Raw genomic sequence first — 57,671 nt, forward strand, 5'->3', positions numbered from 1 at the left:
CTAAAGAAACTCTAAAATATTGATATAATTTTTTATGTATTTCTTTAATCTCTGTAATGCTTAACAGTGTTTTTTCTAATCGATCTTTAAATAATAAAATATCACTTTTATTAAATAACAAAACCGCAAACGATTTTTTACCACTTCTACCAGCTCTACCAGTTTCTTGTACGTAATTTTCTATACTTGTAGGTAAGTCTAAATGAATAACCAAACCAACATTTGCTTTGTCAATTCCCATTCCGAAGGCATTTGTTGCCACCATAATAGGTGTTTTTTCTGTCATCCAGTTTTCAAAGGAAATATTTTTTTCTACGGATGATAATCCACCGTGATAAAAAGAACTTTTAAAGTTATTTGCGTTTAAAAATGAGGCTATCTGAGTCGTTTTTTTTCTAGAATTGACATAAACAATTGCCGGAGTTTTTGTTTTTGTAAATATTTGAAGTAAACGTTGTAATTTATCTTCAATAGTAAATATTTGATAGGCTAAATTTTCTCTATAAAAAGATTTTTTAAAAAGTAGCGGTTCTTTTAATTCAAGGTTTTTTTCAATATCACTAAGAACTTTTTGGTTTGCAGTTGCTGTTAAAGCTATAAAAGGAATATCGGGTTTTAATTCTCTTAAAATATTGATATTTCTGTAAGAAGGTCTAAAATCATGTCCCCATTCAGAAATACAATGTGCCTCATCAATGGCAATTAAATTAATGTTTAATTCTTTTATTTTCTGTTGAATAAAGTAAGATTGCAACCTTTCTGGGGAAAGATATAAGAATTTTATGCCTCCAAATTTAACATTGTCAAACAACGTTATCATTTCATCTTGTGTAGCACCAGATTTAATGGTTGTGGCTTTTATTCCTTTTTGAGTTAAGTTTTCGACTTGATCTTGCATTAAAGCAATTAAAGGTGAAATAACCAAACAGACACCTTCTTTTGCCAAAGCCGGAATTTGAAAGCAGATAGATTTTCCACCACCTGTTGGCAGTAATGCAATGACATCTTTTTGAGCTAAAGATGCCGTAATTATTTCTTCTTGTTGTGGTCTAAATTCAGAAAAGCCCCAATATTTTTTTAATATTTCTTTTGGCGAAATCATAATTCGCAAGCAAGCGAATTCATAACAAAATCGGTTCTTTCTTTTAAATTTCCAAATGGAACATTAATTATTGCGTATCCTAAATCTGTATAAGATTTTATTAAAAACTTGTCAATTTCTAATGTTTCTTCAAAAGATTCATAGCGTTCATTATCAGTGGTGTGTATCTCTTTCCAGGGAGCAAAATGAAAAATTTTAGTGTATTTGTAAAGATTGCTTTTTTCGAAAAAAGTTGATGGGTAGTCGGTTTTAAAAAAGTCCATATATGCATGGACATCCGGAATTCCTCTATCAAAAAAAACAAGTTCTTTATTGTTATTATTTGCTTCTATAAATTGTTTTTCTCTGCCTTCTAAAAGCATTTGACTAAACAATAAAGGTTCTGTTAAGAACAGTTGATCTATTCCTTTTTTTTGTGCTTCTAAGGTTACTTCTCTAGAAATTTCGGGCATACAAAAACACCCTCTATTTGTTAATTCATTTATAACGGAAGTTTTTCCTGTTCCAGGTCCACCTATTAAGACTATTTTTTGTTGCATTTCACAAAAATAAATGAATCTCTTTATAAAACTAATTTTTAATGTAATTTTGTGGCTTGTTATCTATAATTAATTTAGATTTAAGAAAGTATTTTTATGAGTGATAAAAAAGAATTTTACGCAAAGTTAAAAGATCAATTAGATGATACTACTAGCTTTCCTGCAGATTATATGTATAAATTTATTGTGCCTACAGATGGTAATCAAGTTCAAGAAGTAGAAGATTTATTTAATGACTCAGGAGCAGTAATAAATACAAAAAAGTCTAAGACAGGGAAATATGTGAGTGTTTCTATCGTATTAAAGATAGAAAGTTCAGATAAAGTAATTTCATATTATTTAAAAGCTGAAAAAATTAAAGGAATCATATCATTATAATTAAGTGTTTATGAAAAAAATAGTTTTATTATTTGTTTTAGTTGCATCCATATCTGTCTTCTCACAAAAGAAAGAGAAAACGTTAATTACAATAGATGGAGAAAAAACAACTGTTTCTGAATTTAAAAGAATCTATGAAAAAAATTTAGACGCTATAGATAATGAAGAAGCCAAAAGCATTACAAATAATTTAGACTTATACATTAATTATAAGCTAAAAGTAAAAGAAGCTTATGCCATTAATTTAGATACGTTGCCCTCTTATAAAAGAGAAATGGAGTCTTATAAAAACCAGCTTTCTGCACCTTATTTACAAGACACTACTTTTATAGATCAATTGGTAAAAGAGGCTTATTTTAGAACAAAAAATCAGGTAAAAGCAAAACACATTTTAATGAGACTGCCAAGAGAAGCATCTCCCAGAGATACTTTAATGGTTTATAATAAAATCTTAGAGCTAAGAGAAAGAATTATAAAAGGTGAAAAATTTGAAGCAATAGCTGCACAATATTCAGAAGATAGGTCTGCGCAAGACGATCCTAAAACAGGCAGAAAAGGAAATGGTGGTAATTTAGGCTATTTCTCTGCTTTTAATATGGTATATCCTTTTGAAGTTGCCGCGTATGCTACTAAGGTTGGTGAAATTTCTATGCCATTTAAAACACAATTTGGCTATCATATTATGCAAGTTGATGATATAAAAGAATCTAAAGGAGAAATTGAAGCAGCACATATTTTAATAAGAGACACCACTGCTGTTGGTAAAATGAAGATAGATAGTATTTATGTAAAATTAAATAATAAAGAGCTTTTTGAAGATTTAGCCAAAAAATATTCAGAAGATCCTGGTTCTAAAAATAATGGAGGTAAGTTAGGTAAATTTGGAGCAGGGAAAATGGTAAAATCATTTGATGATGCAGCTTTTGCCTTAGAAAACGTATCAGATTTTTCTAAACCATTTAGAAGTCAGTTTGGTTGGCATATTGTTAAATTGTTAAAAAGACATCCTATTCAATCTTTTGATGAAATGAAAGTTGAATTAAAAGAAAAAATAAAAAAGAGCTCTAGAATGCAGTTGTCTGAAGATGCAGTTGTAAATAAATTAAAAAAAGAGTACACAATTACAGAATACGAGGAAGCTAAAAAGATTTTAGATCGTAAAAATCTAAGAGCAATTCCAAAAGATTCATTACAGAATACTTTAATTAGTATAAATGATAAAAATATTACACAAGAAACTTTTATAAGCTATATTAGAAATAGAAGACATTTAGCTGTTTTTAAACTTTTTGAAATGTTTAAAGAAGATCAAATTCTTACGTACTATAAAGAGAATTTAATTTATACGGAACCAGAATATGCCTATACTTTAAAAGAGTATGAAGATGGTTTATTGCTTTTTGAATTGATGCAAGAAAAAATTTGGGCAAAGTCTTCTAATGATTCAATTGGCTTGCAAAAGTTCTTTGAGAGCCAAACGGATACTTATGCAACAACCGATTTAAATAGTGTTAAAGGACAGGTAATTAATGATTACCAAAACTTTTTAGACAAAAATTGGATTGCAGATTTAAGAAAGAAAAGTAAAGTGAAGGTGAATAAAAAGGAATTGAAAAAGTTAATTAAATTTTACGAAAATAAATGATGAAATATTTTGCTTTTCTATTTTGTGTAGTGCTATTTTCTTCTTGTGATTTTTTTACAATGAAAGAAAAGGAAATAAACACCTCAGAAGTTGTGGCTTCTGTTAATACGGGAAAGCTTTTTAAAAAAGATTTAGTAAACGTATTACCTAAAAATATAAGCAGTGTAGACAGCCTTGTATTGGTAAAAAGCTATATTCAAAACTGGGCAATTAAAAGACTCTTGCTAGAAAAAGCTAAGAATAATATTTCTTTAGAATCGGTAAACCAAATAGACAATCTAGTTAAAGATTATAAAGAAAGTTTATTAATTAATAATTTTAAAGAACAACTTGTAAAACAACAATTAGATACTGTTATTTCTGAAGAGGAATTAGCGGAATATTATATGTTGAATAAGGAGAATTTTAAACTAAATGAAGAGCTTGTTAAAATAAGATATCTTCATGTAGATAAAAATATTAAAGATAAAAAGGATATTTTAAAACTCTTTAAATCTGATGATATTAGTGATCTAGAAAAATTAGAAAAACAAGAGTTGAGTTTTAAATCTCATCAATTTAACGACTCTGTTTGGACACAATTAGATAACATTTTGTTAAAACTTCCTTTTTCAAAGGAAATACTGTTAAAAAAAACAAAATTCATCGAAAAACAAGACTCAATAGGTTTATATTTGGTGGCTATTAATGACGTGTTAGAACGTAATTCTATTGCACCATTAAGTTATATTACCCCAACTATAGAACAAATGATTTTACATAAACGTAAAATTGAATTATTAAGAGAGATAGAAAAAATAATAGTAAAAGATGCAACACAGAACAACAATTTTAAAATATATTAAATCATCAATTTTAGCACTATTCTTATGCTTTTTAGGACTGCAAACTTCTGCACAAAAAGTAAAAATAGATGGTGTAGCCGTTGTTATTGGTAAAAACATTGTTTTAGATTCTGATATTGCTAAATTTAAGCAAGAAGTAGAGGTAAGGAGCGAAGGAAAAGTGCAAATTACAGACTGCGAAATGCTAGAAGAATTAATGCAACAGAAATTAATGGCACACCATGCTGTTGTAGATAGTGTTACTGTTTCAGATGCCGAAATTTCAGATAAAGTAGAGAGAAGTATCCAGTATTTTACACAACAATATGGTAATGTAGATAAAGTTATTAAAGCCTATGGTTTTAATGATTTAGAAGATTTAAAAAAGGAATTAACAACCGTGCAAACAGAAAATATTTTAATTGAAAAAGAGCAATTAAAGATTACTGAAAAAATAGATGTTACTCCAGAAGAAGTTCGTTTGTATTTTAATGGATTAAAAGAAAAAGATGAATTACCTCAGTTTCCTGCAGAAATAGAATTAGTTCAAGTAGTTTTAAAAGCAGTACCTACCAAAGAAGAAACAGAAAGAGTTATTAATAAACTTAATGAATTAAAAAAAGAAATAGAAGAAGGTTCTAATTTTAGAATGAAAGCTATTATTAATTCTGATGATCCTGGAGTTACTACCAATGGAGGTGAATATTCGGTAACAAAAGAATCTGCTTTTATTAAAGAATTTAAAGAAATGGCTTTTACTTTAGATGTTGGTCAGGTTTCTAAACCATTTAAATCTGAATTTGGTTATCATATAATGCAATTACATGCAGTTAAAGGAAATACAAGAGTTGCTTCTCATATTTTAATGCAACCAGAAGTTCCAGATTCTAAAATGAATGAACTTAAAGTAAAAGCAGATAGTATTGTTCAAAAAATTAGAGAAGGAGCTTTAACTTTTGAGGAAGCTGTTAAAAAATATTCTGATGACGAGGACACTAGAAATAGTGGAGGGCTTATTATTAACCCATCTACAGGAGAGTCTAAATTTGATTTAACAAGAATGGACCCAGCTTTTTATGCAAGAGTAAGTGATCTTAAAAAAGGAGAAATTACAGATCCTTTTTATGATGAAGAAAGATCTGGAGATAAAATGTTTAAATTCATTTTAATGAAAGATAGAACAGATACGCATGTTGCAAATATTATTGACGATTATGTTAAAGTACAGCAATTAGCACTTCAAAAAAAGAAAGAAGAAACCATTACAAAATGGTCTAAAGAAAAAATAAAAGATACTTATATTAACATCGGACCTACACATAGTAAATGTACGTTTGATAAGAATTGGAAAAAAGCAGTAAATAAATAATGTCTGACGTTAAAGCTGTAAAAGATTTAGTAGATAAATACAACGCAATAAAAACAGAAATTGGTAAAGTAATTATTGGGCAGCACGAAGCGGTTAATTTTACCTTACTCTCTATTTTTTGCGGAGGGCACTCATTATTAGTTGGTGTACCTGGTTTGGCTAAAACTTTGTTAGTAAATACGGTGTCTGATGCTTTAGGATTGCATTTTAAAAGAATTCAATTTACGCCAGATTTAATGCCTTCAGATATTTTAGGAAGTGAAATTTTAGACGAAAACAGACATTTTAAATTTATTAAAGGGCCTATTTTTTCTAATATTATTCTTGCTGATGAAATTAACAGAACTCCACCAAAAACGCAGGCAGCTTTATTGGAAGCAATGCAAGAACGTTCTGTAACGGTTTCTGGAAATCATTATAAATTAGATTTACCGTTCTTTGTATTAGCAACGCAAAATCCAATTGAGCAAGAAGGAACTTATCCTTTACCAGAAGCTCAATTAGATCGATTTATGTTTTCTATTTATTTAGAATATCCTTCTTTTGAAGAAGAGGTAGCAGTTGTAAAAAGTACAACAGGTAATAAAATTACTATTATAAACCCATTATTTTCTGCGGAAGAAATTGTTGAAATTCAAAAATTAATTCGTAAAATCCCTGTTGCAGATAATGTAATAGAATATGCAGTTGGTTTAGTTGGTAAAACAAGACCAAAATCTAAAGAAGCAACAGATTTAGTAAAATCTTACTTAGATTGGGGAGCAGGGCCAAGAGCATCTCAAAACTTAATCTTAGCAGCTAAAGCACATGCAGCTGTAAACGGAAAGTTTTCTCCAGATATAGAAAATGTAAAGGCAGTAGCTATTCCTATTTTATCGCACAGAATTGTAAAAAATTACAAAGCAGAGGCAGAGGGAATTACGGTTGCAGATATTATAAAGTCTCTTTTGTAGATATATTATATTTTTAAAACATAAAAAAAACACGGTATTTGCCGTGTTTTTTTATGAGTAATTTTTAATTACTAAAAAATTTATTCGTTTTCAAAGAAGCTAAAGACATTGCCTCCATAACGCTTATCATAACTATGGTTTTCATGTTTAGAAAGGTCCGTATGTTTAGAGTGTTCAACAATTAAAACTCCTTCTTCTTTCAATAGATTTCTTGTAAAAACTAAATCTACTATTTTTAAAAATTGCTCTTCTTCAAAATCGTAAGGAGGATCAGCAAAAATAACATCTGCTTGTAAAGAAGTCTTTTCTAAAAATTTATAAACATCACTTTTAAAAGTGTTTATTGGTAGGTCTAAAACTTTAGCAGTTTCGTTAATGTATTTTATACAACCAAAGTGTGCATCTATGGCATAAATATCTTTTGTTCCTCTAGAACCAAATTCATAACTAATGTTTCCTGTACCAGAAAAAAGATCTATAACAGCAATACTATCAAAGAAATATGTATTGTTTAAGATGTTAAATAACGATTCTTTTGCCATATCTGTTGTAGGGCGAACAGGTAAGTTCTTAGGCGCTGATAAACGTCTGCTTTTGTGTTTTCCAGAAATTATTCTCATGAATTTAAAAGGATATAATTTGAATGTTTAGAAGTATCTAATTCATTAAAAATTGGGTTCTTACTTTCTAAAAAAGAAACATTTCTAATGTATTGATACGTGATTTTGTATATTTCAGATTCTGGCTCAATATTTCCCGTAAAAAATACAGCTATTTTTTCTACATCTAACTTTAATTGTTCAAATGTAAATAAGATATAGTAGATAAAATCTTCTTTTGTTTGAAAATTAAATGAATTTGAAAATTGTAATTGTTTATTTTCTAATACAACAATATCGTAATTTTCTTTAGAAACATTTACAAACACTTTTTTATCAGCAGTATTATTAGCTGAAATTAATTTTTCAATTAAAACAGTTAAATGATGTTTGTATTCAAACGCTCCAAAATTTTGAAATAAGTAATTATTAATATTTACATAGGGTACATATACATTTTTTGCATTTATACTTTCTATATCATCATAAGCTATAAAATCTGTGGCTAATGTTTTAATATTAAAATTAAGATATTCAGAAAGTATGTCTTCAGAAAAATATGGATCAGGTACCAGTGAAAATAAATTGTTTTGATGAATTACTAATACAGATAAAAAATCTTTTTGTAAATGAATATCTGTTTTAAAAATTTCTTCTATTTTCTTTAAGAGATTTTCTGGAGTTAGTTGTTTTTCCTTAAAAACATATTCAGAAAAGTAACTTGTTTCTTTTGTAGTATTGTTTATGATACAAAAAGAAAATCCATCCAAATTAAATTGGATGGATAACTTTGTATCTTTTGAGTGTGTTACAGTATTTCTACTATTCTTCTTTATCACTGTCTTTTTTATCATAAGCAGGAGGCCAATTACCACCAGTTGAAACTTCATCTAAAGAACCAACAGAAACATATTCTCCTCTAATTTGGTCTGTTGCAACTTGCTCTAATTCTTGTTTTAGAAGCGATTCATTCATCCCTTTTAAAATGTCTTCTTTACCTGTTTTAACATAAAAAGTTGGTACTACCATTCCTGGTACTTTTTCTACTGTTCCTACTTCAATATCAAACTCTTTTCCATCTACACCAGGTACTTTAAACATCTCTTTGTAGTTTTTACCTTTAAAGTACTTAGAAACTGGCTCGTAACCAATAGTGTCTGTTTGTTTCTTCTCTACATCAATAATAATTCCACCACCTCTATCTTCTTTCTCTACAACAGTTTTTGTTTCTGTTAAGGCTAATCTTGCCGTATCAATAAACTGTATTAAAGCGTTTTTGTCTTTAGTATATTGTCCTGTTACTTCAAAATGTTTAACTTCTGCATCTCTAATTATTTTTAAGTTGTTAACAACTTTGCTGTATTTAACCACTTTGGTTTTGTTAAAAATAATAGGTTCCATTATACCGTAGTATATTTTAGAAACTAAAAAAGCGGTTAAAGCCAAAAGTAATATAGAGGCAATCCACCTTAATTTTAATGGTAAAAATTTAACTATAATAAAAGCTAGTAATATTGCAACTATAACCGCTGCCAAAATCATTCCAAGTAATCCCATTGTTAAGTATTTTTTTTAATAGTCCTAAGGCAAATCTACAATTTTTTTTTAATGATAAAAACTTTTATTTACAAATCGATGTATCTTTGTTGTATTAATTTTTATATGATAAATAAAACGACTGATTTTTACGCAGAATTATTGAAAAAATTTCAATTTTCACCAACAATTAAACAGAATAAATTACTAAATCTTCTAAGCAATTTTAGCTTTACAGAAGATACAGATGCTTTGTTTTTATTAAAGGGATACGCTGGTACTGGGAAAACAACAAGTATTAGTGCTTATGTTAATAGTTTGGGTACTATTGGTAAGAAGGCAGTTTTACTAGCACCAACTGGTAGAGCGGCTAAAGTAATTTCTGTATATTCTAAAAGACCAGCATTTACAATTCATAAAAAAATATATTTTCCAAAAAAACAGTCAAATGGTGCTGTAGGTTTTGTTTTGCAACCTAATAAGCATAGAAATACTATTTTTATTGTGGATGAAGCTTCTATGATTCCAGATAGTAGACAAAATCAGCAATTATTTGATTCTGGTTCTTTATTAGATGATTTAATTAGATATGTATACTCTGGTCATCAATGTAAGTTGATATTTATAGGAGATACTGCTCAATTACCTCCTGTAAAGTTAAATATTAGTCCTGCTTTAGAAGAAGATACTTTGGTGTATGATTATCATAAAAATGTAACAGAAATTGAATTAGATGAAGTTATGCGTCAGCATGAAGATTCTGGTATTCTAGCAAATGCTACTTTGTTGAGGTTAATGATTCAAAATGATACTACTAATTTTAAGTTTGATATCGATTTTCCCGATATTGTAAGGTTAGATGATGGTTATGATATAGAAGATGCTTTGGTTACTGCTTATGAGAGTGATGGAGTAGAGGATACTGCATTTATTGTGCGTTCTAACAAAAGAGCTAATGATTATAATCAGCAAATTAGAATGAAAATTCGTGGGCAAGAAAATGAAATTTCTGCTGGGGATTATATAATGGTCGTAAAAAACAATTATTTCTGGTTAAAAGAAAATTCAACCGCAGGTTTTATTGCCAATGGAGATATTTGCGAGGTCTTAAAAATATTTTCTATTAAAGAGTTGTATGGTTTTAAATTTGCAGAAGTAGAGGTAAGGATGATTGATTACCCAGATATGCAGCCTTTTGAAACTGTTTTATTGCTAGATACCCTAACAAGTGAAACCCCTTCTTTAACTTATGAGGAATCTAATAGGTTATATCAAGCAGTAAAGGAAGACTATGCTCACTTAAAATCGAAGTCTAAACAGTTTATGGAAATTAAAAAGAATTTGTTTTTCAATGCATTGCAAGTTAAGTTTTCTTATGCTATGACGTGTCATAAATCTCAAGGAGGACAATGGAAAACAGTGTTTATAGAGCAACCTTATTTACCAGAAGGTGTTTCTAAAGAATATTATAGGTGGTTGTATACCGCATTAACTAGAGCGCAAGAAAAATTATATTTAATTGGTTTTAAAGGGGAGTTTTTTGAGGAATAATTTTAGGTTGAAGTAAAAGTAGCCTTATAAGGTTGTTTTTATTATGAATTGTAGTTCGTTGCTAAACCTATAAATAAATAAATAAACCTATAAATAAATACAACTAACTATTGCTATTTTAATGCAGTAGATAGTTAATTGCAATTCTGCCATATCTATGTCCGTTTGTAAATCTTAAATCTTTAGATTTATTTGTGTTGTAATGAAACGAGTATCCAAAGTTAAAACGGTTTACGGTAAATTTTAATCCTAATTCTAGGTCAAAAACAACAGGTATTAAATAGTTGGTAATTGGACTAGTCTTGTTTAAGAAGCTTCCTTGTAGAGTAGCGTCATAGGCGGCGTAACGTAGCGTTGGTTTTATGTAAAAAAAAGATTCTACTTCTCTAAAATAATTTGTTTGTTCATTATTTAGATTTGTATCAAATGCAATAGAGTTTGCTAAGTCTTGCAGAGGCTTTAACCCAATTCTACTATAAACTCCGGTAGAAATATTGGTGTAAACTGTGCCTAGGTTTACTTGATTGGTCCAGGTAATGTCAAAATTATTACTTTTATTTTTTAAAATTGTTTTTAAATATTCTGCATTATAGTTTAACGCAAAAGCATTTTTTATTTGATATTCCCAGCCTATTGCTTGTTTAAAACCATAAACATTATGTATAAATTCTTGTAATTCTTCGGCATAAGAATTAGCTCCAATTACTCCAATTTGGGCAGTGGTGCTAAAAATTTGGTTATTTTTATAGATTCTTTTTATTCCGAAACTTCCATATAAATAACCTGCAAAAGGTCTATCATGGTTATTAATGTCTTGCACAGTGGCCTTAAATGGACTGTACATTTCTTGACTTATTTTCCATTCTAAAATACGTTTTTCTAAAGACTCTTTTTTATTTTTAGAAAGATAGCTATAACTTAAAAAGACTCCACTTGTATAATATCGATCTCTAACGGTAGAAACATATAAATCGTTGTCTGTAATTAGACTAATTTCTTTTGAAAATTTTTCTTGAGCAATTGAATAGGATGATATAAAGACAACTAGGCTTAGTATTAAGTATTTCATAAGTAACAAATATAAAATAACTTATTTAAAATGATTTTTTTTTCATGTATTTCTAAAAAAAAGTAGTTATTTTAGTCCGAGTAAATAGAATTTATGGATATTAAAGAAGGATTAAGTTCAGAAGACTTTCAGGGTGTTACCAACAGTAAAGAATTGTTAGCGCTTATAGGTGAAAAGAATGAGGCTTGTAAGAAAGTAAAGAAAACAATTATATATAATGAAGAGCTAAGGTTACTTCAAATAGAGTTGGTTAAATTACAAAGGTGGATTTCGAATAATAACAAGCGAGTTGCAATTATTTTTGAAGGACGAGATGCTGCCGGTAAAGGTGGTAATATTCGTAGATTTATGGAGCACTTAAACCCACGTTCTAGTAGATTGGTGGCCTTAAATAAGCCTACAGAAATAGAAAAAGGACAATGGTATTTTCAGCGGTATATTAAAGAATTACCAAACCCTGGTGAAATTGTTTTTTTTGATAGAAGTTGGTATAATAGAGCAGTTGTAGAGCCTGTTATGGGGTTTTGTACAGACCAACAATACAAACAGTTTTTGGTACAAGTGCCAGAGTTTGAGCACATGATGTATGAAGATGGTGTTGTTATTATTAAATTTTGGCTATCAATTAGTAAAGATGAGCAGCTAAAACGTTTTGAGGGCAGAAAAGAAAATCCATTAAAAAGATGGAAATTTAGTCCTGTAGATAAACAAGGACAAATTCTTTGGGACAGATATACGCATTATAAGGGAGAAATGTTTTCAAAGACACACACCTCTTACAGTCCTTGGATGATGATAAAAACGAATGACAAAAAAGTAGCAAGGCTAGAAGCTATTAGACATGTTTTATCTCAATTTGATTATGACGATAAAGAAGCAAAAACAGTTTTAAACCCAGATCCTAATGTTGTAATGCGTTATTATAGATCTAACACTAATATAGATTAAATTTAATATGGAAATATCACCTAAAAATTTAAAAAAATTAAATTCTAAGAAAGGCTTGTTGGCTCTTTTATCTAAAGAACCTCTAAATATAGATAGAGCCATTAGATATGTAGATTACCAAAGAAAGCTTGACAGTTTACAGGTAGAATTGATCCGTTTACAAAAATGGGCTATCAATAATAATGAAAGAATAATTATTGTTTTTCAGGGAAGAGATGCTGCAGGTAAGGGAGGAGCAATTAGAAGATTAACAGAGCGTATCAATCCGCGTCATATGCGTATTGTAGCATTGCCGAAACCGTCGGAAGATGAGCAGTCTCAATGGTATTTTCAAAGATACGTAGAGCAGTTTCCTAAAGCAGGAGAAATAGTGTTTTTTGATAGAAGTTGGTATAATAGAGCGGTTGTAGAGCCTGTTAATAATTTTTGTACTAAAGAAGAATATAATGTCTTTATGAATCAGGTAAATGATTTTGAAAGAATGATTTTAGAATCGGGTATTCATTTAGTTAAAATATATATGTCTATTTCTAAGAAAGAGCAAGCAAAACGTTTTGCAGACATAAAAAGCGATCCATTAAAGCAATGGAAAATGACTAAGTTAGATGAGAAGGCACAATTGCTTTGGGAAGATTATACAGAGTATAAGAAAGCAATGTTTCAAAAAACAAATACAGGACTTTCTCCTTGGAAGATAATTAGAGCAAATAGAAAAACGGAAGCGCGTATAAATGTGATTAATCATATTTTAGATCGTATTCCTTATGATAAGAATTTAGAGGTTTAAAAAACCGCTAAATCTTTTTAATATAATAAACAAAAAAAAAGACTTCATATAAAATATGAAGTCTTTTGAGCGAAAGACCGGGTTCGAACCGGCGACATTCAGCTTGGAAGGCTGACGCTCTACCAACTGAGCTACTTTCGCATTATTGGTAAGCGGTTGCAAATATAATATGTTTTTTGAGTTCCGCAAGCTTTTTTTTAAAAAAATTAATAAAATTTTTTATCAGCTCTTAATACCTTTAAAAAATGAAAACCATAAATGTCGTATCCTTCATTATAATAGAATTTATGAGACTTCGTATTGCCTGAGTAGGCATTTAATTCTATTGCTTCACATCCTTTGTTTTTAACATGGTTGTTTATCCAATTAAAGAATTGTTTTCCAAGTCCTTGTCCTCGGGTAGATTCATCTATAATTACATGATCTGGTTCTGCAGATTTTCCTATATAATGTCTTGTAGTGTACCAAAGTCCAGAAATTCCTACTAATTTTTGATTAACATATAAGCCAATACATTCGTAATTGGTGTTTTTTGACATTTCTATAACTCGTTCTTTTAAAATTTCTAAAGGAGTTTTTGAGTTTAATTTTGTTAAAAGCGGAATTATTGTCAAAATTTCTTCTACTTCAATTACCTTTATTAGCGTATTCATGCTTTATAATTTAATGATGGATGCATTATTAGTCTTTATTTGTATTTAAAATTTATCAAAAGATAAATCTTAGACTAGTGATCCGTTTAATTTGTTTGTAAATAAAAAACCTCAAACGAATGTTTGAGGTTTTTTAAAATCTTATTCTTTCGTTTTATTGGGTTGGGTGGTTTGTTTATCGAAAATAAACAAAACTATAAACGTTCTTCAATCCAGGTTTTAAAACTATAAAAATTCTGTGGTGCAACACCATGACCTACCGGATATTCTGAATAGGTGTTATTAAAGCCTAAATTGTCTAAAAAAGGTTTGCTTTCTCTTGCCCAATCTATTGGTAAAACTTGATCAACTGTTCCGTGAGAGCAATAATAGTTAGTGGTAATTTCTTTAGAAATGTTGGTAGGGAGTAATTCTTTATTAATATAACCACTTAGTGCAATTACATGTTGTACTTTATTTGGATAGAAAAAACTTAAAGAATAACTTAGAATAGCACCTTGACTAAAACCTAATAAAAAAGTGTTGTTAGGGTCTGTTTTGTATTTTGCTTTTATTTCATCAACAAAAACAGCAATTTTATCTACAGATTCTTTAGCTTGTTTTAAGTCGGAAAACTTACCATTTATTTCATCGAAGTTAATAGCGTACCATGCATAAGCTCCAGATCCCATTGTATAAGGTGCCTGAGCGCTTACTATTAATAAATTATCTGGTAATTCTTCAGCAAAAGAAAATAAATCCTGTTCGTTACTTCCGTAACCATGTAGAAGAATTAATAAAGGTGGATTTTCTGTTGGTGTTTTTGGTTGTCTTACCAGGTAATTTAAATTGCTCATTTTGTATGCTGTGTTTTTTGTTTTGATTATATGTTTTTAAACCACTCTTGAAATTGATCTCCAACTACAGGAATAATTTTTTCTTCACCTTTAACGGCTCCCATTAATGAAATAACCCATAAAACCAATAAAATAGCACTTACAATTACTCCTGCTGTTCCTCCTAGGTACTTATAGACAATCCATCCGTTTAAAAATTGAATTAAATTTAAGCCTATCATTTGTCTGATGTAAAAATTAGCAAAAGAATTCTTTGTGCTGTTGTTCATGAAAAAAGCTATGATTAAACCTATAATCCAAAAATGACTTATAATTGCCATTGTTTTTCCTTCGTTTGCTGTTTGATTTTGCATACTGTTTATTTTAATATTAATTGATTGTTAGCGTAAACTCCGTAAGCTTTTCCTTTTAATTTTTTATCTAAAAAAGCGCTGTTTTTAGAGGTTGATAAAATATCCTCTTTTGTAAAAGTGTAATTCTGTTCAGGATTGAATAAAGTAATTTCAGCTTTATTGTTTTCTTGAATAGAAAGATTTTCTATACCAAAAATAGCTTTTGGTTTGCTTGTAATATTTTCTATAAAATCTTCTAATTCTAAAACAGAATTAATTGCTCCAAAAGCACTTTCTAATCCAATGGTTCCATCTTTTGCTTCACTAAATTCTAATTTTTTATGCTCAATGTCAATTGGGTTGTGGTCTGAGGTAATAATATCTATAACGCCAGATTTAATACCTTTTATCAGGCTTTTTAAATCGGTTTTAGTTCTTAAAGGAGGGTTTACTTTAAAGTTGCTATCAAAACCATGTAATTCATCGTCAGATAAAGTTAAATGATGCACAGAAACACTACAGGTAACTTGCAATCCTTTCTTTTTAGCTTCTTTTATTAGCTCAACAGATTTAGTGGTAGAAATAGTTGGAATATGTAATTTTCCGCCTGTGTATTCTAATAAATATAAATCTCTTGCAATTTGTATGTGTTCTGCTAAAGCCGGACTTCCTTTTAGTCCTAATCTAGTGCTATTAACACCTTCATTTGCAATTCCTTCTCCAGCAATAGAGTTGTTTTTAGGGAAGCTAAATACTAAACCATCAAAATTCTGAGCGTACAAAAGCGCAATTTTCATCAAATTGTCATTTGCTATTGGTTTGTTGTAATCTGCAAAAGCTATAGCGCCAGATTGTTGCATGTCATACAATTCTGCCATGTCAACACCTTTGCTGTTTTGCGTTAGCGCAGCAATAGGGTAGAGGTTGGTAGCAAATCCGTTTGCTTTGTGTATTAAATACTCAACCGCAGCCTTGTTATCTATAACAGGGTTTGAGTTTGCGTTTACTGCTACAGCTGTAAAGCCACTTTTTGCAGCAACGTTTAAGCCGTTTTTAATATTTTCTCGTTCTTCAAAGCCAGGTTCTCCAAAAGAAACACTCGTATCAAACCAACCACAAGAAACATGTAAATTATCTAGTGCTACCACTTGGTAATTATTGTTTTCTATAGAATCCTCAATTTTAGTGATGATTCCGTTGGTAATTAAAATGTCTTTTTGTTGATGATGATATGGGCTTGAAGTGTCTATAATCGTAGCCGATTTTAAAAGCGTGGTCATGGTTTATAGAATTTTAAAATCAAAATTTCTAAAAGCAAAGATACAATTGCCAACGATAAAAACCATTTCCAAAGCCAATGAACTTTATTTTTTTTATTGATTTCTTTAAAAACGTCTGCAACCGAATTAGAAACTGTAATATTTTTATTGTTTTTTTTGAGTTCATTCAAATCTAGAAAGTTTAGCGAACTTTCTTCTTTTGCATAATTGTATGCAATATGTTGAATTGTATCTGTGTTTTTTAAGATGCTATACAAGCCAGATTTTAAGGGGTGTTCTTTTGTGGTGATGCTTACTTTATTTTGATATTTCTGTTGCAACGGAATAAAAGAATTTTCAGAATTTGCAATTTTCAATACCTTGTCTTTTTCAATATTTGTTTCAATATCAATGGTGTTTTCTGATGCAATTCTGTAGAATAATTTAGGGTGTTTAAAACTCATTTTTCCGAAGTTGAAAAACACAGGAACTATTAAAGGAGAATTAATAAAATTACTGTTTTTTAGATCTAGAGAACTCGATATCCAGAAGGTCTTATTTTCGCCATTTTTAATTTGTGAAATGAAGGGGGTACCATTTTCAAAAGCAACAATTGTACTTGTGTTATTTGAAATGAAAGGATAATAATGTTGTACTATTGGATATTGAAAATTAGTTACTTTTTTAGAAAATACATTTTGAAAAAGTGGGTGCTTGTAATTGATATTTGTAATTTTTAAACTGTCTGTTTTTTTAGGTTGAATTTGGCCTATATTTAAGTTTTTAAATAAAGAATTGTATGAGTTTATGTTCAGGTTTTTATGCGGAATAATTACAAGACTTCCTCCGTTTTTAGAAAATTCAATTATTTTATTTGATAAAATTTCAGTTATATTTTCTACCTCGTTTAGTACAATTAATTGCTGTTTTAAAATGGAATTATAGTTGGTGTTTTGAGCCGTAGATTGTGTGAGGTTAAATTCGTTTTTAGTGTAAATTTTCGGAAGAAATTGAGTCTTTTTTCCTATCGATAAAACATTGATTTTTTGATCGTTTTTTAAGGTGAAATAAAACACGTTATCAAAGGCGAAAGTATCGCTAAAATTAATGACTATTTTACCATTGAATTCTGCCTGATTTTGAACTTTAAATTGAATGGTTTCTATGGTGTCTTTTTTAAAAGAGGAGGAGAGCTTGCTAATTAGTTTATTGTTATTGTAAACAGCAATAGGAATATTGTTTTTTGCTGCTCCTTGGTTTTTTATAAGAACATTAAGTGTAGCATTATTAGCATCAGAATTATTGATAAAAATACTGTCTATAGAAATGTTGGTTTTTATTGAAGATTCTAGTTTTATTGTAGAAAAAGAGGGTGTTACATTTGTAAACTCGTTTTTGTAAGTATTCTGAAAATCAGATATTAATATTGTCTTATTTAGAGTGTTTGTTTTATCCTGTGTGTTGGAGTCGAATTTTAATAAAACGGTGGTTAAATCTAATTTTTTTGAAGTTTCTTTAACCTGTAACAATACATTTTTTAGAGTTTCTTTTGTAATTCTGTCGTAGAAATTAGAATTTGTTTGCAGCGAATATACATCTTTTTCTGATGTGTTTTTAATAATTTCTTGGGCTACTATTTGTAATAAATTACCTCTTTCTCCTTTTGTATTTGTACTTAAAGAGTTGTCTAAATAGATAAAGTTATGTTGCTTTTGGTTCGCAGATTTATTGCTGAAATAGGGTTGTGAAAAAGCAAAAATAATAGCAGTGAATAAAAGCATTCTAATACCCAATATTAACCACTTTTTTATGCGTGAACTTTTACGTGTTTGCTGTGCTAGTTTTTGTAAAAATACTACGTTTGTAAAAGGAACTTTCACGAACCTTTGCAGTTGAAAAAGATGCACTATAATCGGGATGATTAATAGTGTTAAAAAGTATAATATTTCTGGGTTTTTAAACTGCATTTATAATGTTTAGATGTGAATCGAAAATAATTAAATTTTAAAAATAGATTTACAAAGGTGTAAGATAATCTTTTGAAATTAAAACGAAATAATAGTCTTTAATTCTAAAATAGAAATAGCAGAAAAAGGGATGAATGGGAACCTTTAATTAGTGTGAAATAGACTGTTTTATTTGCCTTTTTTTTAAGGGAGAAGATTTCTAAAACTTTTCAAATACTCCTAAACCAAACAAAGCAAAATCATATTTTACAGGATCTTTTGGATCTAGTTTTCGCAAGTTTGTATCTAATTCAGCAAGTGCTTTCCAGTCGTTTTGTTTTCTTAAAAGTAGTTTTAATTTACGTGCAACATTACCAGAATGTACATCTAAAGGGCACGATAAATTTGCAGGTTTGTGTGTTTTCCAAAGGCCAAAATCTACTCCAGAATTATCGTTTCTAACCATCCATCTTAAGAACATATTTATCCTTTTTGCAGCAGAATTTTTTAGTGGATCTGAGATGTGTTTTTGAGTTCTTTGTTGATGGTCAACTTCAAAAAAAACTTGTTTTAAATGATGAATTGCATGCTTATAATCGGTCTGTTTTTCATCAACCAACAACACCTTTTCTAGTCCTTGGTGATGCGTATAAATGTGTTTTAAAGACCTTATAAATTGTTGTAAATCGATTGCATTAAAAGTTCTATGCACAAAGTTTTCAAGAGATTTTAAATCATTTTCTTCATGATTCATTACAAAATCAAAAGGAGAATGATCAAAAAAATCCATCATTTTATTGGCATTTTTAATAATCATGGTTCGGTTTCCCCAAGAAATAGTTGCCGTTAAAAAGCCAGAAATTTCAATATCTTCCTTTTTTGTAAACAAATGTGGAATCTGAATCGGATCAGATTCAATAAAATTGGGGGTGTTATATAGAACTACTTTCTCGTCTAAAAATTCTTTTAATTCAGATTTCTTCATATTTATCTATTCAAATAAAAAACTCATTAAAAATAAAAAACCATTATAACTTCCATGAAGTAACATGGCCCATAATAAGCCAAATTTTACTCTTATATATCCAAAATAACCACCAACTAATAATTGTGGTAATATTAATATAGGAGAGAGTAATAGTACGTTTGTGGTGATTTCAAAATTGCTAATATGTATAAAACCAAAAATTAGTGTAAAAATATAAAAGGCATATTTAAACGATTTTGGTTTTACAAAAATAGTGATTGGTGCTCTAAATAAAGCTTCTTCTAAAATAGGAGTAAGGATAGAACCTAGTAGTAAAATTTGAATAAAAGACATGTCTTTAAACATTTCTTCTATTTTATGCGTTTCAAAATCTACCAATTGTAATTCTTGAAGTACACTAAATAAAGGAGTTATTATAATGCTGGTTGCTATGCTAATAACAAATAAGTGAAAGAATATTTTAATACGATAACCAGTATTTTTATTGGTATCTATGCCTGGTACTGGGTTTTTTAAATAGGTAATTACATTATTAAAGGTTTCTTTCATTATCTAGGTTTATTTATAAGTAGTATTAAACTTAGAAATGTTACACTATTCTATAATTTTACCGTCAATCATGGTTAGTTTTCTGTCTGCCATGTTAGCCAATTCTTCATTGTGTGTAATTATTACAAAGGTTTGTCCAAATTCGTCACGCAATTTAAAGAACAATTCGTGTAAGTTTTTGGCAGACTCGCTATCTAGGTTTCCACTAGGTTCATCTGCTAAAATAACAGAAGGGTTGTTTATTAATGCTCTAGCTACGGCAACTCTTTGTTGTTCTCCTCCAGAAAGTTCGTTGGGTTTATGGCTTATTCTGTGAGATAAACCTAAAAAAGTAAGTATTTCTTTAGCTCTTGTTTCGGTTTCTAATTTCGATTTTTTTGCAATAAAAGCAGGAATACAAACATTTTCTAATGCTGTAAACTCTGGTAATAATTGATGAAATTGAAAAATAAAGCCAATATGTTGGTTTCTAAAAGAAGAAAGTTCTTTATCTGCTAAGTTTTTAAGAGAAACGTTGTTTAATTTCAGTTCATAGTTTTCATCTTTTTGAGGTTTGTCTAAAGTACCTAAAATTTGAAGTAAGGTTGTTTTTCCTGCTCCAGACGGACCAACAATAGCAACAATTTCTCCTTTTTTTATGTGTAAATCTACTCCTTTTAAAACTTCTACATCCCCATAATATTTGTGAATGTTTTTACCTATTATCATACTTAAAACTTTGTAACGAATGTATAAAAAAGACTTTAATTTTACTCATAAAAAAACGGATATCCTTAGTTGTTAAGAATATCCGCTGTGTTTATAAGGTAAGAAGTTTAAAATATATTTTTCAATTTATTATAATCAATAAAATAAACGAGTCTTAAAGAAAACGTATGTCTTTGTGATTCCTCAAATAAGTTGTCTAGGTTTTTACTGAAATTTAAGTCTGCGTTTGTGTCTTCATTAAAAATAGCATTTCTGTAAAAAGCAATTAACTGACTTCCGGGAGCAAATTGCCAAATATAATTCAGGTCTAAATTCCAGCTATTAAAATTAACATTTTCGCTTGTATATGTTGAGTTAGAATCTAATCCTCCGTTTGTGTTAAGGTTAAAGTAATCATTATAATTAACAGCGCCCCAATAATGTCTAAAACTAAGTGATAAAGAAGAATTGGTGCTAAAACTATATTTACCTGCAATGGTGTTGGTATAGTTTTTTCGATCTCTTTTACCGAAGATAATATTGGTGTTTACTTTATCTACATAACCTAAATCGTTATTTTTTTTATTATAATTTAATTGGTATTGTAGTGAAAACTGATTTGTAAATCTGTAACGAGGCGCAATACTAAAGCCATAAGCCGCCTTATTGTAGTTATTATAAGCAGAGTAATAAAAATCTGCATTTACTTCTAGTTTTTTTTGTGAGTTGGTAGAAATCCATAAATTTATATTTTTTCTTTCTGGCTGCAGAAAATAAATGCCGCTTGTAGATCCTTGTCTCGGTTCAAAATAATCTTTTTCTTCTGCGTTATAATTTAAGTTTCCACCAAAAGTAAATCGATTTCTTGTTTGTGCACTAGCGCCAAAGCCAGTATTATAACCAGTATAAATTCCAGAAAAATGTTGAAAATTTACTTGGTTATAAAAGCTAAAATTATAATTGTTAAACCTTTTTGTTGGTTGCAAGGTTTTCCAGCCAGAGTTTCCGTAAATTGTTTGCTCATTGTTGCTAAAAAGAATCCCTAAATCATTCGGATTAAAATCTTTGTTTTCAAAATTATAACCCAACTCCCAGTTCCAGTGTCCAGAATTATATCCGAAGCTATTATCAAACGTATACCCGGTATTTGGGTTGTTTATATCATCAGAAATGTTGCTCATTTTAACAGAACCATCTGCATTGTATTTACTGTCTTTGGTTTCTATGTGCCAATCTAAAGCAGTTACATTTGCATCTCTAAATTTGCCGTCTCTTGTTACGTTTGTGTTGATTAATGTTACCGTAGAATTCTGATTAAACTGTTGGTCTAGTACCAAAATATTGTAGTTGGTAAAAGGATCTATCACTTCTTTTCTTGTGTCTCCAGTAGCATTATTTTTTATGGTTGCAGTTGTTTTTTCTGTAATGGCGTTAAAAAAACCAATTCCTAAACCGCTTTTTGTTCTTCCAGAAACTTTAATAGCATTTAACATGGTCACTTTACCAGGGTAATCTGTAATTTCTTCATCGGCAGATAAGGTGCTTTCTACATTAAATTGATCTATTGGAGAACTACCAATTCTTCTTGAATAAAAAAGATTTGCTTTGTTAAATAATTCTGTGCCTTCCGTAAAAAACTGTCTTTGCTCTGTAAATTGCTGCTCAAACGGACCTAAATTTAATTCAACATCATCAAAACCAACCTGACTAAAATCTGGAATTAAAGTAGCATCTAAGGTAAAATTTTCTGTTAAACCATATTTAATATCCATACCAACACTCCAATCATAATCTGTATGTCCTTCAAAAGTATTGGCAGTTGCAGATGCATACGGATAAAAATTTAATCTAGTTGGTGGTTTAATGTCTCTAAAATCTTCAATTAAACCATCATATTGTGTCCATCTTCCAACGGCATTGTTAATATGTGTCCATGTATGTTGGGTGTTTAATTTTTCTAACCTTCGGTGAAAATTAAAACCCCAAGATTGTACAGGTCTATTTGCAAAACGAAGTGCTCTGTAGGGAATTTTCATTTCTACATTCCAGCCTTTCTCTGTTATTTTTGCGGCACTTTGCCAAACAGCACTCCAATTAAAATCTTCATCTCCGTTAGAAACTTTAGCATCTCCTTGATTTCCGGTAGCTTGTACTAGAAATTGAAAGGGGTTTTGACCATCGTCATTAGGGTTTATGGTAACTAAAAAGAAATCTGCCTGACTAAAATTGTCTCTAGTTGTATATTCTTGCGGAATTCCTTCCGGATCAGGGTCGTTCATTTGGGCAGAAATATAGATAGCCTCATCATCATAAATAACCTTAACAATTGTTTGGTATTCTTTAGATACAAGCTTACCATTATCTGGTCTTAATGTAACAAAGTCTGTACATAATTCTGCATTTACCCAAGCTTTATCGTTTAAAATTCCATCTATTTTAGGAGCTTTATCTACTCTTGTCGTTTTTATTTTTTTTCGATTTTCTTTATACTGTGCAGACAAATTAGGAATTGCTAGTACTGTAATTAGTGAAAAAATGATTTTTTTAAACATATAATTTTTTGGTTGATTATGTGTATGTAAAACTACTATATGTATCCTTTTTTAGAATATCATAAAATAATGTTAACTACAAGAAAGACTACTTAAGGTTAAGAGTGTTACAATCTTTAAATGTTAAAGTTATCTTAAAGAAAATAGGTGTATTTCCATAAGATTTTTTTTTAATCAAAATTATGCACCTTTTTATATTTGAATTTGTATTTTTGAATCCGTTTTTAAACATTTACAGATGAACTTACACGAATATCAAGGAAAAGAAATATTAAACAGTTTTGGCGTTAGAATTCAACGTGGAATTGTTGCAAGTACTCCTGCTGAGGCAGTTGAAGCTGCAAAAAAACTGACAGAAGAAACAGGAACTGGTTGGCATGTAATTAAAGCACAAGTTCACGCAGGTGGTCGTGGTAAAGGTGGTGGAGTTAAATTGGCTAAAAACTTAGACGAAGTAAAAAGTATTTCTGATGATATTTTAGGGATGATGTTAGTTACTCCTCAAACTTCTGCAGAAGGAAAATTAGTAAATCAAGTTTTAATCTGTGAGGATGTATATTATCCTGGAGATGCTGAACCAGATGAATATTATATGTCTGTTTTATTAAACAGAGCAACTGGTAAAAATATGATTATGTATTCTACAGAAGGTGGAATGGATATTGAAACTGTTGCAGAGGAAACTCCGCATTTAATTTTTACAGAAGAAATAGATCCTTTATTAGGGATTATGCCTTTTCAAGCACGTAAAGTAGCTTTTAACTTAGGTTTATCTGGAGTTGCTTTTAAAGAAATGACAAAATTTGTTACTAATTTATACAACGCATATATTGGTTCAGATTCTGCTATGTTTGAAATTAACCCAGTATTAAAAACATCTGATTCTAAAATTATGGCAGTTGATGCTAAAGTTTCTTTAGATGAAAATGCATTATATAGACATAAAGATTATGCAGCAATGCGTGATTTACGTGAAGAAAACCCTATTGAAGTAGAAGCTAAAGCTGCAGGTTTAAACTATGTAGATTTAGACGGAAATGTTGGTTGTATGGTAAACGGAGCTGGTTTGGCAATGGGAACTATGGATTTAATTAAAGAATCTGGAGGAGAGCCTGCTAACTTTTTAGACGTTGGTGGTACTGCAGATGCTGCAAGAGTTGAAACTGCTTTTGGTATTATCTTAAAAGACCCAAATGTAAAAGCAATTTTAGTAAATATTTTTGGAGGTATTGTACGTTGTGACAGAGTTGCACAAGGTGTTGTAGATGCTTACAAAAGTATGGGAGACAAAATTACGGTGCCAATTATTTGTAGATTACAAGGTACAAATGCTGTTGAAGCAAAACAATTAATAGACAATTCTGGAATGGAAATTATTTCTGCTACAGAATTTCAAGAAGCTGCAGATAAAGTTGCTGAAGTTTTAGGAGCTTAATATTTAAAGTTTTATAAATATTTAAAACGCCTCATGCAAATGAGGTGTTTTTTTTATGCTTAAAAAATGTATCTTCATCCGATTATTTAAAATTAAAATATGAAAAAATTAGTACTTCTATTATTGTTACCAATTCAATTATTAGCACAAGGTGTACCAAATTCTGTAGTGTTTTGGGATGCTTTAACAACACATTGTGGTAAATCTTATGAAGGAAAAATTGTTGCAGGCGGAAAAGAAGGCGATGGTTTTACTGGTGAGAAGTTAGTAATGCATGTGCGTTCTTGTGAAGAAAATACCATTAGAATTCCTTTTTTTGTGGGTGATGATAAATCTAGAACCTGGGTTTTTACAATGGATAAAGATAATTTGATTCAGTTAAAACACGATCATAGGCACAAAGATGGATCAGAATATAAGATTACACAATATGGAGGTATGAGTTCTAATGTTGGATTAGCGAATCTTCAAGTTTTTCCTGCGGATAAACAAACTGCAGATTTAATTCCGGAAGCAGCAACTAATGTTTGGTGGGTAACTATTGATAAAACAAGTTTTACATATAGTCTAAGAAGAATTGGTTCTGAAAGATATTTTTCTGTAAAGTTTGATACCACAAAAGAAATTGAAACACCTTCTGCTCCTTGGGGTAGTGAAAACTAATCGTAATAGCAAAGAATATAAAGGTCTTTAAAAACGTCTCAAAGAAAATGAATTAAGTTCCATTTCTTTGAGACGTTTTTTTGATAAAAAGTGAAGTATATAATCCTTAATCCCAATGCATTCTTTGCAATCTAACAGCGTTTAAAATTGCTAATAAAGCAACACCTACATCAGCAAAGACAGCTTCCCACATGGTTGCTAATCCACTAGCGCCTAAAATCATTACAATTAATTTTACTCCAAATGCTAACGCAATGTTCTGCCATACAATTTGTCGTGTAGAACGCCCTATTTTTATCGCTTTAATTACTTTTGATGGTTGATCTGTCTGAATAATAATATCAGCAGTTTCAATGGCAACATCACTCCCTAAACCACCCATGGCTACACCAACATCACTTGCTGCTAAAACGGGTGCATCATTAATACCATCACCCATAAATGCAATTTTATTTGCAGGATTTTGCTTTAATAATTCTACTTCATGTAATTTGTCTTCTGGTACTAATCCGCCTTTGGCGATTTTAATTCCTAATTCTGATGCTACTTTTTGAGTAATAGAATCTTTATCACCAGAAAGCATTATAATGTTTTTAATACCAACTTTATGTAGGTTGATAATGGTTTGTTTTGCATCGTCTTTTAATTCATCTGCAATTACTACATAACCAGCAAAGACTCCGTCAATAGCAACTAAAACATTCGATTCTACAATGGTTTCAACTTCTTGCGGAACTTTAATTTTATGAGTAGTCATTAAAGCTTTATTGCCAACCAAAATATCTTTTCCATTAACGGTTCCTTTTAAACCTTTTCCTGCAATTTCCGAGACTTCAGTTGCTTTAAAATGTGGAGCATCTGCTTTATATTCTAAAATAGCTTTGGCAATTGGGTGTGTAGATTGTTCTTCTATGGCAAAAAGGTATTTCATAAATTCCTTTTCTTCCCAACCAATCGTTTTAATGTTTGTAATTTTAAAAACACCTTTCGTTACGGTTCCTGTTTTATCTAGAACCAACGTGTTTGTTTTGGCCATGGTATCTAGAAATGAAGCGCCTTTAAATAAGATTCCGTTTTTAGAAGCAGCTCCTAATCCGCCAAAATAGCCTAACGGAATAGAAATAACCAAAGCACAAGGACAAGAAATTACTAAGAAGATTAAGGCTTTATATAACCAATCTGTAAACACATAATTAGCTACAAAAAAGTAAGGTACAAATGTTATGGCAATCGCTAAATACACCACAATTGGCGTGTAAATTCGTGCGAATTTTCTGATAAACAATTCCGTTTTAGATTTACGAGCAGTCGCATTTTGTACCAAATCTAAGATTCTAGCAATAGAACTATCTTTAAATTCTTTGGTAACTTCAATTTCAATTACATTTTCTAAATTAATACTTCCTGCAAATACAGTATCACCTTTTGTAATGGTATTCGGTTTGGTTTCTCCTGATATCGCAGCGGTATTTAAAGATGCTTTTGTTGAGGTTAAAATACCATCTAACGGAATTTTCTCTCCTACTCGAACTTGAATTTTCTCTCCAATAGCAACTTCTTCTGGTGTTACGCTTTCTGTTTTTCCGTTTCTAAAAACATTGGCTTCTTTAGGACGGACATCTAACAATGCTTTGATATTCCCTTTTGCACTATTTACTGCGGCACTTTGAAACAATTCGCCAACGGCATAAAATAACATTACCGCAACTCCTTCTGGATATTCGCCAATAACAAATGCGCCAAAAGTTGCGATAGACATTAAGAAAAATTCAGTAAAAACAGCTCCTTTTTTAATGCTTTCCCATCCTTCTTTAACTACAGGAAGTCCTACGGGTAGATATGCAATTCCGTACCAAATAATTCTGAGCCAATCTTTAAAAAAAGAAATATCAAAATAATCGAAGGCAATACCAATCATCAGTATTGTAAAACTAACAATTGCCGGAATATAGGCTTTAAAACCACCTGGACCTCCATCGTGATTATGGCCATCATCATGATCATGGTGATGATGATGCTCTTTTTCTGAACTTGGTTTTATATCTCTTAAATTGAGTTGCTGTTTTTTCATTAGGTTTTTAATTATAAATCAAAGGTGCTATAAAATACAATGCAACGGAAGTGCATTATTGTCCGCTGCATTTATCACAAATACCTTTTACCACAAGGTTGATGTTTTCTGAAATAAAACCATCGGGTACTTTTATTTGTGGAATTTTATGATCTGTTAAGCAGACCGTTTCATTACAATGATTGCAATGAAAATGTAGGTGCAAATCTGTTTCAATTTTACAATTACAGCCTTGTTCACAAAGTGCATATTTTGTAATACCTGTTCCATCATCAATTTGATGTACAATGGACTTTTCTTCAAAAGTTTTAATGGTTCTGTATAATGTTGTGCGATCTGCTTTTTCAAAAGCATTTTCAATATCCGTTAAGGTAACAGCAACTTGCTTCTTTGCAAGAAACTTGTAAATAAGCAAGCGCATTGCCGTAACTCGTATATTGTTTGATTCTAAAAATTGTTCTATTGTTTGCATAATTAATGTGAATGTTCTGCGTCTCCTTTTTTCATTTCTGCAATAAGGTAATACGCATTGTTATAAGCAAATTTAGTGTTTATGTCTATTTTTGTTGGAAATGTTACCGCAATCCAATTTCCATCTTTTTGGCCAGGAATAACTTCTACAGGCTTAAAACTCCAAGCATCATTTTCTTTTTCTACAGTAAACACATAAAACCGCTCACCTTCTTTTGTAATTGCACTTTCAGGTAATGCTGTTGTTTCTGTATTTTGTACTTGAATTCTCCCTTTAATATACATTCCCGGAATTAAATGTCCTTCTTTGTTTTCTATTTCTGCGTGTATATGAACAGCTTTAGAATTCTCTTCTAAAGTTTTACCTACCGAGTAAATTTCAGCAGTCATATCTTGATCTGGCATTGACGTTAAGTTAAAAGTTATTTTTTGTCCTTTTTTAACTTTATACACATCTTTTTCAAAAACCATTAAATCTGCATGTACGTGATGTGTGTCTACAATTTCGAATAATTCTGTTTGTGGATCTACATATTGTCCCATTTTTACTTCAACTTTTTGTACAAAACCTTCAATAGGTGTACGTAATGCAATACGTTGAAAAATAGTGCCGTTTCTTACCGATGCAGTATTAATATTCAATAATTTTAATTGAGCTGCCATTCCGTTTACTAACGCTTTTGAAGCTTCATATTCTGCTGCTGCTTTCTGAAAATTTGCTCCAGAACCAACACCTGCTTTGTATAATTTATCTTGTCGGTCAAAACTTTTTTGCAAGAAATTACGATTGCTAAAAGCATTTAAGTATTCCGTTTGCATTTTAATAATATTCGGATGAGATAAATAGGCCACAACCTCACCTTTATGTACTTGGTCTCCTTCAATCACTTCAATAGAAACCACATTTGCACCTACAACGGTTGTAATTGCTGCTTCATTTTGTGGCGGAACTTCTAAGGTTCCATTTGCTTCTACATAACCGCTCATTTGCCTTAAAGCAATGATAGCTACTTTCATTTTTAAAGCTTCAAATTGTTGCGCAGAAAGCATCGCTTCTTCAAAATGTTCTTCTTCCTTTACTTCCGTTCTAACTTCTTTATCATCTGTATGTCCATCGCCTTTTTTATGTCCGCAAGAGGCTAATAAAGTAGAAAACAGAACTACGGTTAAGATGCTATATATTGTGTTTTTCATTTTCTTAATTTTTAAAATATTGTAATTCAAAAGTACTTTCTAGATAATTTGTTAATGCGTTTTGTGCCTCTAATTCAGATTGAATAGCCTCTTTTATTAGTTGTGTAAAAGCGGTATAATCTATTTCACCTTCTTTATATGCAAATAAAGCACCCGTTTTTTGTTCTTTTATTAGCGGTAAAACTTGTTCTTTATAAAATAACCAAGAGGATTTCCATTTTTGATAATTTTCTTTCGCTTGAAATAATTTAGATTGCACTTCTTTTTTCTGAAACGCTACATTTGCCTCAGCAATGGCTTTATCTATTTTAGCCGTTTTAATTTGTGCTTTCGTAGTTCCCGATAAAAACGGAATAGTTACACCTGCTTGATAGGTGTAAAACCCAGAATTTCCTCCAACTTTTTGTAAGCCACCTTGAAGATTTAATTTTGGTAAATTTGCTGCTTTTGCAACTTTATAATTAGCAGCTGCTTCTGCAACCTGTAATTGAGAAAGACCATATAAAGGATGCGATTCAGCGGTAATTGTCTTTAAATTGATGGTGTTTAAACCATCAAATTGATCAGAAACAGTGAAAAATTCATCAGAAACAAACCATAAATTAAACTGTTGTAGCGCAATAATATAAGTGCTATAGGCTTGTTCTGTTTTATTCTGAATTTGTAAACGTTGGTTTTTAGCCGCTAAATACTCTAATTTAGAAATAGTTTCTACTTCATAATTCAATGCTACCGATTTTTCAAAATTAACATAAATGGAATCTAATTCTTTGTATAATTTATAATTCCTTTTATTCTGAAATACTTTAGACCACGCTTTTTTAACTTCTAGTTCTAAATCTAATTCAGAAAGCTGAAATGCTTTTTCTGCCAATTGAATGCGTTGTTTTTGTAATTTTAATTTTGATGAAATTCCTAATACATCAATATTAGATTGCCCCAAACCTATGGAGGTATACACACCAGAATCATTACTGATTTCTTCTCCACTTGTATATATTTGAGTGGTTCCAAAATCGAACGCAGTACTTTTTAGTGATTGTTGTTTATCAATTTCTAACTGACGTTGTTTTAAACTCGGATAGTTTTCTTTTGATAATTGAACCGCATCTTCTATAGAAATAACTGGTAGTTTATCTGTAGATTCTTGTGCATTACCTGCAATTGGCAACAAGAGCATAAAAACGATAACAGCTGTAGTTGTTACGAGTTTTTTATTCATCTTAAAAGTTAATGTTTTGTTTTCTACCCAATGATATAAAATAGGTAAAACGAATAATGTTAATAGCGTAGAGGTCAATAACCCACCAATTACAACTGTTGCTAAAGGTCTTTGTACCTCTGCGCCTGCAGATGCGGAAATTGCCATTGGTAAAAAACCTAAAACATCTGTAAAGGCCGTTAACATTATGGGTCTAATACGTCTTTTTGTACCTTCTATAATTCGGTCTTTTAAATTAGTAACACCTTCTTCTTTTAGTTCATTTAATCCGCTAATCATTACCAATCCGTTAAGAACAGCAACACCAAAGAGCACAATAAAACCAACGCCTGCCGAAATACTAAAAGGCATATCTCTAAGCCATAATGCTACCACACCGCCAATGGTTGCCATAGGTATTGCGATGTAAATTATTAAGGTTTGTGGTAATGATTTTAAGGCAAAATAAATCAATACAAAAATAAGTAACAACGCTATCGGAACAACAGTTTGCAAACGATTACTAGCACGTTCTAAGTTTTCGAAAGCACCGCCATAGCGGATAAAATAACCAGCTGGCAATTTTAATTTTGCATCTAATTTTACTTTAATTTCTTCTACTAAAGATTTTACATCACGTCCTCTAACATTAATACCAACATAGGTTCTTCTATTGGTGTTGTCTCTACTTATTTGCATTGGACCCGATTTATAACTCACATCGGCAACTTCACGAAGCGGAATTTGTACACCAGAAGGCAAGTTGATAAATAAGTTTTGTACGTCTGAGATGTCTTTTCTATTTTCAGAATTTAAACGGACTACTAGATCAAAACGTTTTTCACCTTCAAAAATAATACCTGCATTTCCTCCTGCAAATGCAGATTGCACAATCTTATTCAGACTGTTTATTTGCAAGCCGTATTGCGCTAACTTACTTCTGTTATACGTAATAGTTATTTGTGGTAAACCAGTGGTTGCTTCCGCTTTCATATCACCAATGCCTTCTGTTCCTGCAATAATTTTAGTAATTTCTTCGGCTTTTTGAGAAAGGATATCAATGTCTTCGCCATAAATTTTTATGGCAATGTCTTCACGGACTCCTTCTAATAACTCATTAAAACGCATTTCCATAGGTTGTGTAAATTCGTAATTTACCCCAGGAATCATTTCAATAGCCTTTTTCATTTTATCAATCAACTCATCTTTAGAAGTTACCGTTGTCCATTGATCTTTAGGTTTTAGAATTACAAAAACATCAGCAATATCCATTGGCATTGGGTCGGTAGGTATTTCTGCAACACCAATACGACTCACAACTTTTTCTACTTCAGGAAACTTGGCTTTTACAATTTGCTCAATTTTTGTAGTCGTTTCAATGGTTTCTGTTAGTGAACTTCCTGGTTTTAAAATGGCATGAAAAGCAATATCACCTTCATCTAATTGTGGAATAAATTCGCCACCCATTTTTGTAAACATAAATACTGTAATTCCGAATAAAACTACGGAGACACCAATAATCAATTTCCCTTTTTTTAAGGCTTTTTCTAATAAAGGTTGATACTTGCGTTCTGCCCAATGCACAAAACGATCTCCGTACGATTTTTTATCAGATTTTGGAGCTCTTAAAATTAAGGCAGAAATCATTGGTACATAGGTTAAACATAATAACATAGCACCAATCATAGCGAAGATGAAAGTCAATGCCATTGGTTTAAACATTTTTCCTTCAATACCTTCTAGTGCAAGAATTGGTAGAAAAACTATTAGAATAATAAGCTGACCAAAAAAGGCAGCATTCATCATCTTTTTAGAAGATTTAGAAGCAATTCCGTTACGTTCTTCTTGAGATAATTTTTTCTTTTTAAGTACTTGTGATGTTATTAAGAAAACGGTGCTTTCTACAATAATTACAGCACCATCAACAATAATTCCGAAATCGATAGCACCCAAACTCATTAAGTTTGCCCAAACGCCAAAAACGTGCATTAGTATAAAAGCAAATAATAAAGACAACGGAATTGTGGAGGCAACAATTAAGCCACCGCGCCAGTTTCCTAATAAGAAAATCAGCACAAAAATGACTATTAAAGCCCCTTCCACTAAATTTCCGGAAACGGTAGAAATGGTTTCGCCAATTAATTTACTTCTATCTAATAACGGTTCTATAACAACGCCTTCTGGTAACGACTTTTCTATTTCAGTCATTCTTAACTTTACGGCTTCTATAACTTCGTTAGAGTTTGCACCTTTAAGCATCATTACCAAACCACCAACAACTTCGCCCTCTCCGTCTTGGGTTAATGCGCCATAACGAATGGCTGCTCCATATTGAACGGTTGCAATATCACCAATAGTAATTGGAATATTATTGGTGTTTTTTATAACAATTTGTCTAATATCTTCTAAATTTCTAGCCAATCCTTCTCCACGAATAAAGTTTGCTTGATGATTTTTTTCGATATAAGCACCTCCAGTATTTTGATTATTAGCTTCCAAAGCTTCAAAAACATCGGTAATGGTTAATCCAATTGCTTTTAATTCATTCGGATCTACGGCAACTTCATATTGCTTAATTTTTCCGCCTATGGCGTTAACTTCAACAACACCTTTTACCATGGCCATTTGACGTTGTACAATCCAATCTTGCATAGTTCGCAAATCGGTAATTGAGTATTTGTCTTTAAATGCGGGCTTAACTTTTAAGGTATACTGATAAATTTCTCCTAGACCAGAAGAGATGGGGCCCATAGATGGTTCTCCAAATCCTTCGGGAATTTGAGCTTTAATATCGTTCAGTTTTTCTGCGACTAATTGACGTGGTAAATACGTGCCCATAGCGTCATCAAAAACAACAGTAACTACGGATAAACCAAAACGAGAAATAGAACGAATTTCTTGAACATTTGGTAGGTTACTCATAGCAACTTCTACCGGATAGGTTATTATTTGCTCAATATCTTCGGTACCTAAATTAGGTGCTTGGGTAATTACTTGTACTTGGTTGTTGGTAATATCGGGTACGGCATCAATAGGTACTTTGGTCATGCTCCAAATACCTGCCACAACAATGGTAAGCGTGAGCAAACCAATAATAAATTTATTATTGATTGAAAAATCAATGATTTTATTAATCATAAAAAAAGGTTTAATTCAGTGAGATTTCTCGATACAATTCAATTAGAATTGTTCGAAATTAAATGAGCTAAATGCTCAAGTTTGGATATAAGTATCCTCTAAAAAACTGAATTATGCTATTGGAGGCTGTAAAATAGAAGAAGTATAATTTTTCTCTGAGCCGTTTAAAAAGAAAAAATCTTGTGTAGAAATCTCAGAAACCTTATTTTTTATAAATGTTACTTGAAGATCTGTAGCATTTACATGACAACATTGGCAAATGCAAAAAGGAGAGCACAAGTCTGTGCCTTCATGCTGATGATCGTCTGTTATCTGTGACGTTTTAGTTTTAACAATATCATTAGGCACCACAAAATCTGCACAAGGTGTTAAGTTGAGCGCAAAAATATAAATGGCTAATAAAAATGTTAAAAATTTCATTGATGCAAATATAAGAACTTATTGTTGCAATGGTATTGCAAATAGATGATTGAATTTAATCTGCCTTAGATTTATATAATGCCTAAATATTTTTTAATTTTATGATAGAATAAAAGGTTGTTTTTTATAAAAATGGTTACTATTTATTCTTCGGATATATTTTCACGATAACTCATTCCGTTTTTATCAAATGCGTCACAAACTTCTTTTAAACTGTGGTCATTATCTAATAAAATAACAAGCGTATCGTTTGCTTCAATAACAGTTGCGCCTCCAGGGCGTACAAATTTACCATCTCTTTTTATCATACTAATAAATGCACAGGTTGGAAAGTGTAAATCTACAATCCGTTTATTAACAGCGGTACTATCTGCAGGAATTTCTAATTCTTTCATAGCAGATTTAGGTAAATTTAAAATATAGCGTTCATTCTCTGCAAAAGGTTTTGTCTTTTCTGGTAAGGCAACATTTAACCATTTAGAAAAAAGAGATAATGTGGTACCTTGTATTAATACAGAGGTTACGGAGATAAAAAATACAATATTAAAAATAACATTTGCCTTATCTATTCCCGCTAAAAGCGGATAGGTTGCAAACACAATAGGCACAGCGCCACGTAAACCAACCCAAGAAATATACAAACGCCTGCGAAGTTTCATTTTAAAAAACAGTAAACTGATAAAAACACTTACAGGTCTGGCAACTAAAATTAAAAAGATAGAAATTAACATTCCAACGCCCATATAAGGGATTATTTCTGAAGGAAAAACAAGCAAACCTAAGGTAAGGAATAATACAATTTGCATAAGCCAAGCCATACCATCAAACATTTTTAAAATGGTAGATTTATGTATTAAATCTTGGTTTCCTAAATAAACAGCACAAATATAAATTGCTAAAAACCCGTTTCCACCAACAGCATCTGTAGCCGAAAAAGTAATAAACATAAGGGCAATTACTAAAACAGGATACAATCCTTCAAAGTCTAGTTTAATTTTATTAATGATAATCTTACTTAACTTACCAAAACCAAAACCCGCAATTCCACCAAAAATCATTTGCTGAAAAAACATTGGAATTATAGAAGTAATACTTAAATCTTGGTTGATTACTAAAGTTAAAAAAGCCAATGTTAGCACATAGGCCATAGGATCATTACTTCCGCTTTCTAGTTCTAAGGTTTGTCTTAAATTGTTTTTTAAAGCTAAATTTTTAGATCTTAAAATAGAAAAAACAGCTGCAGCATCTGTAGAGGATACAATGGAACCTAACAACAAACTTTCATAGATTGTAAAATCTGTAACATACCAAACAAAAGTACCTAAGGTAAGTGCAGTAAGTAAAACCCCTACGGTAGATAAAACAAACCCTTCTTTAAGAATTGGTTTTATCGCTTTAAAATTGGTGTCTAAACCACCAGAAAACAAGATGAAGTTTAGAGAAACAACACCTATAAATTGTGCCATTTTAGGATCGTCAAAACGAATACCTCCAATACCTTCTGAACCCGCCATCATACCTATTGCTAAGAAAAGGATTAAAGTTGGTACTCCAAATTTATAAGAAGTTTTACCAACAATAATACTTATAAAAAGTAATATAGAGCCAACTAATAATATGTTCTCAATGGTTAAATTCATTATTTTAAGATCTTAAATGCGTAAAAGCAAATTTAGTTTTTTAGATATTAAATTACTGAAAATAATTACGCTTTTAAATAATATTTTTTACGCAACCAAAAAGAAACTCTCACCAAAAGTATTAAAGCAGGTACTTCAACCAATGGACCAATGACACCTGCAAATGCTTGTCCGGAATTTAGACCAAAAACAGCAATTGCAACTGCTATTGCTAATTCAAAATTATTACCCGCTGCTGTAAATGCAACGGCAGCTGTTTTGTCATATTCTGCTCCTGTTGCTTTAGTAACAAAAAAGCCGATGATGAACATAATAGTAAAATAGACTAAAAGTGGCACCGCAATAATTAAAACATCCATTGGTATTTCTACAATTAATTCTCCTTTTAAAGAAAACATTACCACAATTGTAAATAACAATGCAATTAATGTCATTGGCGAAATAGTAGGAATAAATTTATTTGTGTACCAATCTTCTCCTTTTAATTTAACTAAAATAAGTCGACTTAAAATTCCCAATACAAACGGAATTCCTAAATAAATAGCCACACTCTCTGCAATGGTTGCAACTGAAATATCTACAATTGCACCTTCAAAACCAAAATAGGGTGGAAGCACCGTGATAAATAGCCACGCATAAAAACTGTATGCAAAGACTTGAAAGATACTGTTTAAAGCGACTAATCCTGCTCCGTATTCAGCACTTCCTTCTGCTAAATCATTCCAAACTAAAACCATGGCAATACAACGCGCCAAACCAATTAAAATAAGTCCGACCATATATTCTGGGTAGTCGCGTAAAAAAGTAATCGCCAAAAAGAACATTAAAACAGGACCAACAATCCAGTTTAAAATTAGTGAAATGGATAAGATTTTGGTGTTCTTAAAAACCTTAGGTAAAAGTGTGTAGTTTACTTTCGCCAAAGGCGGATACATCATTAATATCAATCCGATGGCAATAGGAATATTTGTGGTTCCGCTGCTAAATGAATTGATAATATTTGGAAAAGTAGGAATAAAATACCCTAAACTCACTCCAATTGCCATGGCAACAAATATCCATAAGGTTAAATAACTATCTAGAAAACTTAATTTTTTTGAAGCCATTTTTATAAATTTACTTGTGAGAAAACGTAAAATAATTCCGTTGCAATTTGCAAGCTTCTTTCTTGGTATTTTTCTGCCTGTTGAGGTGTGTTGTCAAATGCCTTTGGATCTTCAAAAGTAATTGGAATGCGTTTTTCTGCACCAGCAATAACCGGACAACCACCATCTGCGTTTGAGCAGGTCATAATTGCAGCGAACTCAGACTTCGGATTAAAATCATCATCTAACTTTTTAGAAAACCCAATTATAGGGTGCGCATTCTCTCCGTATTTTATACTGTAAATAGGGTTTTTACCCTCTGAAATTGTTTTAATCTGAAAACCTTGATTTTTCAACGTTTCAGCAGCTATTGGAAAAAGAGCAGTAGCTTCTGTTCCGCCAGAATAACAAAATACATTTTTAACGTTAAAATAGCTAGCCATTGCTTGTGCCCAAACTTGTGATAAATGACTTCTTCTAGAATTGTGGGTACAAATAAAGTTGATTCTAATTTCTTGTTGATTAGAAACTTTAGTTTGAATAAAATCTGCTAACGGTTGTAAAACAGTTTTACGTTCTTCTGTAATCGAGGCAAAGTTTAAACCTTTAATTACCTTTTCTATTTCTGAAAATAGGGTGGTTTGTGTTGAGATCATTTTTTCTAAAAGTTGATTTTTTTATATTTTTGGTAAGCTTGTTAAGTTCTTTTTAAAACAATTGCAGTGTCGTTTATTCTGCGTAAATCTGTGAAATCTGTGGGGTAATATTGGATAGATTAATATTATTTCCCGCAGATTGCGCAGATTTTTTTGAGTATTATAATTAAAATTAATAGAACTTCATGTTCTATTTAGCAACAACCGCCTCCAGGTGTACAAGTGTTTGCAACTGGTATGTCTGAAAATTGTAATTTTGTTTTTTCTTCCGGAATTCCGCAATTATCTTTTGCTAAACAATCTGTTTGTTTAGAAGTCAATAAGAAGTTTGTTCCATCAAAATCTAATCCGAATTTACCAATGGTTTCTGCTTGGTATTCTACTTCAATTTCTAAATTTCCGATGCCTAAAACCTTTTCAGAAAGTTCTATAATGTTTAATAGTTTTTCTGGATGCAATCTGTGGTTATAGTCATCTGCGTTCCAAAGTTGAAAGTTTACTACTTCTTCGTTTCTAACGGTTCCTCCACAATCAATAAAATTTTTGGTAATTTTTCCAACTTCTGTAACATGAAAATGATTGGGTACTAATTCTCCGTTTGGTAATTGAAAACCAATTGTTTTTAAAGCTTTTAATGCTACTTTTACTTCTGATAGTTTCATATTGTTATATTTGTTTATTGCAATTTTGCGATTAATATTTATAAATTTTTTTAACAGCAATCTGTTTTTTGAGATACATCTTGATCTAAAAACTCTGACATCACTGTTTTCATTGCTGTCCAGTTTTCTTTGTGAATACAGTAACAAACGCGAGTTCCTTCTACGTTTCCTTTTATCAACCCTAAATGTTTCAATTCTTTTAAATGTTGAGAAATTGTTGGTTGCGCCAATCCTATTTCACTTACTAAATCTCCACATACACAAGAATCAATTTTAAACAAATGTTGTAAAATAGTAACTCTTGCTGGATGACCAAAAACTTTTGCAAACAAGGCAATTTCATTTTGTTGATCGGTAAACATTTCAGTTTTTGCTAATCCCATTTTGTTTCTTTATTTATTCATTGCAATATTACGATAAATAATTTAGTTAAGAAATATTCTTTTTGAATTTTATATAAGAAGGTATTAGCATTATTTTATTTTTACTGTTTGTGTATCTGAAAAAGTAAGTTCTTTATGAAACTAAACTTAATTTAGTTTTTAAATATTGATTATAACCTTCTTAAAGAAAGTACTATTTAGGTTTTTATTAAAACCAAAATAGTATCATTTCGAGATAAGGAGAAACCTGATATTAGGTAACTTTATGTGATTTCTCCCTATGGTTGAAAATCTAAACATTGGGGGCATTTTATTTGATATTTTTAACCTCTAATATCTGAAGGTTTTTATCAATTATTTAATATTTTACAAATCCAAATTTACCAAGGTTCTTCCTTTTAATTTTCCTTGTAACATTAAAGCAATCTTTTCGTTTAATTCTTGTAGAGATATTTCTGCAGAAGCTTCGGTTAAACGATCATTTTTCCATTCGTTCGCTAATTTGTTCCATATTTTTTCTCTGTAGGTCATTGGGTAATTTTGAGAATCAATACCAATTAAAGTAACACCTCTTAAAATAAAAGGGAACACGGTTAACTCAAGTTTTGGTGAAGCTACATTTCCACAACAAGTTACAACACCCATTAGATTGGTAGATTTTATAATATTTTCAAGAATTTCGCCTCCTACGGTATCAATTCCTCCAGCAAAGAGTGGTTTTAAAAGTGGTTTTTTAGCCATTTCTTCAAAATCTTTTCGCATTATAATTTCATCAGCTCCAAGATTCTTTAAAAAGTCAATTTCAGATTCTTTACCTGTAATTGCCACTGTTTTATAGCCCATTTTTTTTAAGATAGCAATACTTGTAGATCCAACGCCGCCTGTAGCACCAGAAACAACGATAGCGCCATCTGTGGGTTTTACCATTTCGCTTAATCTAAATACAGACATTCCTGCAGTTAATCCTGCTGTTCCAATCGTCATTGCTTCTTTCATAGAAAGATTTTCTGGTAACTTCACTACCCAATCTGCGGGCACCTTAACGTATTCTGCAAAGCCTCCGTCTGTATTCATTCCTAAATCGTAACTAGTGACAATAACATTGTCCGATTCTTTAAATTTAGTAGATTCTGAAGAAACTACTGTTCCGGCAGCATCAATTCCTGGGGTGTGCGGATAATTTCTAGTTACACCTTTATTTCCAATGCTAGACAACGCGTCTTTATAGTTTAAAGAACTGTAGTGTACTTTTATTAAGACTTCGCCTTGTTCTAATGGTGTAAAGGAAATTTCTTTAACAGAGGAAATATAGTCTCCATCTTTTTCTTCTACTCTAAAAGCTTTGTAATTCGATTGCGTATCCATAGTGCTATTTTGTGTATTATTCTTATTTTTACATCAAAGTTCGCTTAAATTAAACTGATAAACAAGAACTTACAAATTGTACCCTAACGAACATTTTGTGCTGTTTTGTCTGTTTATAAAGCGTGTAAGCCGAAAAAAAATGAAAAAAAGTTATTGCCCTATAGATACTTTTATAAATACCATTAAAGGAAAAAGAAAAGGCACCATTATTTTACATCTTTTTCAGGGTGATAAACGGTATAGTGAATTGGTTCGGCTTATGCCGGATATTAGCGAACGCATGATGTCTAAACAGTTAAAAGAGTTAGAGCATGATGGTTTAGTTATTAGAACGGTTTTTCCGGAAGTTCCGCCTAGAGTAGAATATAGCCTAACACAATTAGGAATCAATATTCGTCCTGTTTTAAAAGGAATGTATAAAGGTGGTTTGCTGTTTGAAAAAAGTATAGATTAGCTTTGAAGTGATGTCTAATTAATTGTTTATTGTTTATCAGTTTTTTATTTATGAAGTATTTATTTGGCGTTACTATGGTTTGGGCTTTTTCGTTTAGCTTAATAGGTGTCTATCTTTCTGGGTATGTAGATGCATGGTTTTCTGTATTGATGCGTATTGGTATCGCAACAATGTTATTTTTACCTTTTTTAAGGTTGAAGAAAATTAAAGCGGACATAATTTTAAAACTAATCGGAATTGGTTCGGTTCAATTAGGTTTAATGTATTGTTTTTACTTTCAGTCATTTCAATTTCTTACGGTGCCAGAAGTGTTGCTTTTTAGTGTGCTGACACCAATTTACATTACTTTATTAAATGACATTTTAAGCAAGCGATTTCATAAAAGACACCTGCTTACTGCTTTAATTGCTGTTTTAGGAGCAGCTTATATTCAGTATTCAAGTATTAGTGAAAACGTATTTTTAGGTTTTATGATTACGCAAGGTGCCAACCTTTGTTTTGCTGTTGGTCAAGTTGCTTATAAGTATTTATTAAAATCGGCACCTGAATTAGAAAATACGCCAAAACATACTATTTTTGGGTTGTTCTTTATTGGTGCGTTTTTAGTAGCGCTCATTGCTTTTTTTATTTTTGGTTCAACAGAAAAGTTACCAACTACATCCGTTCAGTGGGGAGTACTAATATATCTGGGCGCTGTGGCTTCTGGCCTTGGTTATTATTTTTGGAACAAAGGTGCTGTTATGGTAAATACAGGCTCGTTAGCGATTATGAATAATGCGTTAGTTCCAATAGGCTTAATTGTCAACCTTGTTATTTGGAATAAAGAAGCAGATATTCAAAAGATTTTAATTGGTGGAAGTCTTATTTTCGCTTCTCTTGCACTTAATGAGTACCTTAATAAAAGAAATAGCTCTAAATCCTCGATAATTAAAAGTATAAAGACTGATTAAGATTCTCTTTTCTATATTTCGTTTAAATTACAATTTTGATATATTTTTAGCCACCTAGCTAACTATTAGTTGCTATTTTTTTTATACTTATGCAATATATCTAAAGGAATGTGACAATACGAATGGTCATTAGGGTGCAAGGTTAATCTATGTTGATGTTCTGCATCACTTGGGATAAAATTTGTTAAAGGAAGGACTTCAATTGCTATTTTTTTGATGATTTTATTTTTGAGATTTAATGTCTCTTCTACTTTCTGAATGTAATTTTTTGCCTTTAATAGATGATTTTGATGATTGCTGTAAATACCTGTGCGGTATTTCTCGCCGATATCGTTTCCTTGTTGGTTGATGCTATAAGGATCTATGATTTCTAATAAATGATGTATTAAATCTTCAATTGAAATAACCTTAGTATCAAAGATGGTTTTAACACATTCAGCAAAACCATCATAGGGTGTTTTGGTAGATTTGGTAATGCCATTAGCTCTTCCAGCTTGGGTTTCAAGTATACCAGGGATGTATTTTAAGAACTCTTGTACTCCCCAAAGGCAACCACCTGCAATGTATATTGTTTCTTTTGATATTTTTTGGTCTTTTGATTGTTCTTTTTTTGTCAAAACTCTACAAGTTTTATTTAAAATAGCAATAGTTTAGTGACTAAGGTAAACCTTAAGTTTTTGTCAATGATGTTTATGTTTTTTTTAACAAAGTACAGATGGTTTTCCTGAATCTTTGGAGTTTTTTTTAGAAACTATTCAAAAATAACTTACCAGAGTTGTCTTTATCATCTAGTCTTAGACAGATATCTTTATCTTCAATCATATTAGGCATATCTTTCGGTAAATCAGAATCTATTAAAGTGACTATATATTGTAAATCGTATTCTTCACAAAACTCTTTTATTAGTTTGATATATCTAATCTTAATTCTATCGTCTAAACCTTCTAATACTCCATCGTGATATACAAATTTATAGAATGATTTGTCAGAATAGTTAACTAATAGAGACAAGTCAAATGCAACACAAAGTAATTTTTTATATGTTGTGCCTTGTGATTCAGAAGTTTCTAATAAATCCGTTTTATTTTGATAATCAGCATTAAATTCAATATTTCCTTGATTATTTAATTTTAATGAAATTAAAGCATTTGTATCTAAGATTTCTTTAATAATTGAGTTGAAAATTCTATTGATATTCGAGTGTTTCCTTTCAGTTAAAGATTCTTTTAATGCTGAAATTTTATCATTGATTGTTTCTTTTTTGTGTTTTATATCATTTTCTAAGATTAAAGTCCTATCAATAACTTTTAATTTATCTTTAATACGTTCAATTTCAACTTCAATACCAATTGTTTTTTTCTGATATTCCTTAAACTTAAAGTAACTATCCTTCTCTGTCAAAAAAGACAATAAATCTGTTTTTTGAGATTCAATTTCCTTTATACTTTTATTTAAAACTGTATAATCAAGTTTTAATATTTCTAAAGTTTCAGAAAGGTACTTTTTACGTTCTGTTGTTAAAGATTTTTGAAAGTTAATTAAATCATCATACTCCTTTTTTAACTGCTTAGGATAGTACAAATTCACATCCTCAAAAAGACTATTAATCTGTTTATCGTCAATATCATTATTTATTTCTGATAATGAAGATTCTATTTTATTAATTTCATATGATATTCTATATCTATCAGTATTAAATGCTTGAATTTTTGTATCTATTTCTTCAACAAGATGCTTGTTTGTTTTAATATCTTCTTTAAAGAAGTTGAATTTATCTATTTGATTTTTAATTTCTAAAAGTTCAATTTTTTTAATCTCTAAAAGTCCTTCTAATCTATCTTTTTCAGAAGTATCTATTTGTGCTTCTAGTTTTAAGGTCTTTATTCTTTTATTTAATACATCTATTTCTTCTTCAGTTTCTAATTTTGATAAAATTAAACCACCTTTAAATCCTAGTAAATCAAAAACAAAAGGTTTCCAGTCTTTATGTTTTCCTCTAAATTTGTTTAATTTAAAAACATCTAAATAGTCTTGTTGACTTCTTAGAAAGTAAGTAATTGATTTCCTATAATCCCAATTTGGTAAAATATTAAAATTTAAATATTCATTTAATCTCTTTTTTGCTTTATTAAATGTTAATTCTTCATCCCAATCAATATCCAGTTTAAAACTATCTAGTTTATAATCGTTTAATTTAAAAAATATTTTTGTAGCTGTGTTTATCGAACGTTTAACAATTAAATATTTTCCGTTATTTAATTTTAATTCTCCGTAAAATTCTTGACCGATAAAAAGGTTATTACCTAATAATTTGTCTGTGTTTTTATTATAGCTTGATAGGAGTAAAAAATCAATAACTCTAATTAAGGAAGTTTTACCTAAATTATGGGTATCATCTTTCTTATCACTTTCAATAAACGCTACAATAGCATTGAATTTTTCATTAAATTCAATATTCTTAAAACTTTTATTAGAATAGATTTTACTAATCTTCATTATTATCGTTGATTAACGTAATTGCGTCAATGTTTTTTAAGTATTCAATTTTTCCTATTGCAAATAAAAAAGTTAAAGAAAAATCAATATTATTTTTTGCTTTTACTCCAAGTTCGCTAACTAACATTGCTTTCAAATCTTCATATTTGATTAGTGTTTCATTTTTAAGAAAGCCCAAAACTTTACCTGCAATATAAATTACAGAATATTTAATGTTCGTATGTTTTGTTGGTGTTAGCATAATTTATTCATTAAATCCAATATCACAGTTATAATACATATAGTGCAAAAATAAACGAACTAAATTTCTGTTAGATTTTAATTCAGGATTATTTTCTATTATAAATTTATATAAATAATTAAAGATTAAATCAAACTTGTCAAATTCATCTCTATGCACAACAATTTCTTCATTTATATCATCAATTGTATTTTCATATTTACCTAAGAACTCTGTATTAATCGGATTTGTTAAAAACTCTCTGATTTGTTCTAAATATAAAAGGTTTCTTTTAATTACATTATTAAAGTATTCCTTACTTAAATTATTTATCTCATTTTTCTTTTCAATATCTCTTTTAGGAATTTTAGGTAAATCACCTTTTTTCTTATCTACTTTACTAAAAGAATTTATTATTTCTTTTAAATCATTTTCGTCAAAACTTAAAGGAAGTAAAAGTTTATTTAAAGTTCTAGCAATTTTAGGATATTGGTTTATCCAATACTCTATAGTTTCTAATCCAATAACCCTATTTTCAATTCCAGTTTTTGTGTCAAATATATCTTCAATTCTAAAATCTTGTACTCCGCTTAATTTTCGGTTAGTAAAAAGTAAGTAGAAATCTAATTTATTAGCTTCTTTCAGACCATTAATAGCAGGTATTACACTATTTTTAATTATAGTTTTGAAAGCACTATCAGAACAACTAGCGTTTACCTTTTCGGAATGTTTAGCTTGTATAATAATTTTACCTTCCCAAGGCTTGGATTCACTAGGAAATTTGTTTGCTCTTCCATAAAATTTGGCGTCTTTACCAAAATCTGTGCCCTTAGAAAATACAACAGTACCCATTCCCAAAATTTCGCTACAAATTAATGCAACTAAATCTTCAAATTCTAAGTCTGTTAAGTTTTCTAATGGGTATTTCATATTGTTCACAAAGATATTAAATTATAGCTTTCGGTTTGTTTGAATCTCTATTATAAAACCATCACAACTATAAAATGAATAAGCAACATTTCCATTTTTTTATAATGAGAATTAGCTAAGATAGTTTTTTAGAACAGAAAAAGCAATAGTTAAAATACTCTTTTTTCAATTATAAAATTACAAGTTTTTACTAAAAACGGCAATAGTTTAGCGACTATAAAAAATTTGAATTTTTGTGAATGGTGTTTATATTTATTTATAAAAATTACGGATGATCGGCAATAACTTTATGTGTTTTGTGAAATAAGTTAAAAATTTTCGCTAGGAATCTTATTTCTAGTAACTATTAGGAATGGATATCAATTTAATTCTAAAAGAAATATATAAAGTTGGTTTGCTGTTTGAAAAAGTATTGAGTAGTTGTAAAGTGGATTATTTTGATTTTTATAAGGTTATGTTTTTCTTTTAAAAGCATTTTTTTTATCCTTAGATTCTATTAATGAATCTTTCTTTTTTAAGTAAATATTAGAGAAAATAATATTGTTGTTTAATATTAATTAATAGTTCTTTATTCTTATATAACATTACTTTTGTAGTAGAAAAATAATAGTATGATTAGACAATTATTTATAATACTGATGTGTCTTGCTCTAGGTGAGATAATCGTTTATTTCACTGGAATTAAAATTCCCTCAAGTATCATAGGCATGTTGTTATTAACAGCAGGACTTCATTTTAAAATCATTAAACTTAAATGGATACAGGAGGTTGCTGATTTTCTTTTAGATAACATGGTCTTCTTTTTTATACCACCTGGCGTAGCTATTATGTGTTATCTAGATTTAATTTCAAAAGAATTAGTACCAATACTAGCAGCAATTCTGGGGAGTACTGTTTTAGTTTTACTAAGCACTAGTTTTACACATCAGGTGTTGAGAAAAATAAAATTAAAGAAACTAGCAAAAGACAAAAAATGAAACTGATTTCAGAACCTTATATGTTGTTAACCATAACTGTAGGTATTTATTGGTTGACAAAATATCTTCAAAATAAAACCAACTCAGTTCTTCTAAATCCTATATTAATAACAATAATTGCTGTAATAGGCATTTTAAAATTAGCTGGTATTTCTTATGAAACTTATCATGAGGCAGGTAAGTTTATTGAGTTTTTTCTAAAACCTTCTATTGTAGCATTAGGAGTACCTCTATATCTTCAATTAAGCAAAATAAAAAAACAAGTGATCCCTATTTTTATTTCACAATTAGTAGGTTCTATAGTCGGTATCATTTCGGGGGTTCTTATTGCTAAGTGGCTAGGAGCTTCAAATGATGTAATAATTTCGATAGCACCTAAGTCTGTTACGACTCCGCTTGCTATTGATATTTCTCAGTCAATAGGAGGGATTCCATCTCTTACGGCATCAATGGTTGTTATGGTAGGGATTTTTGGCTCAGTAGCAGGTTTTAAAATTTTACAACTTTTTAAAGTGAAAAACCCAATATCTAGAAGCCTTTCAATGGGTACTGCAGGTCATGCGCTTGGAACGGCTCAAGCGATGGCTATAAGTCAACGATTTGGAGCATATTCTAGTATGGGACTTATTTTAAACGGATTGTTTACTGCCATATTTACTCCCATTATTTTAGCATTACTTGGTATTATATAAGAAAGTTGCTGTCTCTGAATAACGTTTTAAAGTATTTTTTTATAATGATGTTCATTCTGTAGGTTTATTTTGAAATTTTGTGAATCCAAATACTTCAATTTGATTTTCATTAATTCTAAAGACTATCGTATAGCCTTTGTATATTAAGTCTCGTATAGAGTCGTTTTCGAAATAAATTGATTTTCAGAATGAATACGGAGATTTAGGGATGTCCTTTATCCTTTGAATTAGTTCTTTTTTTAATTTTTGAGCAGAATTCGGACTATTTTTAGAAATGTATTTTAATTGCTTTTCTAACCTTTCGATAAAAGTATCTTTATAAATAATATTCATAAGAAGGCTAGGCTATTTCGTTTAACCGATCTTCAAATTCTTGTTGAGAAATAAAATTAGCTTTTCCGCTTTCAATTTCATTTAATTCTTGTTGTAAATAATCTTTTGTCCCATTAAAATCAGCGCTCTCACTAACAATTTCAACTTCGTCTTTATTGAACTTGCTTAACAACCAAATAAATTTGTCATAAACTTTTTCGCTGATTTTTAATTGTATGCATAGTATATCCTTTTAAGCAAAAATACAAAAAAAGTTTCTAAGCTTCTTATTTACAATCAAACCACTACAACTTCTCTCTCAAAAGAGCAATTTCATCACGTAGTTTAGCAGCAACAATAAAGTCCAAACCTTTAGCGGCAGCTTCCATGTGTTTGCGTTTTTCTCTAATACGTTTTTCTATTTCCTCTTTTGGTAAATACTGTAAATCTTGTTCTGCTGCCACCTGTTTTGCATTATCATAATGATAACTAGAAACAGCAGATTTAGACAAAGTATCATCAATTTTTTTGTTAATCTGAGTCGGAGTGATGCCATGTTTGGTGTTGTAGGCAATTTGCTTTTCTCGTCGGCGTTCGGTTTCGTCAATGGTTTTTTGCATGCTGTTGGTCATTTTATCAGCATATAAAATAGCCAAACCATTTACATTTCTTGCAGCTCTACCAACAGTTTGTGTAATAGAACGGTGCGAACGTAAAAAACCTTCTTTATCAGCATCTAAAATAGCGACCAAAGAAACTTCTGGTAAATCTAAACCCTCACGCAAAAGGTTGACGCCAATTAGAACATCAAAAATACCCTTACGCAAATCTTGCATAATTTCTACACGCTCTAAAGTATCAACATCAGAATGAATATAACGACAACGAATATCTACTCTTGTTAAATATTTAGTCAATTCTTCTGCCATTCTTTTGGTTAAGGTGGTTACCAAAGTACGCTCGTCTTTTTCTACTCTTTGTTGTATTTCTTCAATTAAATCATCAATCTGATTCAAACTTGGTCTAATTTCAATTACAGGATCTAACAAACCGGTAGGTCTAATTACTTGCTCTACAAAAATACCTTCAGTTTTCTCTAGTTCGTAATCTGCAGGCGTTGCAGAAACATAAATTACTTGGTTTTGTACACCTTCAAATTCATCAAATTTTAAAGGACGATTGTCCATCGCCGCAGGCAAACGAAAACCGTATTCTACCAAGTTTTCTTTTCTACTTCTATCGCCACCATACATAGCGTGCGTTTGCGGAATGGTAACGTGGCTTTCATCAATAACCATTAAATAATCATCAGGAAAATAGTCTAACAAACAGAACGGTCTTGTACCCGGTTCTCGTCCGTCTAAATAACGAGAATAGTTTTCAATACCAGAACAATAACCCAATTCACGAATCATTTCTAAGTCGAATTCAGTTCGTTCTTTTAAACGTTTTGCTTCTAAATGTTTCCCAATTTCTTTAAAATAATCTACCTGTTTCATCATATCTTCCTGAATAAGATGAATGGCATTTTGTAAAATATCTGGCGACGTTACAAACAAGTTTGCAGGATAAATGGTCAGTTCACTAAAGCTTTCTAAAACGGTATTATTCTCTAAATCGAATGATTCTATTTCTTCAATTTCATCACCAAAAAAATGGACTCTATAACCATTATCACCATAAGAAGGATAAATAGTAACTACATCACCTTTTACTTTAAAGGTTCCACTTTTTATCTCGTGTTCGGTTCTAGAATACAAACTTTGCACTAATTGATGCAAGAATTTTGTTCGTGCAATTTGCTGATCTACATGAATAGGAATCACGTTTTTCTTAAATTCTACCGGATTTCCAATACCATACAAACAAGAAACCGATGCAATTACAATAACATCTCGTCTACCAGAAAGTAGGGAAGAAGTAGTGCTTAAACGCAAACGTTCTATATCATCATTAATAGATAAATCTTTTTCAATAAAGGTTCCGGTAACGGGAATATAGGCTTCTGGTTGATAATAATCGTAGTAAGAAACAAAATATTCTACGGCATTATTAGGGAAAAATTGCTTAAACTCAGAATACAATTGAGCCGCCAATGTTTTGTTGTGCGCTAAAACTAAGGTAGGTTTATCTACGTTTTTTATCACATTTGCAACGGTAAATGTTTTACCAGAACCCGTTACACCTAAAAGCGTTTGATATTTTTCACCATCATTAATACTTTGTGTAAGTTCTTTTATTGCTTGTGGTTGATCTCCCGTAGGAGAAAATTCTGATACCAATTTAAATTCCATGATGTAAAAATACGGATACTTTATAAAAAAGGATCTGTATTATTTAAGTTTTAAAAGGTGATTTAATCTTCTTTAAAGTGTGGTTTGTACTAGTGGTAATTAATTATGTGAATTTTACTTAAAAATAAGTAACATGTCTGGTTGAGCGCAGTCGAAACCTATGGTAATCGTTAAATAATTCTCTACAAGGTTAGGGTAGAGAATACAAGATTTTCAATATTAAAAAATATTTAATTTCAGATGCTAAAATTTAATAAACGCTAGGTTTCTGTGATAATTAGGCATCATTTTTTAATAAATATTCAATTTATTGTAACAAATAAAGAACTTTAGCTACTTATATTTTAGAGGCGATTTTGTTTTTATTTGAAAATTTTTAACGAAATTGGTTGTCTAAAAATTGTTCAACTTAAAAAAACACCAAAAATACTATGTCAGAAGATTTTGATTTACTAGAAACGAGTGCCAACAAAAAAACGGAAACAGTAGATGTAAACTGGGGAAAAGCAATTGACACCATGAAATCTAAATTGGCACAAGAAGACGATCCAGAATCTCGCCAAAAAATACTGAACGCAACCTTAGATGATGTTGTGCACATGGCAGAAAAAGACAGAAGTACACTTTTAGATGCTATTAAAGACCTAACAGATTACCAAGACGAAGTTGGTATCATGTTCGAGAAATTTTCGGCTTTAAATCCATCAGAACAAAAAGTGATTGACGATGCTCAAAAAGGATTAGAGAGAGCTAGAATAGAATTAGAAGATGCTCAAAATAAAGCAGATACTTGGTGGAACAATTTATGGGGAAGAAAATCGAAGATTAAAAAAGAAGAAGTAGAATTTGCAGCAGCAGAAAAATTACGTGCAGGTGCAGATAATCAAGCAAAAGCATTGTTTCAGCAACGTATAGAAAGTGCCGATATTCAGACTTTGTTAAGCGAGCTTTCCTACAAATCTCAAGCAGCCGTAACCCGACTTAAAAATAGAGAAGTAGAAATTAAAGAAGTAGAAGAAAAGTTAAAAGATGCCATTGTTGAGGCATCTAAAAATCATACCAGAGCGTTAGCAAAAAAGAAAGAAGTAGAAGATCAATTAGAAGAGCAATATGCATTGTTAAAACAATCGCGTCAAGAATTAGAAGAAATTGCAGACAAACAATCTACAGCCTATTCAGAGGCGATTGGCAAAATGACCGCAATTGAGCAAAAAGTAGAAGAGTTAGAAGGGCTTAAAAATGCCTACACAACCTTGGCTGCCAGTAAAGATAGTTTTGTACACAAGCATAATTTAACCATTAAAGTATTGACTTCTTTACGTTCTAATTTACAAACTCACAGAGCAAAATTAAAGTCGGATACCGAAGAAAGAGTAAAGTATTACGATGGTTATGTGGTGGCTTTAAAAGCAAGAACAGATCAAGAATTCGCGGCAATTTTAGAGCATTTAGGGGTTAAAACCGATGAACATATTGGAGAAACTTTAGCATCTATGCATTCTGCTAGTGCCAGAGCGCGTCAAGAAATGATGGACAATATTCCGGTGCACGAAAAAGTGATGACGGGTGTGTATAGCTCGTATGCAGAGGCTTTGCATGAAATTAGAGAGAAAGATATCGACATTCAAAAGAACTTTGCAGACCGTTACGGAATAGATATGAAAGAGATTTTCGAAGACTATTACAAAGCAGATGCAACTGCACCAAAAGGTGATGATGCTCCGGCAGCAAAACCAAAAGCAGCTACTTCTAATGATGATTTGTTAAGTTAACGTCATTGCGAAAGAGGTACGATTGAAGCAATCTGTTAATATATATAGACTAATAATAATTTGGGCGTTTCCTTCTTTTAAAAAACAAAAGAAGGTCAGGCTTTCCATTATATCTTTTTTCTGAAAAAGAAAAAAGGATGCCATTTCAATCCTTAACGCAGGCGTACTTGCTAATTATTTGAATATTAAATAGGTTTTTAATTGTCTATCGTATTGAAAATAAAATGGTTAAGCTTGGTTTTTATCAATATTTATAAATATAATTCATAAATATAAATTATATTTGTAAAAAATAAATATAAAATGGCAACATTCACATCTTCTTTACCAGATAGTCTTTTAGAAAAATTATCTGTTTTGGCAAAAGAGTTACAACTTCCTAAAAATAGGCTCATAGAAAATGCTTTAGAACTGTATTTAGAGCAAGTAGAAAAAGCGAGTTATATAAAATCGTATCAACAAGCAGCTACAGATAAAGATATTTTAAAGGTTGCAGAAGAAGGGATGCAAGAGTATTTTACAGAACTTAACGATGCAGATGCGAACTAAATGAAGCAAGGAGAAATTTGGGAACTGTATTTAAACCCTGTAAAAGGAAGTAAGCAAAGTGGCAGAAGACCCGCAGTTATTATAAGTGGTAATATGTTAAACAAACATTTACAAGTTGTAATTGTTTGTCCGTTAACCACAAGTGTGAAAAATTATAAAGGAAATTTAATTATCAACCCAAATGAAATAAACGGGTTGACTAAAATTTCTGAAGTATTAACGTTTCACGTTCGTTCGGTTTCAAAAACCAGATTGGATAAAAAAATAGGTAAAATTCCATTAAAAGATATTGAAGTAATTAAAAAAACTTTAAACGATATTCTTAAATTTTAAAAATGATTACAACACCTTTAGATTCTGCACTTTTAGACTCAAAAGAACAATATGTTTTTTACCATAAAATGGTAGATTTTGTCTTAAAAGAACTCATTGTAAGTGTACAACAAGAGCAATTATGTACATACCAAGAGTTATTACTTTTTAAGCAATATTCAGATTTACTTTTATACTCTATCGAAGCCATGCGTATTAAATATATGTATGACGAAGAAGATAATATGAAGGTAGATTTAACAGATTCTGGTTTCCCTAATTATTTAGAATTCCGGTTTTTGTACAACGATTTAGAGTTAAAAAACGATTATGTAAATAATTTAAAGGATACAAAGATTCTAAAAGCAGAATTTTTAAATACACTTTTAGTAAAAAAACAACCGATCAAAAGATTAGAATTGTTTAAAGCTTCTTCTATTGTTTATTATACATCCGTAGAAAAAAAATACATTTTCAACCGTTTTGTGCAAGGTAAAATTACAACAGCAGAAGAAGGAGAAAATTATCAATATATGACGAGTTGGAGTTTCTATGATGTAAGTCATAACCGACCTTTTATATGTTATTTATATTTTGATTACGATGGCAAAATTGACAAAGAAAAAATTTACGAAGTCTTAAAAGAAAGTGCCGATAGAGAAATGTCTTTAGACACAATGGCGTATAATATTGATCGAAAATTACCAGATATTCAACCAAAGCATCTAAAAAGAATCGATTTAGGGCCTTTTCACAATGTTTTTGCAAAAGATGAAAATGAAATAACACATACTATTTTAGGCGGAATTGCTAAGAAAGAAATTCCTTTAGAATCGTATGCTTTATCGTTAAAAATAGACGAGGTTTTTTCTGGAGATACATTTACAGAAGGAAGTTTTTTCTCGAAGCAAACCATGCAAAAATGGAGTGAGGTAATTCAACAAAAATACGTTTTAGCGCCTCATAGAATTATTCAATTATTGTATAATCAGACACCAAGAACATTAGATAAATTGGCGAAACCACCGATAGAGTTGAGTGGATTAAAGTAGGCAGTTTGCAGTCTACAGTTTGTATGAAAATAGGGTTGTTGAGAACTCTTTTAAAGGTTAAAAAAAATATAAGTTAGAAATATAATTTCGGCTAAAGCCCTTATGTTGTTTAATTTTTTAAACCTGTGGATAAATCCACAGGCTATTAAAATCCATCGTAATATTATTTATTAAAATTTTGAATTGTCCCAGGTTTAACCTGTGTGTATGGAATGTTTATTTTGGAGTTAAATACCTGAAAAAAAAATATAATTTTGGCTAAAGCCCTTGTATTGTTTAAATTTTTAAACCTGTTGATAAATTGACAAGCTATTAAAAATTATCATAAGATTGTATTTATTAAAATTTTGAATTGTCACAGGTTTTAACCTGTGTTTAGTTATTGAATATTATATTGGCTTTAGCCAAATTATTGCGAAAAAAATGCTAAACTAAACGTTGAAAAAGTCTTCCAAACTTTTTTTAAAAAACGTCTAAAAAATATAAAGTTTGTTCAGTTAAATGAAAATTAAATAAAAGATGCAAAAAAACTCAACTTTTCCAATAAAACAAAACGAATTAGATATGCTCAGAGATGAAGCGTCTGGTTATTTAAAAAGTATTCAATGGGAACAAAGTAGTAGAGCAAAAAATAAAGACAAAGACGCAAAAGACGAATCAATTTTATTGTATTTGTCGAGAGCTAATTCTGGAAGCAATTTAGAAATTACTTCAGTTTCTAAAACTATTTTAGCTTTAAAAAAGCGCTTATTACCAGATTCAATTGCAATACCTGTGTATTTGAATCAGACGTTGTATGCTGTGCAAGAAGGACTCACTTTAGGTATTTGGATTAAAGATAATTATTACGATTCTTCGGGATTATCAAGTTTACACGAACGAAAATCTGCTTTAGATTCTCAAGGAAAAAGAGAGTTTGAAAGTAAGATGCAAACAGCAACAGCTTTTCAATTATTTGCGACTTCCTATAAAATTTTACACGATTTAAAACCACATGCTTCAGATGATTTATCTGTGATGAAGCAAAAGTTTGCGGGAATTCCAGAAGTTTCGCTTTTATCACCTTTAAAAGGAATAGCATGTTCTTTATTTTATTTCGATAAATATTTAGGACATCCAGAGATTGTAAAATCCGACAAAGATGTGATAGATTTTACGGTGGTTTTTTACGAGGCTTTAATTGATGAAATTCAACTTAGAAAAAGCAGTTTAGAATACACAGAAACCATTGTAGATAGAACGTATAAATTAGAAAAATCTGATTTTGCTGTTTCAGGTTGGGACAATGTTTTTTCGGGAACAGCTAAAAGTATAGCCTTTAATAAAATTCAGTTCGAGCAAATTGTAGGGAATAAAGATGCCAAACATTTTGCACGTAGATTAACAGAAAGAATGTTGAGTTACGATTTTGATGCAAAGAAAAATCCGTTTCAGGAATTAGGCGGTTTTATGCCAGTTTTTATGGGGTATGGAATCCCAGGAACTGGAAAATCCATGTTAATTGCGGCGATAGCAACACGATTAAAAGAACATGCAGATAATTTAGAGATTCCGTTTTTATTTCATCCAATGCCAGACACGTTGATTTCTACTTTTCAAGGAGGGTCTGCAGAAAAAATGGTAGAATGGATGAAGCCAATGCAAGACCCAACAAAATTAATTTTTGCACCTATTGACGATGCAGAAAATAATTTACAAGAAAGAACTACACAAGGAGTTTCTGCCGGAGTAAAAGAAGTAATCGGAGTTTTCTTACGATACACAGAAGGTGCTTATGCTGTAAATTATGGAAATTCGTCTATCGGATTATTTACCAATTTACCAGAAATGTTAGACAAGGCAGTTATTTCTCGAGTACAAGGTAGATTCAAAATTGATGGAGCAAGAACAGAACACGATTTTCTAGATCAAGATTATATTTGGTGGAAAAAGTTAGAAAAAACAATGCCAGATTTTGTGAATATGCAAAACCCAGCTAATTATCAGTTTTTAAAAGACCAAGGATTGGCAAAAAATATGGGAGATGTTTTGGGTTCTGTAGAAAAACCATCTGAAGCAAGAGTTTTAGAAGCGTACGATAAAGCAGAAAAACTTCATAAAACGACAGATCATCAGTTTTTTTCGAGTTTATATAAAGAAATTCAACAGATATTTCCTTTCTTTTCATCAAGAGATATTAGAAATATTCAATCTGCAATTTCATTGCGATTAACAGATTTCGATTTAGAACAAGATTGGTTTGAAAATCCGGAAACTTACTTCAAACAGAAATATGAAACCAAGTTTAATATGTTGCAAGAATTGATGAAAAGCAACATGAAAGGATTAAATTTTTCTGAAATAAGAAGACAAGAAGTCGTACGTTATTTAGACAATGTAGCCGCGATTGCAGATACAGATTTTAAGAGAAAAGTAGATGCGAGAGTCAACCAATTAAACATAGATTTAGAAGCAAGAAAAACATTTGATCATGGAAAGTAATCGAATAAAAGATATAGAAAAGACATTATTGTCAGATAATTATTACACGTTAAATAAATTCAAGTTTAAGTATCAAATGTCTGATGGAAGTTGGGTAAACCAGATGCGAGAAGTTTATGAGCGTGGTCATGGAGCAGGAATCTTATTGTACAATACCACTAAAAAAACGGTAGTTTTAATCAAGCAATTCAGATTGCCGACTCTTTTACATGATAATAAAGACGGATTTTTAATTGAAATTCCTGCTGGATTATTAGATTTAGATAATCCAGAACAATGTGTCATAAGAGAAACAGAAGAAGAGGTTGGAATCCGTTTAAAATCCGTCAAAAAAGTATATGAAGGCTATTCATCACCGGGAGTTTTAACCGAAAAAATGCACTTTTTTGTTGCTGAATATACAGACGATATGAAGGTGAGTGAAGGTGGAGGTTTAGAAAGTGAAACAGAAGATATTGAAGTTTTAGAAATTCTGTTTACCGAAGCTGTAAGAATGTTAAATGAAGGTGAAATAGTAGATACAAGAACCATTGTGTTGTTGCAATATGCTATTATTCATAAATTGATAAATTAAAAATAATAACACAAAGATACACAGAGTTTTTAAAGAGTTTCACGGAGAATAATGTTGAAAAAACTCTGTGTATCTCTGTGAGTTCTCAGTGAAACTCAGTGTAATAATACTATGCAAAAACTAATAAAAGCCAAATTATACAGAAGCGAGTCTATTTCCGTTAGCGGAAAATTGGTAGAACGCTATAATAAATGTTTAATTAAACTAGGTTTTACAGCTACTAAGTTAACTTCATTTACCATAGACGGAGTAGGTTGGAGTCCGGAAATAGCAGAAGAAAAAGGAGTCTCTTTTTACTTAAATAATGGTGAAGCAAATACGTATGCCATAATTATTACACCAAAGCAAAAAGGATTACCAGTGTATAATCCGTTTAATTCTTTTGACAGAGAATTGATGAAAATGGTGTTTAAAAAACACGAAAAAACCATCAATGATATTACAAGAGATTCGGCAGTTTGTGTAGAATTTGATCAAAAAATAGATGTTTTTTATGAACCTTTAGATGTTTTAAGGTATAAAGACATTACCATAAAATTTCATTTAATTGATAATTTACACAAAGCCAAGGAAGAACAATTAAAGTTGGTAGCTTTATTTTATACTGATAACAACTTTATTGATGAAAAAGTTCATGAAAAACTGATAACATCAGCAAAAAAATATGGAGATTTAAGAGAACGAAATCTAAACATAGAAGAAATAACTTTTACAACAGATTCCTTTTATACAAAAGCTTTTGGAGGTGTTTTCTTATTAAGAGATTTAGTAACTCCGGTGCTTATTTTCGAAAATGAAGCTACGTATAAAGAAGCTATAAAAGACACAACGTATGATGTTTTAATGTATCATATTTCTCATAAAGAAATGATTGATAAATTAATCAGTTATAATGTTTTAGAATTAGATTTAGAAGAAGAAATTACCAAGAAAAGATACAAGAGAGTTCAGAAATTTATTTTTTCTTCATATTTAAAAGAAACAGCGCATCCTGTAAAAGATATTTTAGAAGAAGAAATTTTATTTAAAAGCTATTTAAACAAAATTGATATTTCATCAAGAAAAAAAATAATGGGATTAGAGCGATTCTTAGAAAAAAAGAAGATTTCTAAAAATGCAAACCCAAAAGATATTATTGATGAGGTAGTTTACACTGCATTGCACAAACCACATTCATCATTAAAACCGAATCATCAAGATTTAATTTGGTATTTATTGGTTAATATTGCTCCGAAAGATATGTTGTTTCTATATTGGTATGATAAAGAGCAGTTTTATGATGTTTTTAAGACCTTAGAAGATTCAACACAAGATTGGGTAATAGAGACAGTTAAGAGCGGGTTTTAGGCTTTATAGTTTTAAATTTGTGTATTTTTATAAAGGAAAAATAAATTAAATACTAAACCCAGCTAGGTTTCAAAAATCTTGTAGGTATAAAAAGTATAGTTAGTCAATAAACCTACAAGGTTATAAAAACCTTGCAGGAAAATCTATAAAAAAATGACCATAGAAATCATCATATTTATCGCAGCAATTTTATTCGGAATTGTTATTTATTGGAGAGAATCAAGAGGTAATAAAATGTATCTATTCTTCAATAAAGTAATGAATTCAGAAGAATTACAAATGAAAGATACAGACACAAAAGGGTTTGTGTTTCAACAAAACTTTGTTTTAAGGTTTGTTTATATCGCTGTTTTATTTCTAATAGGTATTTTAATTGTACAATTTTTAATTCCTATAAATTATGCAACAATTTCATTGTTTGCATCCATGATTTTCGGAACTTTGTTAGGAACTTATATTGCAGGAGTTGTTTTTAAATCATCAGAAATTATAGAAGAACAAACCGAAGCTTTTGAAGATAAATTAGAAGAAGTTATAGAAAAAGGAAAAGATTTTATAGAAGATTTTCAAACAAAAGAAGCTAAAGAAGTTGAGGTAACAAAAGAAGTACCAAAAGTTGAGGAGAAAAGCGCAAGAGAACGATTAAAAGATAAAGGATTATTGTAAAGATTCGTCATTACGAGTAGTTTTTACAACGAAGTAATCTTTAAATAGAAATAATAAATAAATAAATAGATTGCCACGACTTTTTATCAAGAGCCTCGCAATGACAA

At 30.5% G+C, this 57,671-nt stretch carries 54 protein-coding genes and 1 tRNA gene (1 of these 55 only partly in view); 22 read left to right on the forward strand and 33 right to left on the reverse strand.

All coding sequences use genetic code 11. The features are described from left to right. Positions 1 to 1,102, reverse strand: partial view of an ATP-dependent DNA helicase RecQ gene (locus GQS58_RS03590; RefSeq protein ID WP_205860374.1) — the 5' portion only. 791 nt of this gene lie to the left of the window's left edge; only the first 1,102 of its 1,893 coding nucleotides appear in the window; it begins with the start codon at positions 1,100 to 1,102; its stop codon lies off the left edge, out of view. Then, entirely contained in the window at positions 1,099 to 1,641 is a 543-nt protein-coding gene (locus tag GQS58_RS03595) for an AAA family ATPase (protein WP_166382932.1), read from the reverse strand. Before GQS58_RS03595 ends, GQS58_RS03590 begins: the two co-directional genes overlap by 4 nt. Positions 1,642 to 1,737: 96 nt before the next feature. Here GQS58_RS03595 and GQS58_RS03600 point away from each other — a divergent pair, with 96 nt between their 5' ends. The 5 genes from GQS58_RS03600 to GQS58_RS03620 are packed head-to-tail and all read left to right on the forward strand — an operon-like array spanning position 1,738 to position 6,810. Continuing rightward, the gene (locus GQS58_RS03600) at positions 1,738 to 2,019 is read left to right on the forward strand and encodes a DUF493 family protein (RefSeq protein ID WP_166382934.1); all 282 of its coding nucleotides are present in this window, start codon (positions 1,738 to 1,740) and stop codon (positions 2,017 to 2,019) included. Between the two features lie 10 nt (positions 2,020 to 2,029). Then, the gene (locus tag GQS58_RS03605; RefSeq protein ID WP_166382936.1) at positions 2,030 to 3,664 is read left to right on the forward strand and encodes a peptidylprolyl isomerase; all 1,635 of its coding nucleotides are present in this window, start codon (positions 2,030 to 2,032) and stop codon (positions 3,662 to 3,664) included. Further along, positions 3,661 to 4,509, forward strand: a complete 849-nt coding sequence (locus GQS58_RS03610; RefSeq protein ID WP_205860375.1) for a hypothetical protein — start codon at positions 3,661 to 3,663, stop codon at positions 4,507 to 4,509. The genes GQS58_RS03605 and GQS58_RS03610 overlap by 4 nt, the downstream gene beginning before the upstream one ends. Continuing rightward, positions 4,475 to 5,857: a peptidylprolyl isomerase gene (locus tag GQS58_RS03615; protein ID WP_166382938.1), complete on the forward strand. Its 1,383-nt coding sequence runs from the start codon at positions 4,475 to 4,477 to the stop codon at positions 5,855 to 5,857. Before GQS58_RS03610 ends, GQS58_RS03615 begins: the two co-directional genes overlap by 35 nt. Beyond that, positions 5,857 to 6,810, forward strand: coding sequence for an AAA family ATPase (locus GQS58_RS03620; protein ID WP_166382940.1), 954 nt, complete (start codon positions 5,857 to 5,859; stop codon positions 6,808 to 6,810). The genes GQS58_RS03615 and GQS58_RS03620 overlap by 1 nt, the downstream gene beginning before the upstream one ends. A gap of 80 nt (positions 6,811 to 6,890) precedes the next feature. On the opposite strand, the gene GQS58_RS03625 is transcribed toward GQS58_RS03620, so the two are convergent. Genes GQS58_RS03625 through GQS58_RS03635 form a run of 3 tightly spaced genes read right to left on the reverse strand, consistent with a single transcriptional unit; the run spans position 6,891 to position 8,966 of the window. Further along, entirely contained in the window at positions 6,891 to 7,430 is a 540-nt protein-coding gene (locus tag GQS58_RS03625) for an RsmD family RNA methyltransferase (RefSeq protein ID WP_166382942.1), read from the reverse strand. Next, the gene (locus GQS58_RS03630; RefSeq protein WP_205860376.1) at positions 7,427 to 8,263 is read right to left on the reverse strand and encodes a DUF3822 family protein; all 837 of its coding nucleotides are present in this window, start codon (positions 8,261 to 8,263) and stop codon (positions 7,427 to 7,429) included. Before GQS58_RS03630 ends, GQS58_RS03625 begins: the two co-directional genes overlap by 4 nt. After that, positions 8,232 to 8,966, reverse strand: coding sequence for a hypothetical protein (locus GQS58_RS03635; RefSeq protein WP_166382944.1), 735 nt, complete (start codon positions 8,964 to 8,966; stop codon positions 8,232 to 8,234). The genes GQS58_RS03630 and GQS58_RS03635 overlap by 32 nt, the downstream gene beginning before the upstream one ends. 105 nt (positions 8,967 to 9,071) lie before the next feature. Here GQS58_RS03635 and GQS58_RS03640 point away from each other — a divergent pair, with 105 nt between their 5' ends. Continuing rightward, positions 9,072 to 10,496 carry an ATP-dependent RecD-like DNA helicase gene (locus GQS58_RS03640; RefSeq protein WP_166382946.1) on the forward strand — a complete coding sequence of 475 codons (1,425 nt, stop codon included), beginning with the start codon at positions 9,072 to 9,074 and terminating at the stop codon, positions 10,494 to 10,496. Positions 10,497 to 10,614: 118 nt separating this feature from the next. Here GQS58_RS03640 and GQS58_RS03645 read toward each other — a convergent pair whose 3' ends face one another. After that, on the reverse strand, positions 10,615 to 11,565 hold the full coding sequence (locus GQS58_RS03645) for a lipid A deacylase LpxR family protein (protein WP_166382948.1): 951 nt from the start codon (positions 11,563 to 11,565) through the stop codon (positions 10,615 to 10,617). 93 nt (positions 11,566 to 11,658) lie between these two features. Here GQS58_RS03645 and ppk2 (GQS58_RS03650) point away from each other — a divergent pair, with 93 nt between their 5' ends. Both ppk2 (GQS58_RS03650) and ppk2 (GQS58_RS03655) read left to right on the forward strand, forming a co-directional pair. Continuing rightward, complete coding sequence (gene ppk2 / locus GQS58_RS03650; protein ID WP_166382950.1) at positions 11,659 to 12,513, forward strand: polyphosphate kinase 2; 855 nt, start codon at positions 11,659 to 11,661, stop codon at positions 12,511 to 12,513. 7 nt (positions 12,514 to 12,520) lie between these two features. Next, positions 12,521 to 13,300 carry a polyphosphate kinase 2 gene (gene ppk2, locus GQS58_RS03655; RefSeq protein WP_166382952.1) on the forward strand — a complete coding sequence of 260 codons (780 nt, stop codon included), beginning with the start codon at positions 12,521 to 12,523 and terminating at the stop codon, positions 13,298 to 13,300. Positions 13,301 to 13,368: 68 nt separating this feature from the next. Here ppk2 (GQS58_RS03655) and GQS58_RS03660 read toward each other — a convergent pair. The 10 genes from GQS58_RS03660 to GQS58_RS03705 form a co-directional block, all read right to left on the reverse strand. Then, positions 13,369 to 13,441 (reverse strand) — tRNA-Gly (locus tag GQS58_RS03660). A gap of 65 nt (positions 13,442 to 13,506) precedes the next feature. Next, entirely contained in the window at positions 13,507 to 13,953 is a 447-nt protein-coding gene (locus tag GQS58_RS03665; protein WP_166382954.1) for a GNAT family N-acetyltransferase, read from the reverse strand. Positions 13,954 to 14,147: 194 nt separating this feature from the next. Continuing rightward, positions 14,148 to 14,789 carry an alpha/beta hydrolase gene (locus GQS58_RS03670; protein WP_166382956.1) on the reverse strand — a complete coding sequence of 214 codons (642 nt, stop codon included), beginning with the start codon at positions 14,787 to 14,789 and terminating at the stop codon, positions 14,148 to 14,150. A gap of 26 nt (positions 14,790 to 14,815) precedes the next feature. Further along, positions 14,816 to 15,142, reverse strand: coding sequence for a hypothetical protein (locus tag GQS58_RS03675; RefSeq protein WP_166382958.1), 327 nt, complete (start codon positions 15,140 to 15,142; stop codon positions 14,816 to 14,818). Positions 15,143 to 15,147: 5 nt separating this feature from the next. Next, positions 15,148 to 16,401: a dihydroorotase gene (locus GQS58_RS03680; RefSeq protein WP_166382961.1), complete on the reverse strand. Its 1,254-nt coding sequence runs from the start codon at positions 16,399 to 16,401 to the stop codon at positions 15,148 to 15,150. After that, the gene (locus tag GQS58_RS03685; RefSeq protein WP_166382963.1) at positions 16,398 to 18,347 is read right to left on the reverse strand and encodes a BatA domain-containing protein; all 1,950 of its coding nucleotides are present in this window, start codon (positions 18,345 to 18,347) and stop codon (positions 16,398 to 16,400) included. The genes GQS58_RS03680 and GQS58_RS03685 overlap by 4 nt, the downstream gene beginning before the upstream one ends. Positions 18,348 to 18,546: 199 nt before the next feature. Further along, complete coding sequence (locus GQS58_RS03690) at positions 18,547 to 19,311, reverse strand: TIGR02757 family protein (protein ID WP_166382965.1); 765 nt, start codon at positions 19,309 to 19,311, stop codon at positions 18,547 to 18,549. 6 nt (positions 19,312 to 19,317) lie between these two features. Continuing rightward, positions 19,318 to 19,863 (reverse strand): CPBP family intramembrane glutamic endopeptidase, encoded by a 546-nt coding sequence (locus GQS58_RS03695; RefSeq protein ID WP_166382967.1) that lies wholly within the window; start codon positions 19,861 to 19,863, stop codon positions 19,318 to 19,320. Positions 19,864 to 19,908: 45 nt separating this feature from the next. Further along, positions 19,909 to 20,571, reverse strand: a complete 663-nt coding sequence (locus GQS58_RS03700; RefSeq protein WP_166382969.1) for an ABC transporter ATP-binding protein — start codon at positions 20,569 to 20,571, stop codon at positions 19,909 to 19,911. A gap of 107 nt (positions 20,572 to 20,678) precedes the next feature. Further along, positions 20,679 to 23,102, reverse strand: coding sequence for a DUF5916 domain-containing protein (locus GQS58_RS03705; protein ID WP_166382971.1), 2,424 nt, complete (start codon positions 23,100 to 23,102; stop codon positions 20,679 to 20,681). A gap of 238 nt (positions 23,103 to 23,340) precedes the next feature. Between GQS58_RS03705 and sucC the strand changes: the two genes are divergently transcribed. Next, positions 23,341 to 24,537 carry an ADP-forming succinate--CoA ligase subunit beta gene (gene sucC, locus GQS58_RS03710; RefSeq protein ID WP_166382973.1) on the forward strand — a complete coding sequence of 399 codons (1,197 nt, stop codon included), beginning with the start codon at positions 23,341 to 23,343 and terminating at the stop codon, positions 24,535 to 24,537. A 99-nt stretch (positions 24,538 to 24,636) separates the two neighbouring features. Further along, positions 24,637 to 25,200, forward strand: coding sequence for a hypothetical protein (locus GQS58_RS03715; protein ID WP_166382975.1), 564 nt, complete (start codon positions 24,637 to 24,639; stop codon positions 25,198 to 25,200). 106 nt (positions 25,201 to 25,306) lie between these two features. Here the strand turns inward: GQS58_RS03715 and GQS58_RS03720 are convergent, their stop codons facing one another. The 11 genes from GQS58_RS03720 to GQS58_RS03770 form a co-directional block, all read right to left on the reverse strand. Beyond that, positions 25,307 to 27,271, reverse strand: a complete 1,965-nt coding sequence (locus GQS58_RS03720; protein ID WP_166382977.1) for a heavy metal translocating P-type ATPase — start codon at positions 27,269 to 27,271, stop codon at positions 25,307 to 25,309. A 55-nt stretch (positions 27,272 to 27,326) separates the two neighbouring features. After that, the gene (locus GQS58_RS03725; protein ID WP_166382979.1) at positions 27,327 to 27,743 is read right to left on the reverse strand and encodes a Fur family transcriptional regulator; all 417 of its coding nucleotides are present in this window, start codon (positions 27,741 to 27,743) and stop codon (positions 27,327 to 27,329) included. 2 nt (positions 27,744 to 27,745) lie between these two features. Then, positions 27,746 to 28,936, reverse strand: coding sequence for an efflux RND transporter periplasmic adaptor subunit (locus GQS58_RS03730; protein WP_166382981.1), 1,191 nt, complete (start codon positions 28,934 to 28,936; stop codon positions 27,746 to 27,748). Positions 28,937 to 28,940: 4 nt separating this feature from the next. Beyond that, positions 28,941 to 33,275 (reverse strand): CusA/CzcA family heavy metal efflux RND transporter, encoded by a 4,335-nt coding sequence (locus tag GQS58_RS03735; RefSeq protein ID WP_166382983.1) that lies wholly within the window; start codon positions 33,273 to 33,275, stop codon positions 28,941 to 28,943. Between the two features lie 111 nt (positions 33,276 to 33,386). Then, positions 33,387 to 33,695: a DUF6660 family protein gene (locus tag GQS58_RS03740; RefSeq protein WP_166382985.1), complete on the reverse strand. Its 309-nt coding sequence runs from the start codon at positions 33,693 to 33,695 to the stop codon at positions 33,387 to 33,389. A gap of 143 nt (positions 33,696 to 33,838) precedes the next feature. Next, on the reverse strand, positions 33,839 to 35,335 hold the full coding sequence (locus GQS58_RS03745; RefSeq protein WP_166382987.1) for a potassium/proton antiporter: 1,497 nt from the start codon (positions 35,333 to 35,335) through the stop codon (positions 33,839 to 33,841). Between the two features lie 65 nt (positions 35,336 to 35,400). Then, the gene (gene arsB / locus GQS58_RS03750; protein WP_166382989.1) at positions 35,401 to 36,441 is read right to left on the reverse strand and encodes an ACR3 family arsenite efflux transporter; all 1,041 of its coding nucleotides are present in this window, start codon (positions 36,439 to 36,441) and stop codon (positions 35,401 to 35,403) included. Between the two features lie 2 nt (positions 36,442 to 36,443). Further along, positions 36,444 to 37,076, reverse strand: coding sequence for a low molecular weight phosphatase family protein (locus GQS58_RS03755; RefSeq protein WP_166382991.1), 633 nt, complete (start codon positions 37,074 to 37,076; stop codon positions 36,444 to 36,446). 194 nt (positions 37,077 to 37,270) lie between these two features. Then, positions 37,271 to 37,738, reverse strand: coding sequence for a DUF6428 family protein (locus GQS58_RS03760; RefSeq protein ID WP_166382993.1), 468 nt, complete (start codon positions 37,736 to 37,738; stop codon positions 37,271 to 37,273). Positions 37,739 to 37,788: 50 nt separating this feature from the next. Then, entirely contained in the window at positions 37,789 to 38,121 is a 333-nt protein-coding gene (locus GQS58_RS03765; RefSeq protein WP_166382995.1) for an ArsR/SmtB family transcription factor, read from the reverse strand. A 366-nt stretch (positions 38,122 to 38,487) separates the two neighbouring features. Continuing rightward, positions 38,488 to 39,486 (reverse strand): YhdH/YhfP family quinone oxidoreductase, encoded by a 999-nt coding sequence (locus GQS58_RS03770; RefSeq protein WP_166382997.1) that lies wholly within the window; start codon positions 39,484 to 39,486, stop codon positions 38,488 to 38,490. A 139-nt stretch (positions 39,487 to 39,625) separates the two neighbouring features. On the opposite strand from GQS58_RS03770, the gene GQS58_RS03775 reads away from it, so the two are divergent. Continuing rightward, positions 39,626 to 39,940: a winged helix-turn-helix transcriptional regulator gene (locus GQS58_RS03775; protein WP_166382999.1), complete on the forward strand. Its 315-nt coding sequence runs from the start codon at positions 39,626 to 39,628 to the stop codon at positions 39,938 to 39,940. A 50-nt stretch (positions 39,941 to 39,990) separates the two neighbouring features. Next, a complete protein-coding gene (locus GQS58_RS03780; RefSeq protein WP_166383001.1) occupies positions 39,991 to 40,890 on the forward strand; it encodes an EamA family transporter in 900 nt (299 codons plus the stop codon). A gap of 65 nt (positions 40,891 to 40,955) precedes the next feature. Here the strand turns inward: GQS58_RS03780 and GQS58_RS03785 are convergent, their stop codons facing one another. From GQS58_RS03785 to GQS58_RS03800, 4 genes are all read right to left on the reverse strand, one after another. Next, a complete protein-coding gene (locus GQS58_RS03785) occupies positions 40,956 to 41,507 on the reverse strand; it encodes a peptide-methionine (S)-S-oxide reductase (protein WP_166383003.1) in 552 nt (183 codons plus the stop codon). Between the two features lie 127 nt (positions 41,508 to 41,634). Beyond that, a complete protein-coding gene (locus GQS58_RS03790) occupies positions 41,635 to 43,386 on the reverse strand; it encodes a DUF2326 domain-containing protein (protein WP_166383004.1) in 1,752 nt (583 codons plus the stop codon). Beyond that, positions 43,376 to 43,627 (reverse strand): ABC-three component system middle component 8, encoded by a 252-nt coding sequence (locus GQS58_RS03795; protein ID WP_166383006.1) that lies wholly within the window; start codon positions 43,625 to 43,627, stop codon positions 43,376 to 43,378. The genes GQS58_RS03790 and GQS58_RS03795 overlap by 11 nt, the downstream gene beginning before the upstream one ends. Before the next feature lie 3 nt (positions 43,628 to 43,630). Further along, positions 43,631 to 44,536, reverse strand: coding sequence for an ABC-three component system protein (locus GQS58_RS03800; RefSeq protein ID WP_166383008.1), 906 nt, complete (start codon positions 44,534 to 44,536; stop codon positions 43,631 to 43,633). Between the two features lie 611 nt (positions 44,537 to 45,147). On the opposite strand from GQS58_RS03800, the gene GQS58_RS03805 reads away from it, so the two are divergent. After that, the gene (locus tag GQS58_RS03805) at positions 45,148 to 45,513 is read left to right on the forward strand and encodes a CidA/LrgA family protein (RefSeq protein WP_166383010.1); all 366 of its coding nucleotides are present in this window, start codon (positions 45,148 to 45,150) and stop codon (positions 45,511 to 45,513) included. Next, positions 45,510 to 46,205, forward strand: a complete 696-nt coding sequence (locus GQS58_RS03810; protein ID WP_166383012.1) for an LrgB family protein — start codon at positions 45,510 to 45,512, stop codon at positions 46,203 to 46,205. Before GQS58_RS03805 ends, GQS58_RS03810 begins: the two co-directional genes overlap by 4 nt. 340 nt (positions 46,206 to 46,545) lie before the next feature. Here the strand turns inward: GQS58_RS03810 and GQS58_RS03815 are convergent, their stop codons facing one another. Further along, on the reverse strand, positions 46,546 to 46,710 hold the full coding sequence (locus tag GQS58_RS03815; RefSeq protein WP_205860377.1) for a tRNA pseudouridine synthase A: 165 nt from the start codon (positions 46,708 to 46,710) through the stop codon (positions 46,546 to 46,548). A gap of 112 nt (positions 46,711 to 46,822) precedes the next feature. Beyond that, entirely contained in the window at positions 46,823 to 48,811 is a 1,989-nt protein-coding gene (gene uvrB / locus GQS58_RS03820) for an excinuclease ABC subunit UvrB (RefSeq protein WP_166383014.1), read from the reverse strand. A 431-nt stretch (positions 48,812 to 49,242) separates the two neighbouring features. Between uvrB and GQS58_RS03825 the strand changes: the two genes are divergently transcribed. From GQS58_RS03825 to GQS58_RS03860, 8 genes are all read left to right on the forward strand, one after another. After that, positions 49,243 to 50,583: a microtubule-binding protein gene (locus GQS58_RS03825; RefSeq protein ID WP_166383016.1), complete on the forward strand. Its 1,341-nt coding sequence runs from the start codon at positions 49,243 to 49,245 to the stop codon at positions 50,581 to 50,583. 303 nt (positions 50,584 to 50,886) lie between these two features. Continuing rightward, positions 50,887 to 51,132 (forward strand): ribbon-helix-helix domain-containing protein, encoded by a 246-nt coding sequence (locus tag GQS58_RS03830; protein WP_166383018.1) that lies wholly within the window; start codon positions 50,887 to 50,889, stop codon positions 51,130 to 51,132. Continuing rightward, positions 51,133 to 51,465 carry a type II toxin-antitoxin system PemK/MazF family toxin gene (locus GQS58_RS03835; protein ID WP_166383020.1) on the forward strand — a complete coding sequence of 111 codons (333 nt, stop codon included), beginning with the start codon at positions 51,133 to 51,135 and terminating at the stop codon, positions 51,463 to 51,465. A 2-nt stretch (positions 51,466 to 51,467) separates the two neighbouring features. Then, entirely contained in the window at positions 51,468 to 52,496 is a 1,029-nt protein-coding gene (locus GQS58_RS03840; protein WP_166383022.1) for a hypothetical protein, read from the forward strand. 519 nt (positions 52,497 to 53,015) lie between these two features. Next, positions 53,016 to 54,977, forward strand: a complete 1,962-nt coding sequence (locus tag GQS58_RS03845) for an AAA family ATPase (RefSeq protein ID WP_166383024.1) — start codon at positions 53,016 to 53,018, stop codon at positions 54,975 to 54,977. After that, positions 54,967 to 55,551 (forward strand): NUDIX domain-containing protein, encoded by a 585-nt coding sequence (locus tag GQS58_RS03850; RefSeq protein WP_166383026.1) that lies wholly within the window; start codon positions 54,967 to 54,969, stop codon positions 55,549 to 55,551. Before GQS58_RS03845 ends, GQS58_RS03850 begins: the two co-directional genes overlap by 11 nt. Positions 55,552 to 55,662: 111 nt before the next feature. Continuing rightward, positions 55,663 to 56,898: a DUF6638 family protein gene (locus tag GQS58_RS03855; protein ID WP_166383028.1), complete on the forward strand. Its 1,236-nt coding sequence runs from the start codon at positions 55,663 to 55,665 to the stop codon at positions 56,896 to 56,898. A gap of 153 nt (positions 56,899 to 57,051) precedes the next feature. After that, positions 57,052 to 57,564 (forward strand): hypothetical protein, encoded by a 513-nt coding sequence (locus GQS58_RS03860; protein ID WP_166383030.1) that lies wholly within the window; start codon positions 57,052 to 57,054, stop codon positions 57,562 to 57,564. Positions 57,565 to 57,671: the final 107 nt, after the last annotated feature.

Origin of the sequence: Polaribacter sp. 11A2H, from assembly GCF_011379025.1 — a bacterium.
Classification (GTDB): Bacteria; Bacteroidota; Bacteroidia; order Flavobacteriales; family Flavobacteriaceae; genus Polaribacter.

Bases quoted from the DNA above. Each gene is read 5' to 3' on its own strand.
- GQS58_RS03595 (WP_166382932.1), bottom strand. From the start codon at position 1,641: ATGCAACAAAAAATAGTCTTAATAGGTGGACCTGGAACAGGAAAAACT.
- GQS58_RS03600 (WP_166382934.1), top strand. From the start codon at position 1,738: ATGAGTGATAAAAAAGAATTTTACGCAAAGTTAAAAGATCAATTAGAT.
- GQS58_RS03605 (WP_166382936.1), top strand. From the start codon at position 2,030: ATGAAAAAAATAGTTTTATTATTTGTTTTAGTTGCATCCATATCTGTC.
- GQS58_RS03610 (WP_205860375.1), top strand. From the start codon at position 3,661: ATGATGAAATATTTTGCTTTTCTATTTTGTGTAGTGCTATTTTCTTCT.
- GQS58_RS03615 (WP_166382938.1), top strand. From the start codon at position 4,475: ATGCAACACAGAACAACAATTTTAAAATATATTAAATCATCAATTTTA.
- GQS58_RS03620 (WP_166382940.1), top strand. From the start codon at position 5,857: ATGTCTGACGTTAAAGCTGTAAAAGATTTAGTAGATAAATACAACGCA.
- GQS58_RS03625 (WP_166382942.1), bottom strand. From the start codon at position 7,430: ATGAGAATAATTTCTGGAAAACACAAAAGCAGACGTTTATCAGCGCCT.
- GQS58_RS03630 (WP_205860376.1), bottom strand. From the start codon at position 8,263: ATGATAAAAAAGACAGTGATAAAGAAGAATAGTAGAAATACTGTAACA.
- GQS58_RS03635 (WP_166382944.1), bottom strand. From the start codon at position 8,966: ATGGGATTACTTGGAATGATTTTGGCAGCGGTTATAGTTGCAATATTA.
- GQS58_RS03640 (WP_166382946.1), top strand. From the start codon at position 9,072: ATGATAAATAAAACGACTGATTTTTACGCAGAATTATTGAAAAAATTT.
- GQS58_RS03645 (WP_166382948.1), bottom strand. From the start codon at position 11,565: ATGAAATACTTAATACTAAGCCTAGTTGTCTTTATATCATCCTATTCA.
- ppk2 (WP_166382950.1), top strand. From the start codon at position 11,659: ATGGATATTAAAGAAGGATTAAGTTCAGAAGACTTTCAGGGTGTTACC.
- ppk2 (WP_166382952.1), top strand. From the start codon at position 12,521: ATGGAAATATCACCTAAAAATTTAAAAAAATTAAATTCTAAGAAAGGC.
- GQS58_RS03665 (WP_166382954.1), bottom strand. From the start codon at position 13,953: ATGAATACGCTAATAAAGGTAATTGAAGTAGAAGAAATTTTGACAATA.
- GQS58_RS03670 (WP_166382956.1), bottom strand. From the start codon at position 14,789: ATGAGCAATTTAAATTACCTGGTAAGACAACCAAAAACACCAACAGAA.
- GQS58_RS03675 (WP_166382958.1), bottom strand. From the start codon at position 15,142: ATGCAAAATCAAACAGCAAACGAAGGAAAAACAATGGCAATTATAAGT.
- GQS58_RS03680 (WP_166382961.1), bottom strand. From the start codon at position 16,401: ATGACCACGCTTTTAAAATCGGCTACGATTATAGACACTTCAAGCCCA.
- GQS58_RS03685 (WP_166382963.1), bottom strand. From the start codon at position 18,347: ATGCAGTTTAAAAACCCAGAAATATTATACTTTTTAACACTATTAATC.
- GQS58_RS03690 (WP_166382965.1), bottom strand. From the start codon at position 19,311: ATGAAGAAATCTGAATTAAAAGAATTTTTAGACGAGAAAGTAGTTCTA.
- GQS58_RS03695 (WP_166382967.1), bottom strand. From the start codon at position 19,863: ATGAAAGAAACCTTTAATAATGTAATTACCTATTTAAAAAACCCAGTA.
- GQS58_RS03700 (WP_166382969.1), bottom strand. From the start codon at position 20,571: ATGATAATAGGTAAAAACATTCACAAATATTATGGGGATGTAGAAGTT.
- GQS58_RS03705 (WP_166382971.1), bottom strand. From the start codon at position 23,102: ATGTTTAAAAAAATCATTTTTTCACTAATTACAGTACTAGCAATTCCT.
- sucC (WP_166382973.1), top strand. From the start codon at position 23,341: ATGAACTTACACGAATATCAAGGAAAAGAAATATTAAACAGTTTTGGC.
- GQS58_RS03715 (WP_166382975.1), top strand. From the start codon at position 24,637: ATGAAAAAATTAGTACTTCTATTATTGTTACCAATTCAATTATTAGCA.
- GQS58_RS03720 (WP_166382977.1), bottom strand. From the start codon at position 27,271: ATGAAAAAACAGCAACTCAATTTAAGAGATATAAAACCAAGTTCAGAA.
- GQS58_RS03725 (WP_166382979.1), bottom strand. From the start codon at position 27,743: ATGCAAACAATAGAACAATTTTTAGAATCAAACAATATACGAGTTACG.
- GQS58_RS03730 (WP_166382981.1), bottom strand. From the start codon at position 28,936: ATGAAAAACACAATATATAGCATCTTAACCGTAGTTCTGTTTTCTACT.
- GQS58_RS03735 (WP_166382983.1), bottom strand. From the start codon at position 33,275: ATGATTAATAAAATCATTGATTTTTCAATCAATAATAAATTTATTATT.
- GQS58_RS03740 (WP_166382985.1), bottom strand. From the start codon at position 33,695: ATGAAATTTTTAACATTTTTATTAGCCATTTATATTTTTGCGCTCAAC.
- GQS58_RS03745 (WP_166382987.1), bottom strand. From the start codon at position 35,335: ATGAATTTAACCATTGAGAACATATTATTAGTTGGCTCTATATTACTT.
- arsB (WP_166382989.1), bottom strand. From the start codon at position 36,441: ATGGCTTCAAAAAAATTAAGTTTTCTAGATAGTTATTTAACCTTATGG.
- GQS58_RS03755 (WP_166382991.1), bottom strand. From the start codon at position 37,076: ATGATCTCAACACAAACCACCCTATTTTCAGAAATAGAAAAGGTAATT.
- GQS58_RS03760 (WP_166382993.1), bottom strand. From the start codon at position 37,738: ATGAAACTATCAGAAGTAAAAGTAGCATTAAAAGCTTTAAAAACAATT.
- GQS58_RS03765 (WP_166382995.1), bottom strand. From the start codon at position 38,121: ATGGGATTAGCAAAAACTGAAATGTTTACCGATCAACAAAATGAAATT.
- GQS58_RS03770 (WP_166382997.1), bottom strand. From the start codon at position 39,486: ATGGATACGCAATCGAATTACAAAGCTTTTAGAGTAGAAGAAAAAGAT.
- GQS58_RS03775 (WP_166382999.1), top strand. From the start codon at position 39,626: ATGAAAAAAAGTTATTGCCCTATAGATACTTTTATAAATACCATTAAA.
- GQS58_RS03780 (WP_166383001.1), top strand. From the start codon at position 39,991: ATGAAGTATTTATTTGGCGTTACTATGGTTTGGGCTTTTTCGTTTAGC.
- GQS58_RS03790 (WP_166383004.1), bottom strand. From the start codon at position 43,386: ATGAAGATTAGTAAAATCTATTCTAATAAAAGTTTTAAGAATATTGAA.
- GQS58_RS03795 (WP_166383006.1), bottom strand. From the start codon at position 43,627: ATGCTAACACCAACAAAACATACGAACATTAAATATTCTGTAATTTAT.
- GQS58_RS03800 (WP_166383008.1), bottom strand. From the start codon at position 44,536: ATGAAATACCCATTAGAAAACTTAACAGACTTAGAATTTGAAGATTTA.
- GQS58_RS03805 (WP_166383010.1), top strand. From the start codon at position 45,148: ATGATTAGACAATTATTTATAATACTGATGTGTCTTGCTCTAGGTGAG.
- GQS58_RS03810 (WP_166383012.1), top strand. From the start codon at position 45,510: ATGAAACTGATTTCAGAACCTTATATGTTGTTAACCATAACTGTAGGT.
- uvrB (WP_166383014.1), bottom strand. From the start codon at position 48,811: ATGGAATTTAAATTGGTATCAGAATTTTCTCCTACGGGAGATCAACCA.
- GQS58_RS03825 (WP_166383016.1), top strand. From the start codon at position 49,243: ATGTCAGAAGATTTTGATTTACTAGAAACGAGTGCCAACAAAAAAACG.
- GQS58_RS03830 (WP_166383018.1), top strand. From the start codon at position 50,887: ATGGCAACATTCACATCTTCTTTACCAGATAGTCTTTTAGAAAAATTA.
- GQS58_RS03835 (WP_166383020.1), top strand. From the start codon at position 51,133: ATGAAGCAAGGAGAAATTTGGGAACTGTATTTAAACCCTGTAAAAGGA.
- GQS58_RS03840 (WP_166383022.1), top strand. From the start codon at position 51,468: ATGATTACAACACCTTTAGATTCTGCACTTTTAGACTCAAAAGAACAA.
- GQS58_RS03845 (WP_166383024.1), top strand. From the start codon at position 53,016: ATGCAAAAAAACTCAACTTTTCCAATAAAACAAAACGAATTAGATATG.
- GQS58_RS03850 (WP_166383026.1), top strand. From the start codon at position 54,967: ATGGAAAGTAATCGAATAAAAGATATAGAAAAGACATTATTGTCAGAT.
- GQS58_RS03855 (WP_166383028.1), top strand. From the start codon at position 55,663: ATGCAAAAACTAATAAAAGCCAAATTATACAGAAGCGAGTCTATTTCC.
- GQS58_RS03860 (WP_166383030.1), top strand. From the start codon at position 57,052: ATGACCATAGAAATCATCATATTTATCGCAGCAATTTTATTCGGAATT.